The sequence below is a fragment of the Variovorax sp. dw_308 genome, assembly GCF_019207085.1.
GTDB lineage: Bacteria > Pseudomonadota > Gammaproteobacteria > Burkholderiales > Burkholderiaceae_C > Variovorax.
Window position 1 is genome coordinate 1 of the sequence record NZ_JAATOM010000030.1, and the last position, 55,047, is coordinate 55,047.

A 55,047-nucleotide genomic window follows, 5' to 3' on the forward strand; every position below is an offset into this window, starting at 1 on the left:
GCCTTCCAGCAGCAGGACCACAGAGCCCTCCTTGACCTTGCTGCCCACCTCGACCTTCAATTCCTTCACCACGCCGGCCTGGCTCGACGGAATCTCCATCGAGGCCTTGTCCGACTCCACGGTGATCAGCGACTGTTCGGCCTTGACCGTGTCGCCCACCTTGACCAGCAGCTCGATCACTGCGACTTCATCGAAATCGCCGATGTCCGGCACCTTGATTTCCACTATTGCCATCTCGTTGTCTCCCGCCCGTGAGGCGCGTCGGTTGTTCGGGTTGTTGGTTGTTTACGCGTAGAGCGGACTGATCTTCTCGGCGTTGATGCCGTACTTCTTGATCGCTTCGGCGACCTTGGTTGCCGGCACTGTGCCGTCTTCGCTGAGCGCCTTGAGCGCGGCAACCACGATGAAGTGGCGGTTGACTTCGAAATGCTCGCGCAGCTTGGCGCGGAAATCGCTGCGGCCAAAGCCGTCGGTGCCAAGCACCTTGTAGTTGCGGCCCTTGGGGATGAACGGACGGATCTGTTCGGCGTAGGCCTTCATGTAGTCGGTCGACGCGACCACCGGGCCATTGCTGGACGACAGTTGCTGCGTCACGAACGGCACGCGCTGTTCGTCGGTGGGATGCAGGAGGTTGAAGCGCTCGGCCTCCTGGCCGTCACGCGTCAGCTCGTTGAAGCTTGGGCAGCTCCACACGCTCGCGCTCACGCCCCAGTCCTTCTCGAGCAGTTCCTGCGCGAAGAAGCTCTCACGCAGGATGGTGCCGCTGCCCAGCAACTGCACCGTCGGCGCCTTGGCCTTCAGTGCAGGGCCCTGCTTGGCCAGGTACATGCCCTTGATGATCTGCTCCTCGGTGCCGGGTTGCAGGCCGGGCATCGGGTAGTTCTCGTTGAGCAGTGTGATGTAGTAATACACGTTCTCCTGGCGTTCGACCATGCGCTTCAGGCCATGGTGCAGGATCACCCCGACTTCATGCGCGAAGGTCGGGTCGTAGCTCACGCAGTTCGGGATGGTGTTGGCCAGGATGTGGCTGTGGCCGTCCTCGTGCTGCAGGCCTTCGCCATTCAGCGTGGTGCGCCCCGACGTGCCGCCGAGCAGGAAGCCGCGCGCCTGCATGTCGCCGGCCGCCCAGGCCAGGTCGCCGATGCGCTGGAAGCCGAACATCGAGTAGTACACGTAGAACGGCACCATGATTCGGTTGTTCGTCGAGTACGACGTGGCCGCAGCGATCCAGCTCGACATGCCGCCCGCCTCGTTGATGCCTTCCTGCAGGATCTGGCCAGCCTTGTCTTCCTTGTAGTACATGACCTGGTCTTTATCGACCGGGGTGTACTGCTGGCCATCGGGGTTGTAGATGCCGATCTGGCGGAACAGGCCTTCCATGCCGAAGGTACGTGCCTCGTCGACCAGGATCGGCACGACGCGCGGGCCCAGCGCCTGGTCGCGCAACAGTTGCGTGAGGAAGCGCACATAGGCTTGCGTCGTCGAGATCTCGCGCCCCTCGGCGGTTGGCTCGATCACGCTCTTGAACACCTCCAGCGCCGGTACGGTGAAACTTTCATCGGCCTTGGTGCGGCGATGCGGCAGGTAGCCGCCCAGCGCCTTGCGACGCTCGTGCAGATACTTCATTTCCGGCGTGTCGTCGGCCGGCTTGTAGAACGGGATGTCCGCGATCTGGCTGTCCGGAATCGGGATGTTGAAGCGGTCGCGGAAGGCCTTGATGTCGTCTTCGCTGAGCTTCTTGGTCTGGTGGACGGTGTTCTTGCCCTCGCCGATCTTGCCCATGCCGAAGCCCTTCACGGTCTTGATCAGCAACACCGTCGGCTGGCCCTTGTGATTCACGGCCGCATGGAAGGCCGCGTAGACCTTCTGCGAGTCATGGCCGCCGCGGCGCAGTTGCCAGATGTCGTCGTCGCTCATCTTCTCGACCATGGCCGCCGTGCGCGGATCGCGGCCGAAGAAGTGCTTGCGGACGTAGGCGCCGTCGTTGGCCTTGAAGGCCTGGTAGTCGCCGTCGACCGTGTCCATCATGATCTTGCGCAGCGCACCGTCCTTGTCGCGCGCCAGCAGCGGATCCCAGTTGCTGCCCCACAGCAGCTTGATCACGTTCCAGCCCGCCCCGCGGAACTCGCCTTCGAGCTCCTGCACGATCTTGCCGTTGCCGCGCACCGGGCCGTCGAGGCGCTGCAGATTGCAGTTGATGACGAACACCAGGTTGTCGAGCTTCTCGCGTGCGGCCAGGCCGATGGCGCCGAGCGATTCCACTTCGTCCATTTCGCCGTCGCCGCAGAACACCCAGACCTTGCGGTTCTCGGTGTTGGCGATGCCGCGGGCATGCAGGTACTTGAGGAAGCGGGCCTGGTAGATCGCCATCAGCGGGCCAAGGCCCATCGACACGGTCGGGAACTGCCAGAACTCGGGCATCAACTTGGGATGCGGATAGCTGGAGAGGCCCTTGCCGTCGACTTCCTGGCGGAAGTTGAGCAGTTGCTCTTCGGTCAGCCGGCCTTCGAGGTAGGCGCGGGCATAGACGCCGGGCGACACGTGCCCCTGGATGTAGAGACAGTCGCCGCCGTGGTTCTCGCTCTCGGCATGCCAGAAGTGATTGAAGCCAGCGCCGAACATGCTTGCCAGCGATGCGAAGGAGCCGATGTGGCCGCCAAGGTCGCCGCCTTCGGGCGGGTGATGCCGGTTGGCCTTGACCACCATCGCCATCGCATTCCAGCGCATGTAGGACCGCAGGCGTTCTTCGATTTCGAGATTGCCGGGGGAGCGTTCTTCCTGGTCCGGCTCCAGGGTGTTGACGTAGGCGGTGTTGGCCGAGAACGGCTTGTCGATGCTGTTCTGGCGCGCGTGCTCGAGGAGTTGCTCCAGGAGGAAGTGAGCGCGGTCGGGGCCCTCACTCTGGATGACGGCGGACAGTGCGTCCATCCATTCACGTGTTTCCTGCGCGTCCGCGTCATTCGCGGCCGAGCCAAAAAGATTCTCGGGACTTGCCGACATTTTTGTCTCCTGGGTGTGGATGGCAGCCAATTTACCGCCGTGTTTGCGATGGCAGGAAGTTTCGCACAACATTTATGTAATTTCAAATGGTGCTTGTTGATTTTATATTGTGCAATTTGAAGTTTCAGTCCGTGACGTTCCCGCATGAGTGTCAAGACCGTTTCCGCTGGCTCGAAGAGGGGTTCCCCTACACTCGGGGGCAATGCCGTTCACGTCCTCCGTCGAAGCAGCGCGCCAGGTCGCCAATTCGTCGCCCCTTTCCTGGTGGCGCCGGTGGTGGCGACGCCAGACGCCGGTCCTTCAGGATGCGGTCGCCATGCTGGCGCCGCTGGCCGCCGTACTGCTTTTCCTAGCCGCCATCGTTTCCGCGTTCTGGTACCTGCGTGCAGAAGAACTCGAGCGCGAACAGGAGTCCGTCAAGCGCGACGTGGAATACGCCCAGCAGCGCTTGCGACTTCGACTGCTGGAGCGCCAGGAGCAGTTGATGCGCGTGGCACGCGATGCCTCCAACCGCGAGATCGATTCCCCCGAATTCGCCAGTCGAGCCGAATCACTGGTGAGCCAGTTCCCGGAATTGCAGGGCGTCACGTGGATCGACGACCGTCGCCGCGTGAAGGCCGCGTACGCCGCGCCCAGCGTGCACCCCTCGCAGCAACACCCGATCGGCGAAGTGCTGCGCCCCGGCGACATCGAAACCAATTACGCCCTCTCGCGCGAATTGCGGCAGCCGGTGTATTCGCAGCCGATCGCGGGCAACGATCCGCCCAGCCTGCTGCAGCTCCACATCCCGCTGTTCGACCAGGGCTTGTTCGCCGGCGTGCTGATGGGCGAGTTCTCTATAGACGGCCTGCTGCGCTACGGCATCCCGCCCGAGGTGGCGGCGCGCTATGCGGTGTCGCTGCTCGACGCCAAGAATGGCCTGATCGCCGGCAACACCGTCAACCCGCGTGAAGCCGGCACGCGCGTGCTGCCATGGAACGAGCACACCAACGAATACGAAGTGCCGGTATCGCCCGTCGGCAATGGCCTGCTGTTGCGCGCGCAGGCCTATCGCACCTCGCAGGGCTTCGTCGGCAACGGCTTGTTTTGGCTGGTTGGCGCACTCAGCGTGCTCACCAGCTGGATGCTGATCGGCACCTGGCGCCACACGCGCCGCCGCCTGCAGGCACAGCAGGCATTGGTTGCCGAAACCAACTTCCGCCGTGCGATGGAGAACTCCATGCTCACCGGCATGCGCGTGCTCGACCTCGAAGGCCGCATCACCTACGTCAACGCCGCCTTCTGCGCCATGACCGGATGGAGCGAATCGGAACTGGTCGGGCAGACGCCGCCCTTCCCCTACTGGCTCGAATCCGACCGCGAGGTGATGAACGAGCGCCTGGAGGAAGAGTTGCACGGGCGCGCCCTGCCCGGCGGCTTCCAGGTGCGGGTCAAGCGCCGCAATGGCAGCGTGTTCGATGCGCGGCTTTACGTCTCGCCGCTCATCGATGCACGCGGCCACCAGACCGGCTGGATGACGTCGATGACCGACATCACGGAGCCGACGCGCATCCGCGAACAGCTGTCGGCATCGCATGAGCGTTTCACGATCGTGCTGGAGGCGCTGGACGCGTCCGTATCGGTGGCACCGCTTGGCAGCAAGGAACTGCTGTTCGCCAACAAGCTGTACCGCAGCTGGTTCGGCTCCAACACCGTCGGCCATCTCGACATGGTGGCGCAGGCAGGCGTGCCGGCCTCGCAGGCCCACGACGACGGCCTGGACGACGTCGATCCCTACGCCGGCCTGCCGATCGACACGCTCACCGCAGCGCAGCCCGGCAACAACGAGATCTTCGTGCCCGATCTCGGCAAGTGGCTCGAAGTGCGCTCGCGCTACCTGACCTGGGTCGACGGCCGCCTGGCGCAAATGGTGATCGCGACCGACATCACGCCGCGCCGCGACGCCGAGGACCTGTCCGCCGCGCAGGCCGACCGCGCGCAGGCCGCCAGCCGCCTCATCACGATGGGCGAGATGGCATCGAGCGTTGCGCACGAACTGACGCAACCGCTCACCGCCATCAACAACTATTGCAACGGCATGGCCTCGCGCATCAAGGGCCAGACCATCGATTCCGATTCGCTGCTGGCCGCGCTCGACAAGACCTCGAAGCAGGCCCAACGCGCCGGCCAGATCATCCAGCGCATCCGCTCCTTCGTGAAGCGCAGCGAACCCAACCGCACGCCGGCCGAGGCCAGCACGATGGTGAGCGAGGCCGTGGAACTCGCCGGCATCGAACTGCGTCGACGCAACGTGCGTCTCAACCACTATGTCGCGGCGCGCCTGCCCATCCTGCGCGTGGACCCGATCCTCATCGAACAGGTGCTGGTCAACCTGCTGAAGAATGCCGCCGAGTCCATCGACGTGGCGAATCGGCCGCTGGCGCGCCGCAGCGTAGAGTTGCGGGTGGTTCCGCGCGTGGTCGATGGTCAGAATGCCGTCGAGTTTTCAGTGCAGGACACCGGCATGGGCCTGGCGCCGGAAGTCATGGACCGCCTGTATGAAGCATTCTTTTCCACCAAACCGGAAGGAATGGGCATAGGGCTGAATTTGTGCCGGACCATCGTGGAATCCCACCGTGGCAGGATGCAGGCAGAGAACATTTACAATCTCTCACAAGTAGTTGGCTGCCGTTTTTCCTTCTGGATTCCGGTGTTTGACGCGATGGACCCGATAGCAAGAGACGAGACAAAGGTAACGGCATGAGTTTGATTCCCAAGAAGGGCACGGTCTACGTTGTCGATGACGACGAAGCGGTTCGCGATTCCCTGCAATGGCTGCTGGAAGGCAAGGATTACCGGGTTCGCTGTTTCGATTCGGCCGAATCCTTCCTCTCCCGTTATGACCCACGCGAAGTCGCATGTCTGATCGTCGACATCCGCATGGGCGGCATGACCGGGCTCGAGTTGCAGGATCGGCTGATCGAGCGCCGCTCGCCGCTGCCGATCGTGGTCATCACCGGCCACGGCGACGTGCCGATGGCGGTCGACTCGATGAAGAAGGGCGCGATGGATTTCATCCAGAAGCCCTTCAACGACGAGGAACTGGTGACGCTGGTCGAGCGCATGCTCGAACACGCACGCGGCGCTTTCGCCCAGCACCAGCAATCAGCCAGCCGCGACGCGCTGCTGTCCAAGCTGACCGGCCGCGAAGCCCAGGTGCTCGAACGCATCGTCGCCGGCCGCCTGAACAAGCAGATCGCCGACGACCTCGGCATCAGCATCAAGACGGTGGAGGCGCACCGGGCCAACATCATGGAAAAGCTCAACGCCAACACGGTCGCCGACCTGTTGAAGATCGCGCTGGGGCAGAACGCCCCGAAGGCTTGAGGCACGACGCGTTCCCGAATTTCGCTATTTCACTGACAGCCACAGCGCCCGTCACGCTTGCGTGAACGGGCGCTTTTACTTGGAGAATCACCGCCCATGACCGCACAACTCATCGACGGCAACGCGCTTGCCAAATCCATCCGCGCCGAAGTCGCCGGACGCACCGCTGCCCTCAAGGCGCGCGGCATCACGCCGGCCCTTTCCATCATCCTCGTGGGCGAAGACCCGGCCAGCCAGGTCTACACGAAGCACAAGGTCAACGACAGCACCGAGACCGGCCTGCAGGCCACGCTGGAGCGCTACCCGGCCACCATGACCGGGGCCGAACTACTGGCCCGCATTCGCGCGCTCAACGAGGATCCGAAAGTGCACGGCATCCTCGTGCAATTGCCGTTGCCCAAGCACATGGACAGCCAGAAGGTGATCGAGACCATCTCGCCCGCCAAGGACGTTGACGGCTTCCACATCCACAGCGCCGGTGCGCTGATGACCGGCGCCCGCGGCTTCTGGCCCTGCACGCCCTACGGCTGCATGAAGATGCTCGAATCGATCGGCTACAACCTGCGCGGCAAGCATGCGGTGGTCATCGGCCGCAGCAACATCGTCGGCAAACCGATGGCCATGATGCTGCTCGCGCAGAGCGCCACGGTCACCATCTGCCACAGCGCCACCGCCGACCTCAAGGCCATGACCTTGCAGGCCGACGTGATCGTCGCAGCGGTCGGCAAGCGCAATGTGCTCACCGCCGACATGGTGAAGCCGGGCGCGGTGGTCATCGACGTCGGCATGAACCGCAATGACGAAGGCAAGCTCTGCGGTGACGTCGACTTCGACGGCGTGCGCGGGGTCGCCGGCTGGATCACGCCGGTGCCCGGCGGCGTCGGCCCGATGACGCGCGCGATGCTGCTCGTCAACACGCTCGAGGCGGCCGAAAACGCGGGATGATGCTCCGCGCACTTCCTGCGCTCCTCACGCCCCCCCGACCAGAGCCCCCACGCCGGCAACCCGATAAAGCCGGCGTCGCAGTGGTGCCGGCTCAAACACCGGCACACTTGAACTTGTCTCATCTGCCCGCCATCTCAACCAGACCATGACCAATCCCCTCCTCGATTTCTCCGACCTCCCGCTGTTCGACAAGATCAAGCCCGAGCATGTGGCGCCTGCCGTCGACGTGCTGCTGGCCGATGCCGAGGCCGCCCTGCAAACCGTGACCGCCCCGGCATTCCCCGCGGAATGGTCGGCGATCGCCAAGGTGCTGGACGTGTCCACCGAGCGCTTCAGCCGGGCCTGGGGGGCCGTCGGCCATCTCAATGCCGTCGCCGACACGCCGCAACTGCGCGCCGCCTACAACGAGGCGATGCCGCGCGTCACCGCGTTCTGGACCCAGCTCGGCTCCGACGAACGCATGTATGCCAAGTACAAAGCCGTCGACGTGGGCGCGCTCAATGCGGAGCAGCGCCAGGCCCACAAGTACGCGGTGCGCAATTTCGTGCTCGGTGGGGCGGAATTGCAGGGCGAGGCCAAGGAGCGCTTCGCAGCCATCCAGGAGCGCCAGGCCGAACTGAGCCAGAAGTTCAGCGAAAACGCCCTCGATGCCACCGATGCCTTCGCCTACTACGCCGAGCTGCCAGAACTCGAAGGCGTTCCGGATGACGTCGTCAGCACCGCCCGCGCAGCCGCCGAAGCCGAAGGCAAGCCAGGCTACAAGCTCACGCTGAAGATGCCCTGCTACCTGCCGGTGATGCAGTTCGCGAAAAGCAGCGCGCTGCGCCAGACGCTCTACCGCGCCTACGTCACGCGGGCCAGTGAGTTCGGCCCGCCCGAGCTCGACAACAGCGCGCTGATCCGCGAGATCCTCGAACTGCGCCAGGAGGAAGCCCGCCTGCTCGGCTACAAGAACTTCGGCGAACTCTCGGTGGTGCCGAAGATGGCCGAGTCGCCCGAGCAGGTCACGAAGTTCCTGCGCGATCTCGCCTCCAAGGCCCGCCCCTACGGGGAGCGCGATCTGGCCGACCTGCGCGCCTTCGCCGCCGAATCGCTGGGCCTGGCCGATCCGCAGCCCTGGGACTGGAGCTACGTCGGCGAGAAGCTCAAGGAAGCGCGCTACTCCTTCAGCGAGCAGGAAGTCAAGCAGTACTTCACCGCGCCGAAGGTCATGGCCGGCCTGTTCAAGATCGTCGAGACGTTGTTCGAGGTCAACATCCGCCGCGACGATGCGCCGGTGTGGAATCCGGGCGTCGAGTTTTATCGCATCGAGCGCCAGACGCCGCAGGGCGCACAGAAAGTCGGCCAGTTCTATCTCGACCCGTCCGCACGCGCCGGCAAGCGTGGCGGTGCCTGGATGGACGACGTGCGCGCCCGCTGGTTGCGGCCCGACACCGGCGCCCTGCAGACCCCGGTCGCGCAACTGGTCTGCAACTTCGCCGACGGCGTGGACGGCAAGCCGCCGCTCCTCACCCACGACGACGTGACCACGCTGTTCCACGAGTTCGGCCACGGCCTGCACCACATGCTCACGCAGATCAACGAGCGCGACGTGTCGGGCATCAGCGGCGTCGAGTGGGATGCGGTCGAACTGCCGAGCCAGTTCATGGAGAACTTCTGCTGGGAGTGGGACGTGCTCAAGCACATGACCTCTCACGTCGACACCGGCGAGCCGCTGCCGCGCGCCCTGTTCGACAAGATGACCGCCGCCAAGAACTACCAGAGCGGCCTGCAGACACTGCGCCAGATCGAGTTCTCGCTGTTCGACATGCTGCTCCACACGAGCTACGACGCCGCCACAGCCAAGCCCGGCGACGTGATGGCGCTGCTGGGCCAGGTGCGTGCAGAAGTGGCCGTCATGCCCTCGCCGGATTTCAGCCGCACGCCCAACACCTTCAGCCACATCTTCTCGGGCGGCTACGCCGCCGGCTACTACAGCTACAAGTGGGCCGAGGTGCTGAGCGCCGACGCTTATGCCGCCTTCGAGGAAACGGCCGGCGCCAATGGCGAGCCCAGCATCGAGACCGGCCGCAAGTACCGCCAGGCCATCCTCGAAGCGGGTGGCAGCCGCAGCGCGATGGAGTCATTCAAGGCCTTCCGCGGCCGCGAGCCGCAACTTGATGCGCTGTTGCGACATCAGGGCATGGCCGAATCGCACGCAACCTGAGGCCTGACGGATACTCGGCCCCATTCGATGTCGATGACCCGGAGTTCCCGATGAGCTTTTCTTCCTCACATCTCGGTGGCCGCCAGCTCCCGCTCCTGTTGCTGCTGATGGCCGGCAGCGCGATGGCCCAGGTCTATCGCAATGTCGACAAGAACGGCGTCGTCAGCTACTCCGACCAGCCGCCGTCCAGGGCCGCGCAACCCGCGGCGCCACGCGGCGGCACGGTGAACGAATTGCCTGAGCCCGTCGGCAGCGGCAGCCTGCCCTACGAGCTCCGCCAGGTGGTCCAGCGCTATCCCGTCACGCTCTACACCGGCGACGACTGCCAGCCGTGCAGCGCGGCCCGCTCGATGCTGACGACCCGCGGCGTGCCTTTCAGCGAGCGCACCGTGAAGACCAACGAAGACGTGGCGGCGCTGCAGCGCCTGAGCGGCCAGAACACGCTGCCGGTGGTGAGCATCGGGACGCAGCAACTCAAGGGCTATTCGGACGTCGAGTGGTCGCAGTACCTCGATGCGGCGGGCTATCCCAAAAGCAACCAGTTGAGTGCCGGCTACGCGAGGCCGCCTGCGCAACCACTGGTCGCGGTCAAGGAAGCACCGGCGCCGGCCGCACGCCCGCCTGCCGCCGCGTCTGTCCCGGTCGCGCCGGCACCGGCGGCCGTCTCGGGACCGACGCCCGACAACCCGGCCGGGATCAAGTTCTGATATGAGCCCGCCCCCGGGAGCGCCTGTGAAATGAGCCCGTGGGCCGCGCCTTGCCCGGCCAGGCCCTGCGCGGGGATCAAGTCGAAATGGCAAGGCCACATCGACTTCTGCGCTGCATCAATCGAAGCTGAGCGTCTGCACGCCTGAGGGCGTACCCAGCAGGCACACGTTGGCCTTCTGGTGCGCGAACACGCCCACCGTGACGACGCCCGGCCACTGGCTGACTTCACTCTCGAACGCCAGCGGGTCGCGGATCTTCAGGCCGGTGACGTCGACGATGTGCTGACCGTTGTCGGTCACCAGCGGCAAGCCGTCACGCTCGCGCACCTGTGCGATGCCGCCAAGCTTCTCGAACTGGCGCATCACCCGCCGCGCAGCCATCGGGATGACTTCCACTGGCAGCGGAAAGGCGCCCAGCACCTCGACCCGCTTCGACTCGTCCGCGATGCAGATGAAGCGGCGCGACTGGGCCGCGACGATCTTCTCGCGCGTGAGCGCCGCGCCGCCGCCCTTGATCATGAAGCCGTGGCCGTCGATCTCGTCCGCGCCGTCGATGTAGACCGAAAGTTCGTCGACTTCATTGCTGTCGAACACCTCTATGCCCAGGGCGCGCAATCGCTCGGTCGACGCCACCGAGCTGGAGACCGCGCCGCGGATCTGGTCCTTGATGGTCGCAAGCGCCTCGATGAACTTGTTGACCGTGGAGCCGGTGCCCACACCAACGATTTCGCCGGGCACCACATACTGGAGCGCGGCATGGCCCACCAGGGTCTTGAGTTCGTCCTGGGTCAAAGGCGCAGGCGCGGATGCATTCATAGGGGAAAATCCTGAGTGTCTGAAGCCGAGAATTATCCGATGTCCCTGTTGCTCCCCTACGCCTTTGCGCGCCCCTTCCTGTTCGGACTCGATCCCGAGCAGGCGCATGAACTCACCATCGCCGGCCTGGAGCGCACGCAGAACACGCCGCTGGCCTGCGTCTACGGCGGCTCGCGGGTGGAAGACCCGGTCACGCTGGCGGGCCTGCGTTTTCCCAACAAGGTCGGCCTGGCCGCGGGGCTCGACAAGAACGCGCGCTGCATCGACGGCTTCGCGGCGATGGGGTTCGGCTTTGTCGAGGTCGGCACGGTCACGCCCAAGGCTCAGCCGGGCAACCCCAAGCCGCGCATGTTCCGCCTGCCGCAGCGCGATGCGCTGATCAATCGCCTGGGCTTCAACAACGACGGGCTCGATGCCTTCATCGCCAACGTGCAGCGTGCGCGCTTTCGCAAGAGCACCGGCAGCAAGCCACCAATGCTGCTGGGCCTCAACATCGGCAAGAACGCCGCCACGCCGATCGAGCGCGCGACGGACGACTACGTCCAGTGCCTCGAAGGCGTCTACCCGCACGCCGACTACGTCACCATCAACATCTCCAGTCCCAACACCGCGAACCTGCGCACGCTGCAAAGCGACGAGGCGCTCGATGCACTGCTCGGCACGCTCGCCGAGCGGCGCAAGTCGCTCGCGGCGCAACAGGGGCGGCAGGTGCCCTTGTTCGTGAAGATCGCCCCGGACCTCGACGAGTCGCAGGTCGCGGTGATCGCCACAACCCTGAAGCGCCATGGCATGGATGGCGTCATCGCCACCAACACGACGCTCTCCCGCGAGGCCGTGGCCGGACTGCCGCACGCGAACGAAGCCGGCGGCCTCTCCGGTGCGCCGGTGCGCGAGGCCAGCAATCGCGTCATCGCGCAATTGCGCGCAGCGCTGGGCAAGGCATTTCCGATCATCGGTGTCGGCGGCGTCATGAGTGCGGCAGACGCCAGGGCCAAGTTGGCCGCCGGCGCGGACGTGGTGCAGATCTACACCGGCCTGATCTATCGCGGTCCCGGAATCGTGCGTGAGGCTGCCAGCGCGCTCAAGCGCGGCTGACAAAGCGGCGCCTCAGCGCATGCGCCAGATCACAGGCGCGATCACCCCGGTCCACCGAATCAACCGGCGCGGGCCGAGCACGGCAACGACCGCCGCCGCAGCCACGCCCACTGCCACAGGATGTTCGCGCGCGATGCGCAGCGCAGCGGCACCGGCGGATTCGTCCGGCGGCGGCGTGCCCGGTGCCGGTTCCGGGTCCGGCGCTTCGAGCGTCATGATGCGCAGGCGCTGGTGCTCGATGCGCGCCATCAACTCTTCAAGCGTGGCCGGTCGCTCCGGCTGCTCCTCGTCGTCGTGGCTGTCGAGGCCGAAGCGGTGTCGCGCCCACTGCCAGTCGCGCTCGAACTCGCGGCGCGTGTCGGCGACCACGGTCTTCGCGTCGGTCATTGCCTTCACCAGTTTCACCACCGCGATCACCCAGAGCACGATCCACAACGCGGCGACCGACCAGGCTGCGGCGATGCGATTCGGCGTGTCCCAGAAGTGCACGACGACCGCGACCGACAGCAAGGCCACCGCGACCGTGGTGAGTCCGAGCACGGCGATCACGAGTACCAGCATCAGCTTGTAGCGCTGCTTCTCCGCTTCCCATGTCATGCGCACCAATTGAACGCGGTCTTCTGCCGCGAGCGCGCCTTCGCCGGCCGCAATGCGCAGCCGACGTATCCGGGCATTGAGCCCGAACAGCGACAACAGCTTCATGGGCAGACTCCAGGTCTGCGGATCAGGCGCACGGGCCGATGGTGTGGTGTGTCAAGCGCTGAGGCGTCAATCGCGGCGGCCAAGCAGCAGGCCCACCAGGATGCCTACCGCCAGGGCGGCGCCGGCAATTTGCCAGGGTTCGTCATGCGCATAGGCGTTGGCCGAGCCGGCTGCTTCGCGCGCCTTCTTGGCGGCAAGCTTGGTCTTCTCCTGGGCCAGCTCACGGGCAATCGCCAGCTTGGCATCGACGCGCTGGCGCAGTGCCTTGATGTGGGGGACCGAATCGAGCTCCTTGCTGGCCAGTACGCCGCGCACGTCGTTGGCAAGGTCTTCAGCCACCGCGTTGGCAGCTGCTTCCAGATTTTGGGTGGATGCAGTCATTGGTAAATCTTCCCTCCAGTAGGTGCGCCGACACCGCGCCGGCTACTTCACGCCTGCAAGTGGCGTGCCGGCCATGGTACATGCGCGCCTGCGCTTTGGCGCATTGAAACTCATACTTTCGCAAGCAGATTGGCCACGTGTCGCGCGATGGCCAGGCTGCTGGTCAGGCCGGGCGACTCGATGCCGAACAGGTTGACCAGGCCCGCCACGCCATGCGCCTCGGGTCCCTGGATCATGAAATCGGCAGCGGGCTGGCCCGGCCCCGAGATCTTGGGCCGCATGCCGGCGTAGCCCGGGAGCAAGGCGCCGTCGGGCAACTCCGGCCAGTAGCGCCGGACTTCCGCATAGAAGGCGTCGCCGCGCGCGGGGTCGACGACGAGGTCGTCCGGCGAATCGACCCATTGCACGTCGGGCCCGAACTTGGCCTGTCCGCCCAGGTCCAGCGTCAGGTGCACGCCGAGGCCGGCCGCCTCGGGGACGGGGTAGATGAGTCGGCTGAAGGGGGCGCGGCCGGCGAGGGTGAAGTAGTTGCCCTTGGCGAAGAACGGCGTCGGCACGAGGGCTGGATCCAGGCCGTCGAAGCGCCGTGCCAGCGCCGGGGCGCCGAGCCCTGCGGCGTTGATCACCGTGCGACACCGTAGCAGCGTGCCGTCAGCGGCCTTGAGGACGACCGCGCCATTGCGGTAGTCGGCACTGTCCACGGGCGACTTGAGCGCCACGACGCCGCCTGCGTTTTCGAGTTCGCCCTGCAAGCTCAGCATCAACGCGTGACTGTCGACGATGCCGGTGCTCGGGGAATGGAGAGCCGCCATGCAATGGAGCTTTGGCTCCATCGCAAGCACTGCATCGGGATCGAGCCAGACGAGGTCGTCGACACCATTGGCGGCGGCCTTCGCGCGTATGGCTTCCAGCTCACCCACCTGCGCCGGCGACGTCGCGACGATGAGCTTGCCGCAGCGCCTGAAAGGCAGGCCTCGCGTGCCGAGGTAGTCGTACATCAGCCACTTTCCCTCGACGCACAGCCGTGCCTTGAGGGAGCCTTTGGGGTAGTAGATGCCGGCGTGGATCACCTCGCTGTTGCGCGAACTGGTGCCGGTGCCGATGGCACCTTCGCCCTCCAGCACGATGACCTCGCGACCCGCCAGCGCCAGTTCGCGCGCCACGGCCAAGCCGACAACCCCGGCGCCGATGACAGCGCAATCAAATTCATCCATCGGCCGAGCTTAAACAAGAACTCGCGCGATGCGTTCCGGCGCCGCTACACCTTTTGCGGCGCGTCGGGTTCCGATGGATCGGGTGTCGGTGCGACGGGCCCTTCATCGGGCTCGACCGGGAGGTCGGGCGGATCCGGCGTGGTGGGTGCGGCCAGGTCAGGAAATGCGACCATGACGAGTCTCCTTCAATGGGCCTAGTTTGAACCCATTCGCGCCTGCGAGCGAGCAGGCGCGCGCAGACGTCGTGCAAGCGCACCCGACGCCCACAAACGTCTACTGCGCTGACCGCGCCTCACCCAGCCCGATGGGCGCCGGCACGGAGTTGACGATCCGCGTGAACAACGCGGCATATTCGGCGTCCGGCTTGCAGCCGGTCAGCGGATCGTGGTTGGCGCTGAAGGCGCGGTCGAGTTCGGCCCAGTCTTCCTCCGACAGCACCCGTTCAGCCAGCGGAAGGATCTCGCGCTCTTCCAGCGCCATGTGCGCCAGGTAGAAGTCGACATAGCGCTCCACGGCAGTCTCGAAAGCCGCGCGGCGCGACTCGCCCATCATCTCGAAGGCCAGCAAGGCGTGCTCGACGTTACGAATCTTCCGTTCGCCGCGGTCGTGGTCGTCGTCGAGCCGGTCCAGCAACTCGCGCGAGATCGGCGTCCTGGAACGCAGCTTCGGAAACAGGAGTTCGGACTCCTTGCGGTGATGACGCTTTTCCGGAAACTCGTCGACGTAGAACAACATGGCGCGCAGCGCCGCGAAGTCCGGCAAGGTGCCGCTTCGCCGATGCTGTGCGAGCAGCAGCAGGATCGAGCGCAGCATGGCCGACAGCGCGGCATGCTCTTCCCGGATGATGCGGGTGGTTGCGTGGGTGGTGACTTGCTGGGCCATTCGATGCCTCCTTTGTGGTGGGTCGAAGGGTCGCGCAATGGGCGCCGCGCACCCTTGCGCCAGATCAAGCTTCGCGCATGCGGGACAGCCGGCGAACGATGGCCCTTGCGCCACATCAAGCCCACGGCCTCCCAGCATTTCCATACTGGCCACATCCCATCACTCAAGGAGTTTGCGATGTACCAGATGATTCTTGTCCCCATCGACGGCAGCGAGACGTCCACGCGCGGACTCGAGGAAGCCATCCGCATGGCCCAACTGACGAAGGGCCGCCTGCGCCTGTTCCACGTCATCGACGAACTCTCGTTTGCGCTGTCGATGGACGCCTACGCCGGATACGCCGGCGATTGGTTGAACACGCTTCGCGACGGCGGCACCCAGCTCCTCAAGGATGCCAAGGCGAAGGCACTGGCCGCCGGCATCGACGCCGAGGTCGCATTGCACGACAGCTTCAACGGCAAGGTCGCGGACCTGGTGGCGGCGGAAGCAGTCAACTGGCCAGCCGACCTGATCGTGCTCGGCACGCATGGCCGGCGCGGGATCGGCCGCATGTTCCTCGGCAGCGGGGCGGAAAGCATCCTGCGCACCGCGCCGGTGCCGGTGCTGCTGGTGCGCTCGCACGAAGAAGCCGTGGCCGCCGAACCTGCGCAAGTGACCGCGCGCGTGAGCATCCCCTCGGCCGCGCTGGCGATCGAATAGGACCGTGGCAACAACGGCGTCCGCCGCCCCTCGCGCTGAGCGTCCCGCGAGACGGACAATCCTGCGCATGGGCACTTCGCCACGACGATACGGTCGACGCAGCGCGGGCTTGCTGATGTATCGCCGCCGCGCCGGTGTGCTCGAGGTGCTGCTGGTGCATCCGGGCGGACCACTATGGGCTCGCCGGAACCTTGGCGCCTGGTCCATCCCGAAGGGCGAGATGAATGATCCTTCCGAGGACCCGCTCGACGCGGCAAGGCGCGAGTTCGCCGAGGAGACCGGCTTTGCGCCGGGCACGCAATGGACCGCCCTCGGGGAAGTCCGCCAGCGCAACGGCAAGCTGGTCATGGCCTGGGCCTTCGAGGGCGACGCCGACCCCGCGGCCCTCGTCTCCAACACCTTCGAGATGGAATGGCCGCCCCGCTCAGGCCGACGGCAGGCTTTCGCGGAAGTCGATCGCGCGGGCTGGTTCACGCTCGAAGCGGCGCGCCTGCATCTCAACGATGCGCAGGTCGTCTTTCTCGAACGGCTTCAGGCGCTTGTCGGATGACCGCCGTTGCCCGCGCCAGGGCCGACACGCACGTTGGGCGCTGATGGCGCAGCGACGCGCCTCCTGACACGGTGGGTCTGACGCAGGAACGCGCTTCGCAGGAACTCCAGCAACTCAGCCGCGCGAAGCAGCGTGCGGCGGTTCGATCGCATTGCGGGCCGAACTCGCATCTCTTTCGTTCACGCCAGCGGCCACGAGCAATGCCGTGGCCAGCAACGTGAGCACGACGAAAGCAAGGACCTGGATGGCGCCAGGCAGGGTAAGCTTCATGGAAACCTCCAGGAATCCAACATGGCCGGCCGCCGCGCTCAGTGCGCCTCGTGCAACTGCGTGAGGATCGCCGGGTTCTCCAGCGTCGAGGTGTCCTGCGTGATGGCCTCGCCCTTCGCGACGGAGCGCAGCAGGCGGCGCATGATCTTGCCGCTGCGCGTCTTGGGCAGGTTGTCGGCAAAGCGGATGTCCTTGGGCTTGGCGATCGGGCCGATTTCCTTGCCGACCCAATTGCGCAAACGCACGGCCAGCTTCGCAGCCTCTTCGCCCGTGGGCCTCGCGCCCTTGAGCACGACGAAGGCGCAGATCGCCTCGCCGCTGGTGTCGTCGGGCCGGCCGACCACTGCCGCCTCGGCCACCAGTTCCGTGCAGGCCACCAGCGCCGATTCGATCTCCATCGTGCCCATCCGGTGGCCGCTGACGTTCAGCACGTCGTCGATGCGGCCGCCGATGGTGAAGTAGCCGGTGTCCTTGTCGCGTGCAGCGCCGTCGCCGGCCAGGTAGTAGCCGCGCAGATCCTGCGGGTAATAGCTCGACACATAGCGCGCGTCGTCGCCCCAGATGGTGCGGATCATGGACGGCCATGGCTTCTTGATGACCAGCAGCCCGCTCTGGCCGTTCGGCACGTCCTCGCCGAGTTCATCGACGATGGCCGCGGTGATGCCGGGAAAGGGCAAGGTGCAGGAGCCCGGCACCAGCGTGGTCACGCCGGGCAGCGGCGTGATCATCTGCGCGCCGGTCTCGGTCTGCCACCAGGTGTCGACGATGGGGCAACGGCCGCCGCCCACGTACTGGTGGTACCACTCCCACGCGGCCGGATTGATGGGTTCGCCCACCGAGCCGAGGATGCGCAGGCTGCGCAGGTCGTAGCGGTCCGGGTGCACCTCGGCATGCGCCTCGGCCGCCTTGATCAGCGAGCGGATGGCCGTGGGCGCGGTGTAGAAGACGGTCACCCCGTGGCGCTCGATCATCTTCCAGAAGCGGCCGGCGTCAGGATACGTGGGTACGCCTTCGAACACGACCTGGGTCGCGCCGATGGCCAGCGGGCCGTAGGCGATGTAGGTGTGGCCGGTGATCCAGCCGATGTCGGCCGTGCACCAGAACACGTCTTCGTCCCGGATGTCGAAGGTCCACTTCATCGTCACCGCCGCCTGCACCAGGTAGCCGCCGCTGCTGTGCTGCACGCCCTTGGGCTTGCCGGTGGAGCCGGAGGTGTAGAGCAGGAACAGCGGATGCTCGGCGCCCACCCATTCGGGCTTGCAGGTGTCACGCTGTTCGCTCGTGATCTCGTGCATCCAGCGGTCGCGCCCGGTCCATGCGATGTTGCCGCCGGTACGGCGGTACACGACCACGTTGCGCACCGCTTCGCATCCGCCCAGCGCCAGGGCTTCGTCGACCAGCGCCTTGAGCGGCAGGGTCTTGCCGCCGCGCACCTGCTCGTCGGCGGTGACGACCAGCACGGCGCCGGTATCGGCGATGCGGTCGCGCAGCGAGTGGGCCGAGAAGCCGCCGAACACCACCGAATGGATGGCGCCGATGCGCGCACAGGCCTGCATCGCGACCACGCCCTCGACCGACATCGACATGTAGATCACGACGCGGTCGCCCTTCTTCACGCCCAGCGCCTTCATGGCATTGGCCATCCGGCAGGTCATGGCCAGCAGTTGCGAATAGCTGGTGTGCGTGACCTTGCCGTCGTCGGCCTCGAAGATGATCGCCGTCTTGTCGCCCTTGCCTTCGTTGACCTGGCGGTCGAGGCAATTCCACGAGACGTTCAGCGTTCCGTCCTCGAACCATTTGTAGAAGGGCGCGTTGTCGCTGTTCAGCGTGCGGGTGAAGGGCGTCTTCCACTGGACGAAGGCGTGCGCCAGCCGGGCCCAGTAGCCCGCGTAGTCCTCCTCGGACTCGGCGACGAGCGCGTTGTACGCCGCGTGCCCGGGCACGTGGGCCGTGTGCAGCAAGCGGTGCGGCGGTGCGTAGCGGGCAAGGTGTTCGGGTCTGTCGGAAGCATTCATGCGTGTCTCCTGGTGAGAGGGATAGAGGTGATTGCGGATGCCCGCATGGTCAGCGAAAGCGCGCACGCAAACCTTGCGCTGGCGCAAGGGCGCGCTGCTTGCCCGCGCTTCCAATCGCATCGATCCCATTCACTTCGAAGGAGACACTCATGGAAGAAGAACTGGCCCTGCGCATCGCCAGCCAATCCCAATACCAGCAGTTGAAGGGCCGCCGAAACCGGTTCGGATGGACGCTGACGCTGCTGATGCTGGTCGTCTACTACGGCTTCGTGCTGCTGGTGGCCTTCGACAAGCCCTTCCTTGCGCGGCCCATCGGCGACGGCGTCACCACGCTGGGCATTCCGATCGGCTTCGGCGTCATCGTCTTCACGATCGCGATCACGGCCGTCTACGTGCGGCGCGCCAATGCCGAATTCGACACCCTCAGCGATGCGGTCGCGAAGGCGGCGCTGGAATGAACACGAACATCCAATTCGCACGCCGGGTCGTGGCGCTCGCCACGCTGCTCGGCGCATCGGCTGCGGCACTCGCGGCCGGGGCCGACATGGGGCAGCTGCAGAAGCAGCCCACCAACTGGACCGCGATCAGCATGTTCGCGGTGTTCGTGGTCGGCACCTTGTTCATCACGAAGTGGGCCGCCGCCCGGACCAAGAGCGCAGCCGACTTCTACACGGCAGGCGGCGGCATCACCGGCTTCCAGAACGGGCTGGCCATCGCGGGCGACTACATGTCGGCGGCTTCCTTCCTCGGCATTTCCGCGGCGGTGATGGCAGCCGGCTACGACGGGCTGATCTACTCCATCGGATTCCTGGTGGGCTGGCCCGTCATCACCTTCCTGATGGCCGAGCGACTGCGAAATCTCGGCAAGTTCACCTTTGCCGACGTGGCGGCATTCCGCTTCCAGCAGACGCCGGTGCGCGTGTTCGCGGCCTCCGGCACGCTGGTGGTGGTCGCGTTCTACCTGATCGCGCAGATGGTCGGTGCGGGCCAGCTCATCAAGCTGCTGTTCGGCCTGGAATACTGGATCGCGGTGGTCGTCGTCGGCTCGCTGATGATGGTCTACGTGCTGTTCGGCGGCATGACGGCCACGACCTGGGTGCAGATCATCAAGGCCTGCCTGCTGCTGGGCGGCGCGAGCTTCATGGCGCTTTCGGTGCTCTGGCACTTCGGCTTCAGCCCGGAAGCGATGTTCGCCGGCGCGGTGAAGATCAAGACCGACCTGGCGATGCAGGACGGCAAGACGGCAGAGGTCGCGGCCAGCATCGGCCGCTCCATCATGGGCCCCGGCAACTTCGTGAAGGACCCGATCTCGGCGATCTCCTTCGGCATGGCGCTGATGTTCGGCACGGCCGGCCTGCCGCACATCCTGATGCGCTTCTTCACGGTCCCGAGTGCCAAGGAGGCGCGCAAGTCCGTGATGTGGGCCACCAGCTGGATCGGCTATTTCTACCTGCTGACCTTCATCATCGGCTTTGGCGCCATCACCTTCGTGCTGACCAACCCGCAGTTCATCGATGCCAAGGGTGCGCTGATCGGCGGCGGCAACATGGCGGCCATCCACCTCGCGAACGCGGTGGGCGGCAACGTGTTCCTCGGCTTCATCTCGGCGGTGGCCTTCGCGACCATCCTGGCGGTGGTGGCAGGGCTCACGCTGTCGGGCGCATCCGCGGTGTCGCACGACATCTACGCGACGGTCATCAAGAAGGGCGACGCCGACAGCGCCTCCGAACTGCGCGTGTCGAAGATCACCACCATCGCGCTCGGGATCGTGGCGGTCGTGCTCGGGATCGTGTTCGAGAAGCAGAACATCGCCTTCATGGTGTCGCTGGCCTTCGCGATTGCCGCATCGGCCAACTTCCCGGTGCTGTTCATGTCGGTGCTGTGGAAGGGCTGCACCACGCACGGCGCGGTGATCGGCGGCTTCCTGGGGCTGATCTCCTCGGTCGGGCTGACCATCGTGTCGCCTTCCGTCTGGGAGGCGACGCTGGGCTACCCGGCCGGATCGGCGCCCTTCCCCTACACCTCGCCCTGCCTGTTCTCGATGACCATCGGCTTCGTCGGCATCTGGCTGTTCTCGGTGCTGGACAACAGTGCCCGCTCCCAGATCGACAAGCGCGGCTTCCTCCAGCAGCAGGTGCGTTCGGAAACAGGCATTGGTGCCTCCGGCGCCAGCGGGCACTGAGACTCGACGGCAGGACCCAAGCCAAACGCCGATGCGCCGTCTCCTGCTGCTCACCAACCGCCACCGCGCGCCCTCGACCAACGTCGGCCTTGGGTTGCTGCTTGCCTTCAACGCCGGTGCCGTCAACGCGGGCGGCTTCCTGGTGCTGGGCATGTACACCTCGCACATGACCGGTTTCGCTTCGCAGATAGCGGACGGCCTCGTGCTGGGCAACATGAAGCTGGTGCTCAACGCATCCGGCGCCATCCTTGCCTTCATCGTCGGCGCCGGCACCTGCGCGGCGCTGGTGAACTGGAGCCGCCGGTATCGCCTGCACAGCGTCTACGCCCTGCCCTTGCTGCTGGAGGCGGGGCTCATGTTTCCATTCGGGCTGGCCGGCGCGATCACGCTCACCTGGTCGACGCCCTTCGCCGTCCCGATGACGGTGTTGCTGCTGTCCTTCATCATGGGCTTGCAGAACGCCGTCGGCTCCAAGACGTCCGGCGGCAGCGTGCGCACCACGCACATGACGGGCAACATCACGGACCTCGGGATGGAACTGGGCAAGTGGTTCTACTGGCGTCGCAGCGGCAAGCGGCCATCGCCGGTGCAGGTACGGCGCAACCGCGAACGCATCCGAATCGCCGGCGGCCTGGCGGCGATGTTCGTGCTGGGCGGCATCACCGGTGCGCTCGGTTTCAAGCATGTGGGCTTCGTGTTCGTGGTGCCGCTCGCGGCCCTGCTGCTCGGCTTGTCGGTGCCGCCGCTGCTGCGCGACCTGCCCCGCTCACGGCGCTTGATCGCACGCCTGTCCGCGAACGCCAGCCGCGAAGCGGAACGGTAGTTCACCCCCGTGCCGCGCCCCTGGATGACCAGGATGCGCATGGCATCAATGCGTCATCAGCACCGGCACCGTCATCTGCGCCAGGATGTGCCGGGTGGCACCGCCCAGCATCAGCTCGCGAAAGCGCGAATGCCCGTAGCCGCCCATCACCAGCAGGTCGGCGCCGAGGTCGGAGATGCGCGACAGCAACGCGTCCCCGACGTCGATCCCGGTGACCTCGCTCTCGGCCGTTGCCTGGATGCCGTGCCGCAGCAGGTACTGGAGGATGTCGGGCACCCGCAGGCGCTCGTCGGCGTCGTTGTCGTGGACGGCGCGAACCGACAGCAGCGTGACTTTCGAGGCATGCCGCAAGGCAGGCACGGCGGCTCCCAACGCCACGGCGGACTCCCTCGAGCCGTCCCACGCCACGACGACGTTCTTCGCGACCCCTTCGAAATGGCCTGCGTACGGCACCAGCAGCACCGGTCGGCCCACTTCCATCACGACGCGTTGCGGCAGGTCGCGCGTGGTGATGTCCTTGACCTCGTCGTCGTCGCGCTGCCCGAGCACGACCAGGTCGCTCATGCGCCCGTGCTGCACGACCGCGTCGACGGTGGTGGCATCGATCAGCCGGACCTCGTACGACATCGGCCCGCCCGCCGACACACGTTCCCGGAATTCGTAGCTGATGGCTTCCGCGCGACGCCGCAGGTATTGCGCGCTCTCCGCGATGTAGTCCGTCGCACCGGACAGGATTTCTTCCGCCGGGATGACGCCGTCGATGAGCCCGGTCGAGATGAGGCCGACGAGGTGGCTGCCATGTGTCCGCGCCCACTCTCTCGCAAGGTCCGTGCGCGCGCGGCACGCGCCGGTGCGGTCGAGGTGCACGATGATCGTCTTGTAGGTCATGGCTTCGCGGGTTGCATGGTGGGTGGGGATGCACCGATGTTGTTGCGAGCCACATCGCGCGGGCTTGACGCGGATCAAGCCCACGCGATGGCGCACCGCCAGACTCCCGTGTGTCGCAAAGAACAAACCGAGACTGCCCATTGCTCACCGCCTACATCACGCACCCGGACTGCGCCCTGCACGACATGGGTCCGGACCACCCCGAATGTCCGGAACGGCTCTCGGCCATCCGCGACCGCTTGCTGGGCCTGGGGCTGCTCGACTGCATGCAGCCATTCGATGCGCCGCGCGCCACAGTGGAACAACTCGCCCGCGCGCATTCGATGGCGCATGTCCAGGCGCTGATCGCGTCGGCGCCCAAGGAAGGCCTGTGCAGCATCGATCCGGACACCCGCATGAACCCCTACACCGTCGATGCCGCATTGCGCGCCGCGGGGGCCGCGGTGCTGGCCACGGACCTGGTGCTGTCGGGCGAGACCGCTTCGGCCTTCTGCTGCGTGCGCCCGCCCGGGCACCATGCGAAGCGCAATGCGGCCATGGGCTTCTGCTTCTTCGACAACGTGGCGGTGGGCATCCGGCATGCGCTGGAGGTCCACGGCCTGGAACGCGTCGCGCTCGTCGACTTCGACGTGCACCACGGCAACGGCAGCGTGGACATCTTCCGCAACGACGCGCGCGTGCTGATGTGTTCCATCTTCGAGAAAGGCGTCTACCCGTTCACCTGCGAAGACGACTCCGGCCCGGGTATGGTGAACGTGGGCCTGCCGTCCCGTTCGGGCGGCGCCGCCTTCCGGGACGCCGTGACGCAGCAATGGCTGCCGGCGCTCGACGCCTTCGCGCCGCAACTCATCTATGTCTCCGCGGGCTTCGACGGTCACCGCGACGACGACATGGGCAACCTGGGATTGGTCGAAGCCGACTACGCCTGGGTGACGCGGCAGATCGTCAACGTCGCGAACCGGCACTGCCACGGCCGGGTCATCTCATGCCTCGAGGGCGGCTATGCGCTGGACCCACTCGCCCGCAGCGTCGCTGCCCATGTCCGGGTGCTCATGTGCGCCGACTGAATCCGCCCATCCAACGCCTGGAAGTGCCTGATGAACGAAACACCGAACAACGACTTCAAGCTGCTCGACGCCTGGTGGCGCGCCGCCAACTACCTGTCCGTGGGGCAGATCTACCTGCTGGACAACCCCCTGTTGCGCGAACCCCTGCGCCTGGAGCACATCAAGCCCCGCCTGCTCGGCCACTGGGGCACTACGCCCGGCCTGAACTTCATCTATGCGCACATGAACCGCGCCATCAAGGCGCGCGACCTGGACGCAATCTACATCGCGGGCCCGGGACACGGCGGCCCGGGCGTGGTGGCCAACGTGTACCTCGAAGGCACCTACAGCGAGGTGTACCCGGCCGTCTCGCGCGATGCGCAGGGCATGCAGCGTCTGTTCAAGCAGTTTTCCTTTCCGGGCGGCATCCCGAGCCACGTGGCGCCGGAGACGCCCGGCTCGATCCATGAAGGCGGCGAACTCGGATACGCACTGCTGCATGCGTACGGCGCCGTCTTCGACAACCCCGATCTCATCGCCTGCTGCGTGATCGGCGACGGCGAGGCCGAGACCGGCGCACTGGCGGCCAGCTGGCACTCCAACAAGTTCCTCAATCCCGGCCGCGATGGCGCGGTGCTGCCGATCCTGCACCTCAACGGCTACAAGATCGCGGGCCCCACGGTGCTCGCGCGCATCGGCGACGAGGAGCTGACGCAGCTCATGCGCGGCCATGGCTACGAGCCGCACTTCGTGTCGGGCCATGACCCCTTCGCCATGCACGCCGCGATGGCCGAGGCGCTGGACGCATCGTTGCATGCGATCGGCGCCATCCAGGCCGAGGCGCGCGAGGACGGCTTCACCGCGCGCAGGCCCTGGCCGATGATCGTGCTGCGTTCGCCGAAGGGCTGGACCGGGCCGAAGGTCGTGGATGGCCTGCAGGTCGAGGGCACGTTCCGGGCGCACCAGGTGCCGCTCACGGGGTTCGCCGACAACCCGAGCCACGTCCAGCTGCTCGAGGACTGGATGCGCAGCTACCGGCCCGAGGAGCTGTTCGACGAGGCCGGCACGCTGCGCCCGGAGATCGCCGCGCTCGCGCCCGCTGGCACGCGGCGCATGAGCGCCAATCCGCATGCCAACGGCGGGCTGCTGCTGAAGGACCTCGCCCTGCCCGACTTCCGCGCCTACGCGGTCGCGTTGGAGGCGCCAGGCGCCGTGCGCGCCGAGGCGACCCGCGTGACCGGCCAGTTCCTTCGCGACGTGATGCGCCTGAACGACGCGCAATGCAACTTCCGCATCGTGGGCCCGGACGAGACCGCGTCCAACCGGCTCGGCGCGGTGTTCGATGTCACCGACCGCACCTCGACCGCGCTCGTCGAGCCCGGCGACGACCACGTCTCGCCCGCCGGCCGCGTCATGGAAGTGCTCAGCGAGCACCTCTGCCAGGGTTGGCTCGAAGGCTACCTGCTGACCGGTCGGCACGGTTTCTTCTCCTGCTACGAGGCCTTCATCCACATCGTCGACTCGATGTTCAACCAGCACGCGAAGTGGCTGAAGACCACGCGCTGCATTCCCTGGCGGCGCCCCATCGCATCGATGAACTACCTGCTCACCAGCCACGTCTGGCAGCAGGACCACAACGGCTTCAGCCACCAGGACCCGGGCTTCATGGACCATGTGGTGAACAAGAGCGCCGACGTGGTACGCGTCTACCTGCCGCCCGATGCGAACTCGCTGCTGTCGGTGGTCGACCACTGCCTGCGCAGCCGCGACTACGTGAACGTGATCGTGGCCGGCAAGGCGCCCGCGGCCCAATGGCTCGACATCGCGGCGGCCGAACGCCATTGCAGCGCCGGCCTGGGCGTGTGGACCTGGGCCAGCAACGACGAGGGCGTCGCGCCGGACGTGGTGATGGCCTGCGCGGGCGACGTGCCCACGCTCGAGACGCTCGCCGCGGTCGACTTGTTGCGCCACGAGGTGCCCGGCCTCAAGGTGCGCGTGGTCAACGTGGTCGACCTGATGGCCTTGCAGTCGCCCGGCGCCCATCCGCATGGCGTGAGCGACGCGACCTTCGACTCGATGTTCACCACGAGCGCGCCGGTGATCTTCGCCTTCCACGGCTATCCCACGCTGATCCACCGCCTGATCTACCAGCGTGCCAACCACGCCAACTTCCACGTGCACGGCTACCGCGAGGAAGGCACCACGACCACGCCCTTCGACATGACGGTGCTGAACCACCTCGACCGCTTCCATCTCGCCGCCGACGCGATCGACCGCGTGCCACGCATCCGCGATGGCGCGGGCCATGTGCAGCAGCGGCTGCGCGACCGGCTGCTGGAGCACAGTGCGTACATCCGGCGCCATGGGCAGGACATGCCGGAGATCAGCGGGTGGAAGTGGCCGTTACGTTGAGCCCACCACGAGATGCAACTGCGGCGCCACGAGTGGCAATGCCAGACCGTTTTGCGGACCGGGGGCGGGATCACGCCGACGGCGTACTCCACTCCGCGAATGTCCCCCGCCGTCAGCCTGCGGCCGCCGGCTCCTCCTTTATTTCGCTGCGTGGAGCACACCATCGACGTGATCCAGACGCGCCAGGGTTGATCGGCCGGCACGACGCGGCTTCACTTGGGCCGAGGGCGGTGGGCGTCCTCCGCAGCGAAATAAAGGAGGAGGCCGAAGGCCGGGGGACATTCGCGGAGGAGGATGCCCGCCGTCCTCGGACCTCGCCTGCACCCGCCCGGGTTTCATCGGCGCTGCCTCGTCAGTGCGACATCAACACCGGCACCGTCATCGATTGCAGGATCGATCGTGTCGCCCCGCCCAGCACCCATTCGCGCGCGCGGCTGTGGCCGAAGCAGCCCATCACGAGCAGGTCCGCGCCTGTGTCGGCGGCCATCGACAGCAGGTGCTCGCCGGCATCGCCATCCGCGTGGCCACCTGCATGCGCCGTGGCATTCACACCATGCGCCTTGAGGTATGCCTGGAGGCTGCGCAAGGCTGCTTCCGCGCCCTCGCCATAGCAGACCGCGTGCACGGACTCCGCACGCGTCAGCCATGGCATCGCGGCCGACACGGCGCGGGCGGCCTCGCGTGATTCCTTCCAGCCGATGAGCACGGTCCGGCCGATGGGCTCGACCAGCCCCGCATAGGGCAGGACCAGCGCGGGCCTGCCGCATTCGACGAGCACGCTGGACAGGAAATCCGGTGGCAACTCTCCCGCGGCTGGGTCGTCGGCATTGCGCTGGCCCAGCACGAGCAAGTCGGCGTAGAGCGCGTGCCGGGCGAAGCCCCAGGGCGCGTCGTCCATCGGTTCGACCCAGCGCAGGCGCGGCGAGCCGGCACCGGCCGTCGTGAAGGTGGCATGCGCCTTGTTGCGGCATTCCTCGTCCAGCGACTGCATGATGGCCATGGCATCGGCCGAACCCTCCAGCGCATAGGGATAGCGCATCAACGCGGTCGTCGTGCACGGCAAGGCCGTGACTTCGGCGTCGAAGGCCTCGGCCAGCTGGCGTGCGACCTTGACGCGCTCCGCCGCGCGATCGGAACTGTCGAGGTGGACGAGGATGGTCCTGGGGGTCGGCATGGTGAGTCCTTGGATGTCGTGAGTGCGATGACCACCATAGTGCCCGCTGCCCTGCCCGGCCTTGCGCCGCGTCAAAGTGCATGATGCGGCCGCAATAGCTGCCGACGGCGCATCAGGGCTTTGACAGGCATCAAGGTCCGGCGTGCACGAGCCTGTACCTTCAGGCTCGTGCACCACGCCAACCCGCTCGTTCCCACCCGCCTGTCACTGCTGCGGCCGCTGGCGGCGACGAACATCCTCGAATTCTTTGCAACTGCCCGACGCCTGCGGCCCGACGGGCGCAGCGGGGGCCATCGCAAGCCCCTGCGTGACAGGAACCTGGCCCTGCTGACCTGCGGACCCATCCGAGAGGAGCCGTCGGCACTGCATCGCGCCGCGCTGGATCTCGGCCTGCGCGTGGCGGTCATCGGCTACGGCCAGTCGCCGGAATCGCGGCCGCAGGATGTCGACGCCCTGGCACGCGCGCTCGGCCAGTTGTACGACGCCATCGATTGCGGCTCATTGCCCGCCGCCGCGATGCGCGAGATCGAAAAGGGCGCCGGCGTGCCGGTCTACGACGGGCTGGACCTCGACCACCATCCCTTGCGCGCGCTGGCCGACCTGATGACGCTCCACGAGCATTCGTTGTCATCGTCGGCGCTCCTGTCGATCCGCATCCTGGGCGACGCCGACACCGCGCGCGGCCGTACCTTCGTGTCCGCCGCGCGCAGCATCGGTTTCGACGTGCTGCCGGGCGGCGCCGTTTCATCGGCCTCGAACGATGCCACCTTCGTGGTCGATGCGACGCGGTCCAAGGGGTGGACCTTGCGAATGCACGCGAGCCCGCTCGACGACACCCGGCGGGAGGAGAACCACCGCTGCATGCTGCAGGCCATCCTGCTGGACACCATCGCGCGAGGCTGAACAGCGGCGTTCAGCGCGGCGCCCGCGCGTGCTTCAGACGGCGTGCATCCAGAGCGCGCACAGCGAGGCCACGTCCGGGCGCATTTCGGTTTCCACGCAGATGGCCATCGCGCGCTCCTGCGCGTCCAGCGGCTCCTGGAACGCAAACTGCCGCTCCAATACCTGCGGGCCGGCCTCGGACGCGTCGGTGCCTTCGGCCCGGCGCAATGCGACACGGTGGCGCAACTGGGCCGGGCTGGCGCGCAGGTCGAGGATAGCGAACGGCAACCGAAGGGATGCAGCCAGTGCGTGAAACGCGGCCCGCTCGGCACGGCGCAGGAAGGCCGCGTCCACGATCACCGGATAGCCCGCCTGCAATGCCAGGCGCGCCGCGTCGGCCAGGCGGGCAAAGGTGCGGCGCGTGGCTTCGGGCGTGTAGATGTCGATGGCGTGGTCGGCCGAGCGCGCGAGCGCGTCCAGTCCGAACAGGCGCTTGCGCTCGACGTCGGAACGCACGCGCACCGCTCCCGCCAGTTCCAGCAACTGGCCGGCGACGGTCGACTTGCCGGAGCCCGACAAGCCGTGCGTGATCAGCAGCCGCGGCGTGCGTTCGGCGCGGCGCACGATGTCCTCGGCGCAGCACAGGTAGTCCTCGACGCCGGGTCGGCCCTCGCCCGGCGCGGCGCGCAAGCTGGCGACGTGCGCCCGGACCAGCGCCCTGTAGACCTCGTAGAAGCGCAGCACGGGCACGCCTTCGTGGTCGCCCGCGTGTTGCAGGTAGCTGTCGAGGAAGCGGAATGCCAGGTCGGTGTGGCCGTGCGCCTTCAGGTCCATCGAGAGGAAGGCGACGTCGCTCATCACGTCGATCCAGCGCAGCGCCGGATCGAACTCGATGCAGTCGAAGGGTTGCAGGCCGCCGTCAAGCCGCACCACGTTGGCAAGGTGGAGGTCGCCATGGCATTCGCGCACGGCACCCGTCCGCTGGCGCAGCAGCCAGGCCATGCGCAGGCCCACCGCCCGGTCCTCGACCCAGCGCCGCAACGCTGCGAGACGCGCCGTGCCGCATGCGGCTTCCAGGCCGGCCAGTGCCGCCATGACCGACCGCTCGATGCGCTCCGGCGCACCGAAGCCCGAGTCCGCCGCCGCAACCGGCGCGGCACGGTGAAAGGACGCGAGCCGCTGTGCAAGGCCATCGAGCTCGACAGGTTCCAGTTGCCCCGCCGACAGCAGTTCGCCCAGCAGCATCCCGTCCGGGAAGCGCCGCATGCGGACCACATAGTCGATCGGTTCGCCATCGTCGTCAGTTGAGCCGATGCGCGGTGCCTGCGACGTGCCAGTCACAGGCCTGACGTCGCGATACAGGCCGGGTGCCAGTCGCCGATTGAGCCGAAGCTCTTCCTCGCAGAAGTGCTTTCGCGCCGCCAGTGTGCTGAAGTCGACGAATGCCAGCCGAACCGGCTTCTTGAGCTTGTACGCCATCGACGATGCCAGCAGCACCCAGGAGATGTGTGTCTCGACGAGGGCCACGGCTTGCCCGGTCTCGGCCTGCAATCGCTCGCGCAATGCCAGGACCAGCGAGGCGTCCGCAAGTGCAGGGGTGGACTCTGGCCGGTTCATACCTGCGACTGTGCCACCGGCCCGCGTCCATTCCTTGATCCAGGGCAAGGCGTGGTCCGGCGTCGCGCCCTACATTGAATTCCTTCCTTCATCTGCGGAGTCAGTGATGAGCCATTGGCCTTATCGCCACGACAAGGGACCCTCATGAAAAGCCTGATCACCCGGTGGCATGCCGATCACGTCCATTTCTCGCGACTCCTGGACCTGCTGAAGCGGCAGGTCGCCGAGTTCCACGACGACGGCGAGCCCGACTACAACCTGATGCTCGACATCGTCTCGTACCTTCGCGAATACGGCGACCGCGTCCACCATCCCCTGGAGGACGAGGCGTTCGAGCTGTTGGTGCTGCGCGCGCCCGAACTGCGCCTGCCCGTCAACCGCCTGAAGCAGGAGCACCGGGCCATTGCCATTGCCGGCGAGGAGCTGGTCGGGCTGCTGAACGGCATCATCGGCGACGCGGTGATCGCGCGCGACAAGGTCGAGGCGGCAGCGGCGCTCTACCTCGCCTACTACCGCCACCACCTGGCGACCGAGGAGCGCGACATCCTGCCGCGTGCGGCGCGCCTGCTGGACGAGCACGACTGGAAGTCCGTGGCCAGGAGCGTTCCGCCCCTGCTCGACCCGTTGTTCGGCACCGTGCAGGGCACCGGATACCGCAACCTGCGGGACGCGCTGAACCAGCACGCCTGATGAGCGCAGCGCCGCAGGGCCGAAGGCGCCGCCATCGAGCGGGACGCCGGCCGTCGCGTATGTCGATATGGCGCAAGCAGCGCGCCCGCACTACCATCCGCGCGTGAATATTCCCACCCACCTGGCCGTCCTCGACGACGAAGTCGACATCACCCAACTGTTGGCAACCTACCTCGGCCACCATGGCTTTCGCGTCAGCCAGGTGCATTCCGGCAAGGCACTCATGGAACTGATGGCGCGCGACGCGCCGGCGCTGGTGCTGCTCGACCTGGGCCTGCCCGGCGAAGACGGCTTCTCCATTGCGCGCGCGTTGCGCGAACACTGGCGCTGCGGGCTGGTGATCGTGACCGGCCGTGGCGATGCCGTGGACAAGGTGGTCGGGCTGGAAGTCGGCGCGGACGACTACGTCACCAAGCCTTTCGACCTGCGCGAGTTGCTGGCACGCATCAAGGCGGTGTTGCGGCGGCTCACGCCCGCCAGTGCGCCGCCTGCGCCCGCGCCCGCGGAACCGGCAGCATCCACATCGCTGCGCTTTGCGCAGTGGCAGCTCGACACCGCTGCCCGCCGCTTGCTCGACCCGAGCGGCGCCGAGGTGGCGCTCACCACCGGCGAGTTCGACCTGCTGACCGCGCTGGTCACGCATGCCGGCCGCGTGCTGTCGCGCGACTTCCTGCTCGTCCACACGCGTGGACGCGACGGCGGCCCTTTCGACCGGACCATCGACGTGCAGATCGGACGCCTGCGCCGCAAGGTCGAGGCCGACCCCGACAACCCGCAGATCATCAAGTCGGTGCGCGGCGCCGGCTACATCCTGGTGCCCAGGGTCGAGGCCGGATGATGACGCCGTTGCCGTCGTTGCCGGGAGTCGACGACGGCGCCTTGTACCGGACGCTCTTCGGCGCCTATCCTGACGCGCTGCTGCTGGTCGATCTGCAGGGCACGATCCGGCTGGCCAACCCCGCGGCGCTCGACCTGCTCGGCTATTCGATGGACCAGCTCACCGGTCTGTCGGTCGAGCAACTGGTGCCCGATGCGATACGTCCCCGCCATGCCGCATGGCGCGGCGCCTATGCCGGGCAGCCGCGCGCCCGTGCGATGGGCACCCAGATGGACCTGGTCGCGCGGCGCCGCGATGGCAGCGAGGTGATGGTCGAGATCGGCCTGAGCCCGCTCCAGGACCATGGCCTGCCCTACGTGGTGGCGGCCATCCGCAGCGTGGGCGACTACCCGCGCGTCAGGCAGGCCTTGCAACGGGCGCGCTACGCGGAGCACCTGGCCCGCTTCGGCCGTCTGGCGGTGGAGGCGCGCGGCTCGCAGCAGCTGCTGGAACTGGTGCCAGTCATTGCATCCGAAGCGCTGCAGGTCGAGATGGCCAAGGTGCTGTTGCTCGAGGCCAGCGGGCTGGAGTTCCGCATCGCGTCGGGCGTCGGCCTGCTGCCGGAAGAGTCCGCCGGGCGACGCATTCCGAACACCCCCGGATCGCCTTCGGGCCATGTGGTGGCGACCGGCGAATCCGTGCTGATGCGGGACTATGCGAGCGAGCATCGCTTCACCATCCCGGCGCACTACATCAAGGCCGGCATGGTGTGCGAGCTCTCGGTGGCGCTGGGCGACCGGGGCCGCACCATCGGCACGCTGGCGGTGCGCTCGCGCACGCCACAGCGCTTCGGCGATGACGAGGTGCGCTTCCTGGAGTCGCTGTCGAGCATGCTGGCCACCGTGATGCAGCGCACCGCCAGCGAGGAGGCGCTCAATCACGCGCAGCGGCTGGAGACGGTGGGCCAACTCACCGGCGGCGTGGCGCACGACTTCAACAACCTGCTGACCGTGATCTCCGGCAACCTGCAGGTGCTGGAAGAGCTGCCCGCCTGCGCCGACGACGACATGGTCCGGCAACTGGTCGCGGCGGCGCACCGGGCCACGCGCCGTGGCGCCGAGCTGACGAGCAAGCTGCTGGCCTTCTCCAGACGGCAGGTGTTGCAGCCGACCGTCGTCGACACGCTGGCCCTGTTGACGTCGCTGACCGGCATGCTCACGCGCACGCTCGACCAGCGCATTGCCATCACGCTCGACGCGCAGCAGGTCCTGTGCATGGCCGACCCGGTGCAACTCGAGTCCGCATTGCTGAACGTGGCCATCAACGCCCGGGACGCCATGCCGCACGGCGGGACGATCGCCTTCGCATGCGCGCCCGCGGCAACGCTGCCCGTCGAACTCCGCGCGGACCCCAGCCCTGCGGCCGAAGGCTACGTTGCCATTGCCATCACCGACACGGGCACGGGCATGCCGGAGTCCATCATGGAACGCGCCTTCGAGCCCTTCTTCACCACCAAGGAAGCCGGCCGCGGCACTGGCCTGGGCCTGTCGACGGTCTACGGTTTCGCACGGCAGTCGCACGGTGGAATCACGCTGCGCAGCGCCCCCGGCGCCGGCACCACGGTGACGCTGTACCTGCCCCGCGTCGAGAAGCGCACGAGCGTGGATCCGAACAGCGACGCCGCCCCGCCCCGCCGCGTCCCGTCGGGCCTGCACGTCCTGCTGGCCGAGGACGATGCGGAGGTGCGCAAGGTGGTCGAGGCGTTCCTGGCCGCCATGGCCTGCGAGGTGGTCGTCTGCGCGGATGCCGAGGAAGCATTGCGGGCGCTCGACGAGAACACACCGTTCGACCTGCTGCTGACCGACATCGTGCTCGGCCACGGCATGCGCGGCACCGAACTGGCCGAGGTGGCACGCGCGCAGCGGCCAGGGCTGCCGGTGCTGCTGATGTCGGGCTATTCCAGCGACCTGCTGGGCGAGCCCTACAAGTGGGACCTGCTGCGCAAGCCCTACACCCGCGCTGAACTGGAACGCGCGATGGCCAGGCTGCTGAACAGCGCTCAGTGAACGGCTTCGGCGCCTACGGCGGGCGTGCTGACGTTCCGGATGAAACTCGTCAGCGCCTCGACGCGCGGAATGTGGATGTCGCGTCGACCCTTCTCGACGAAGCGGATCACGTCGCCGCGCGCCAGCCGCGACAGCGCCCGACTCACGGTCTCCAGCGTCATGCCGAGGTAGTTGCCGATCTCGGCACGCGTCATGCGCAGGGTGAACTGGTCGGTGCGCAGGCCGCGCTGGTCGAGCGCATCGGCCCAGTAGCGCAGGAAGCCCGCGACCCGCGCATCGGCCGGCTGCGAGCACAGGGACAGCATCGAGTCGTGGTCGCGCACCAGCTCGCGGCTCATGGCGCCATGCATCGCGGTCAACAGTGCCGGCGTGCGCACGGCGGCCTGGATCAGTGCGTCATAGCGGATGGCCCACACCTCGCCCGTGTCCATGGCGATGGCGTCGCAGCCGTACTGGCCTTCGGCGATGCCGTCCAGGCCCATCCAGTCGCCCTTGAAATGCAGGCTGACCACCTGCTCGCGGCCTTCGCCCGACAAGTTGACCATCTTGAAGAAACCGGAGCTGACGACATAGAGGCAATTGAATTGCTGGCCCACCTGGTAGACCACGTCGCCACTGCGAACGACCCGCCGCTGGATCGGCACGCTGTCCTGGAGCAACTGGAGCATCGCTGCAATGCGGCTGACGCCGGAGGTGTGGTTCGACGTGATGGTGGGCGCTTCGTTCATCGCTGGCTCCTTGCGGTTGGATGAACAAAGCTTAGAAAGCGGGTGTAACTGGCAGGCGACGGCGGGAGCGGCCTGGGTAACAGTGGGTGAATGCCTTGTGTCCGCTGTGTAACCACGAAGATCCGCGATGCAGTTGCCGGATGCAGGCACGCCTTTCATTTCGCTGGCATTTGAGTGCTTCGGAAGGTGTGAGATTTCGTAGCGAGGGCGCCAAGGTCGGGTTGAGGACCGGAACCGTACACCCGTACGGTGAGGACCGCAGACCCGGGATTGGCGTCCGCAGTAGAAAGATTCACACCTTCTCAGCGGCACCAGTCGCCGATGGCCTGCCCCATGTCCATCCACAGCGCCTGCAAGGCCAGGGCGGCCAGCAGCAGGCCTGCAACGCGGGCGCCCCAGCCTTCGCGCGATGGCCCGAGCCTGTGGCCCACCGCCGCGTACAGCCATGGCGCCGCTGCCAACGACAACCCGCTTCCCAGCGCGAACAGGACCATGGCCATGGCCCCGTCCAGCGCGCCGTTGCCCAGGCTCGCCAGCGCGAGCGCCGAATAGAGCAAGCCGCAAGGCATCAGGATCCACAGCGCCCCCGTCGCGAACACGCCGAAGCCCGACCGCGTGTGCGGCCGCACGCGCAAGGCCAGCGCCTTGCCGAAGCGATGCGCCCAGGCCGGCTGGCGACCTTGCACGATCAGCGCGAGCCCCCAGGCCAGCGTGGCCGCGTGCAGCAGCACCCACAGCGGTTTCAGGGCCGTCACGTGCGCGCCCGCGAACGCGAGCGATTGCGCCGCCAGCGCCACCGCGGCCCCGCCCAGCGCATAGCTCGCGATGCGACCCGCATGGAACGCCAGGGTGGTGGACGGCGCCCCCACGGATGCCGCCCCGGCGGCGCCGGTTGTCGGCGCCCGCACCAGCCGGATCACCCCGGCCGTCGGCGCGCCGCACATGGCCGCGCAATGCGGTCCGCCGGCAAGGCCCATCAGCAACGCGGCGGCGGCGAGGCCGGCCTGCATCACACGATCCGCGAATAGCGCGTCCTGTTGCGATCGGCTTGCAGGTAGCGGTCGAACACCATGGCGATGGCGCGCACGAAGAACCAACCCGTCGGCGTGACTTCGAGCGCGTGGTCGCTCAGGTGCACGAGGCCGTGCGCGATCAGCGGGCCGAGCACGGCGAACTCGGGCGCGAAGTGGTCGCGGAAGTCGATGAAGTGGGCCTGCCCCAGCGCCTCGAAGTCGAGGTGCCCCTGGCACATCAGGGCCATGATGACCGAGCGTCTCAGCAGGTCGTCGCGCGACAGCGCCAGGCCACGCACGACCGGCAGGCGACGCTGGTCGAGATGGTCGAAGTACTCCTCCAGCGACTTCGCGTTCTGGCTGTAGGTCGCGCCGATGCGTCCGATGGCCGACACGCCGAGCGCCAGCAGGTCGCAATCCGGCTGCGTGCTGTAGCCCTGGAAATTGCGATGCAGCCGGCCCTGGCGCCTGGCGACGGCCAGCGCATCCTGCGGCAATGCGAAATGGTCCATGCCGATGTGGACGTACCCGGCCGCACTCAGCACCGCGATCGATCGCGCCAGCATCTGCACCTTCTCCTCGGCAGGCGGGAGCTGCTCGACATGGATGCGGCGCTGGGCCTTGAACCGGTCGGGCAGGTGCGCATAGGCATACAGGGCGACGCGGTCGGGCCGCAGCTCGCACACCTGCTCCAGCGTGCGCTCGAAGGATTCCACGGTCTGCAGCGGCAATCCGTAGATCAGGTCGACGTTGACCGACTTGAAGCCCAGCGCCCGCGCGGCCGCCACGAGCTCGAACACCTGCATGGCGGGTTGGACACGGTGGATGGCCTTCTGCACGTCGTGGTCGAAATCCTGCACGCCGAAGCTCAGGCGGTTGAAGCCGAGCACCGCCAGGTTCGCAAGGCGTTCGGCGTCGACGGTGCGCGGATCGACTTCGATCGAGCGCTCGCAATCCGGTATGAAGGTGAAGGCGCCGTAGAGGATGCCCATCAGTTCGGCCAGTTGCGCGTCGTCCAGGAAGGTCGGCGAGCCGCCCCCGAGGTGCAGCTGGCTCACCGACGCGCCTTGGCCCACCTGCGCCATCTGCAGCTCGACCTCTCGCGCGAGGTAGTCGAGGTATTGCCCTGCCCGCTCGTGGTGGCGCGTGACGATCTTGTTGCAGGCACAGAAGTAGCACAGCGACTCGCAGAACGGCACATGGACGTAGAGCGACAGCGGCTGCGCGCGGGCGCCCATGCTGCGGCGCTGGCGCAGTGCCTGCGCATAGTCCGCAGCGTCGAAGGCTTCGACGAACCGGTCGGCGGTCGGATAGGAGGTGTAGCGCGGGCCGGCCACCCCGAAGCGCCGCAGCAGGGCGACCGACGGCAGCGTCGGACGGACCGGCAGCGGTGCGGGTGGGGAGTTCGAAGACATCGGCGTGGCTCGGGCAATGGAACCCACGCAATGTGCCTCCCCAGGCCGTTCTGCGTCTTGATGTGCATCAAGCCCACGGCAGGTGGCGCCGGCCAGAATCCCGCCAACCAAACGACGCGCCCATGACCATTCCACAGCCCATCCAGGTCGCCTGCTCCAACTGCAACCTCCGGGAGCTCTGCATGCCCCCCGGCCTGCAACCCCACGAACTCCAGCGCATCGACGGCCTGGTCAAGACACGGCGCAAGCTGCGCCGCCGCGAGACGCTGTTCCACAACGGCGAGCGCTTCACCTCGCTCTACGCCATTCGCACCGGCGTGTTCAAGACCCGCGTGGCAAGCGACGACGGGCGCGACCAGGTCACCGGCTTCCAGATGGCCGGCGAGATCATGGGGCTGGATGGCATCGTCAACGAGCACCACAACTGCGACGCCGTCGCACTCGAGGACGCGGAGGTCTGCGTGATTCCGTTCGAGCGGGTCGAGGCACTGTCGCGCGAAGTCCCGGCGCTGCAACGCCACGTGCACCAGATCATGAGCCGCGAGATCGTGCGCGAGAACGGCGTCATGCTGCTGCTGGGCAGCATGCGGGCGGAAGAACGGCTCGCCGCGTTCCTGCTCAACCTGGTCCAGCGGCTGCACGCGCGTGGCTTCTCGCGCTCGGAGGTGGTCCTGCGCATGACGCGCGGGGAAATCGGCAGCTACCTCGGCCTCAAGCTGGAAACCATCAGCCGGACGCTGTCGAGATTCGTGGTGGACGGCATCGTCGAGGTGCGGCATCGCAACCTGCGCATCCTCGACCCGCAGGCGCTGCAATGCATCGTCAATCCGCCCGGGCGTTGAAGCGCCGCGCCAGGGGATCGTCCTCGGGCGGCTCCAAGGTCAGTGCCACCGAGAGCGCGCACGCGGCAGCCGACATCGCCCAGAAAGCGAAGAAGCTGGCGGTGTAGACGGCCTGCCGCGTCAGCCCGAGTCCTTCCCTGCCCCAGCGCATGTCGGACGGATCGATGATGGCGAACACCACCAGTTCCATCAGGCTCGCCAGGATGAATGCGGGCCACAGGATCGCGATCCATCTGCGCGCACTCATGGCTTGGCCTTGGGGCGCACCGGGACGTCCTCGGCGGGCGTCATCGCGTGGTTGCGGCCCATCTGGGCGGGAACCGGGCTCTTGTCGGCCAGGGTGCGGTTGATCTCGATGCCCTTGCGGTAGTAGTCCTCCTCGACCACCGTGTCGGTGGTGTGCATGGCGAGCCACGCGGAGGCCAGGCTGGCCACGATGACGGCCGCCGGCAGGCCGATCACCAGCCACACCAGCGGGTAGCGCCACCAGGGCGGCGGCGCCGATGCTTGTTCGTACGCTGTCATGCTTTCTCCTTGCTTGTTCATCGGGGCACCAGGAACACGGCCTTCTCGGAGACGTGTGCGCCGCCATCGGCAGTGCCCACTTCGAAGTGCACCGTGTGCGAGCCGGGCGGAGCCTTGTCGGCCGGCAATTGCAGGCGCACCGCGACCCAGCGCGACTGGGCCGCGCCGACTTCGACAAGCTCGTCCGAGGCCACGTGCAAGCCGTCCAGGCCGGTGGCCGCGATGCGGTAGGCCTGCTGTTTCTCGGTGGCGTTCATGATCTGCAGGCGGTAGACGTTCTCGAGCTGTCCGCCCTCCGCGATGCGGGCGAGCGATCCCCTGTCGCGCACCACGTCGACCTTCAGCGGCACCCGCAGGACCAGGCTCGCGAGCAGGCCGATCGTCAAGGCGAGGAGCACGCATCCATAGACCAGCACCCGCGGCCGGAAGACGCGTCGCCACACCTGCGACGAGGACCAGCCCTTCGCGAGCCCGTTCTCGGTCGCGTAGCGGATCAGGCCGGGCGGCAGCGCCATGCGGTCCATCACGGTGTTGCACGCGTCCACGCAGAGGCCGCAGCCGATGCACTCGTATTGCAGCCCCTGCCGGATGTCGATTCCGGTCGGGCACACCTGCACGCACAGCCCGCAATCGATGCAGTCGCCCAGTCCGAGCGCCTTGCCGTCCCGGCCCTTGGCGCGCACGCCGCGCGGCTCGCCACGCCCGGTGTCGTAGCTCGCGATCAGCGTGTCGCGGTCGAACATCGCGCTCTGGAAGCGGGCGTAGGGACACATGTACTTGCAGACCTGCTCGCGCATGAAGCCGGCGTTGCCATAGGTCGCGAAGCCATAGAAGACGACCCAGAACACTTCCCACGAGCCCATGCGCGTCTGCAGGAATTCCATGCCTAGCTCGCGGATCGGCGTGAAGTAGCCGACGAAGGTGAAGCCGGTCCACATCGCGATGCCGATCCAGACGACGTGCTTGAACCACTTCTTCACCAGTTTCTCGAGCGAGAAGGGTTCGCCGTCCAGGCGCATGCGCGCGATGCGGTTGCCCTCGATCTTGTGCTCGACCCACATGAAGATTTCCGTGTAGACCGTCTGCGGACAGGCGAAGCCGCACCACAGTCGACCGGCCACCGCCGTGAAGAGGAACAGCGACAACGCCGACAGCACCAGCAGGCCCGAGAGGTAGATCAGGTCCTGCGGATACAGCACCAGCCTGAAGATGTAGAAGCGCCGCGTCGCCAGGTCGAACAGCAGCGACTGGCGCCCGCCCCATTGGACCCACGGCATCGCGTAGAAGAAGAGCTGGGTGGCGAAGACCAGGGCCCAGCGCCAGCGGGCGAACTTGCCACGCACCGTGCGCGGGTAGATCTTCTTCGACGCCTCGTACAGGCCGACCGACTCCCCGGCCCCGCCCGCCGCGGCAGGCACGATGGGGATGGTCTTGCGGGGCCGCACGGCGTCGGTCATGGCCAATTGCCCGGTTCAGGGCGCGGCCTTGGCGGCCGACTGCGGCTTGTTCGACAAGCCCCACACATACGACGCCACCACCTTGATCTGCGCCTCGGTCAGGCGCCCTTCCTGCGGCGGCATCACGTTGTGCTTGCCGTTGTTGATCATCGCGATGATGGCTTCCTGGCCAAAGCCGTGCAGCCACACCTTGTCGTTCAGCGCGGGCGCGCCGAGGGCCTGGTTGCCGACGCCGCCGATGCCGTGGCAGGCGGCGCAGGCCGTGAACTTCGACTTGCCCAGCTCGGCGCGCAACGAATCCGTCGAACTGCCCGACAGGCTCAGCACGTACTGCGCGACGTTCTTGACGTCCTCCGGCGTACCGACCGCCGCGGCCATCGGCGGCATCACGCCGATGCGGCCCTTGGTGATCGTCTCGATGATCTTGTCGGGCGCGCCGCCGTGCAGCCAATCGGTGTCGGTGAGGTTCGGAAACCCCTTGCTGCCGCGCGCGTCGGAGCCGTGGCATTGCGCGCAGTTGTTCATGAAGATGCGCTCGCCGATGGCCATGGCCTTCGCATCCCCGGCGATTTGCTCGACCGGCATGGCCGTGTAGGCAGCGTAGACCGGCACCAGTTCCTTGTCAGCCTGCGCCACCTCCGCCTCGTACTGCCCGCCGGCGCTCCATCCGAGCTTGCCGTTGAAACTGCCGAGGCCGGGAAAGAAGGCCAGGTAGGCGAAGCCGAACAGGATGGTGATCACGAACAGCCCGACCCACCACAGCGGCAGCGGATTGTTGGCCTCGCGCAGGTCTTCGTCCCAGACGTGGCCGGTGGTGTTGTCGTCGCTGGCCACCACGCGCTTGCGCGCCGTCAGCCACAGCAGCAAGGCGCAGGCGAGGATGCTGACCACGGCAGCCCCGGCGACGTAGTTGGCCCAGAAGTCGTTGATGAAGTCGTTCATGGCGTGCTCGCTTCAGTCCTGTTCGAAAGGAAGCTGCGAGGCCTCTTCGAAACGGCGCGTGTTGCGGGGCGAGAAGGTCCAGGCCAGGATGCCCATGAAGACGAGGAAGCAGGCGACGGTGGCGCCGATGCGAAGCGTTGTGAGGTCCACGGCTCAGGCTCCTTTACTTGAGCGCGAGGCCCAGTGATTGCAGGTAGGCGACGGTGGCATCCATCTCGGTCTTGCCCTCGACATCCTTGGCGGCCGAGGCGATTTCCTCGTCCGTGTAGGGAACGCCGACACGACGCAGCGCACGCATGTGCGCCGGCAGCGAGGCCGCGTCGACCGGGTTCTTCTCGAGCCACGAATAGGCCGGCATGTTCGACTCGGGCACCAAGTCGCGCGGCTCGTTCAGGTGGATGCGGTGCCACTCGTCGCTGTACTTGCCGCCGACGCGCTGGAGGTCCGGCCCGGTGCGCTTGCTGCCCCACTGGAACGGATGGTCGTAGACGAACTCGCCGGCCACCGAGTAGTGGCCGTAGCGCAGCGTCTCGGAGCGGAAGGGCCGGATCATCTGCGAGTGGCAGCCGTAGCAGCCCTCGCGCTGGTAGATGTCACGCCCCGCCAGTTGCAACGCGGTGTAGGGCTTGAGGCCCTTGATCGGCTCGGTCGTCGACTTCTGGAAGAAGAGCGGCACGATCTCGACCGCACCGCCGATCGCGACGACCAGCAGGATCAGCACGATCATCAGCAGGTTGTTGGTCTCGATCTTCTCGTGCGTGAAGCCGCTGGAGGATTTCGGGTTCGAAGACATGGTGTTGTTTCCTCAGGCGTGGGCCATCGCGAGCGGCGGAATCTGCGCGCGGGCCGAGATGCCGGTGACCACGGTCATCCAGACGTTCCAGGCCATGACCAGCATGCCACCGAGATACATCAGGCCGCCGATGAGGCGCACGACGTAGAACGGAAAGGTCGCCTTCACGCTCTCGACGAAGGTGTAGGTGAGCGTGCCGTCCGGGTTGATGGAGCGCCACATGAGCCCCTGCATCACGCCTGCGATCCACATCGCGGCGATGTAGAGCACCACGCCGATGGTGGCCGTCCAGAAGTGGACCTCGATGGCCTGCACGCTGTACATCTCGGTGCGGCCGTACATCCGCGGGATCAGGTAGTAGAGCGAGCCCATCGTGATGAAGCCGACCCAGCCGAGCGCGCCCGAATGCACGTGGGCGATGCCCCAGTCGGTGTAGTGGCTCAGCGCATTGACCGTCTTGATCGACATCATCGGCCCCTCGAAGGTCGCCATGCCGTAGAAGGACAGCGCCACGATCAGGAAGCGAAGGATCGGGTCGGTGCGCAGCTTGTGCCAGGCACCGGACAGCGTCATCACGCCGTTGATCATCCCGCCCCAGCTCGGGGCCAGCAGGATCAGCGAGAACACCATGCCGAGCGACTGTGTCCAGTCGGGCAAGGCGGTGTAGTGCAGGTGATGCGGCCCGGCCCACATGTAGGTGAAGATCAGCGCCCAGAAGTGCACGATCGACAGGCGGTACGAGTACACCGGCCGCTCGGCCTGCTTGGGGATGTAGTAGTACATCATCCCGAGGAAGCCGGCCGTGAGGAAGAAGCCGACCGCGTTATGGCCGTACCACCACTGCACCATCGCGTCCTGCACGCCCGCATACATCGAGTAGCTCTTCATCCAGCCCGCCGGCATCGACATGCCGTTGACGATGTGCAGCAGCGCCACCGCGATGATGAAGGCGCCGAAGAACCAGTTGGCCACGTAGATGTGCCGCACCTTGCGCTTGCCGATGGTGCCGAAGAACACGATGGCATAAGCCACCCACACCACGGCGATGAGGATGGTGATGGGCCATTCGAGCTCGGCGTATTCCTTGCCGCGCGTGAAGCCCATCGGCAGGCTGATGGCCGCCGCGACGATCACCGCCTGCCAGCCCCAGAACACGAAGGACGCCAGCTTCGGCGCGAAGAGGCGGACCTGGCAAGTGCGCTGCACAACGTGAAAGCTCGTCGCCATCAAGGCGCAGCCACCGAAGGCGAAGATCACCGCGTTGGTGTGCAGCGGCCGCAGCCGCCCGTAGCTCAGCCACGGGACGCCGAGGTTGAGTTCCGGCCAGGCCAGCTGCGACGCGATGATGACGCCGACCAGCATGCCGACGACGCCCCACACGACCGACATGAGCGCGAACTGCCGCACCACGGTGTCGCTGTAGACCGCTGCGGGAGGGGTTGGAGATTGCATCGCGGATCCTTCTTTTCCTTGGATGCGCGCAGTGTCCGAGGCCGGCCTGCGAGGATGCTTGATACAGATCAATCGTTGCGCAGAATGCGCTGCCCCTCTGCATCGACGTCCTCGAACTGCCCACGGTCCACGGCCCACCAGAGGGCGACGAGGATCAGCAGCACCAGCGCGACGGAGAGCGGAATGAGCAGGAAGAGGATGTCCATCAATGCCCCGCTGCGCTGCGGCCTGCAAGTCGCGCCGCATTGAGCACCACCACCAGCGAGCTCGCGGCCATGCCCAGGCCGGCCAGCCACGCAGGCAGCATTCCCATCGCCGCGAGCGGCACGCACAGCGCGTTGTAGCCCGCGGCCCACCACAGGTTCTGGCGGACCACGCGCATCGTGCGCTTCGCTTGCGCATGGGCAGCGGGAATCGCACCGAGGTCGTCGCCCATCACGATGAAGTCCGCACGCGCCTTGGCGAGCGGCACGGCGTTGCCGAGGGCGAAGGACGCATCGGCGCGGGCCAGCACAGGGCCGTCGTTGAGCCCATCGCCCACCATCGCCACGCCATGGCCCTCGTCCTGCAAGGCCTTCATGAAGGCCAGCTTGGCCTCGGGCGTGCAATCGCCGTGCACGCTGCGGATACCGGTCTGCTGCGCGACTGCGTGCGCAGCGGCGGCGCGATCGCCGGAAAGCAGGTGCACCGACAGGCCTTGCGACCGGAGCGCATCGATCGCGGCTGTCGCCTCGGCACGCACGTTCTCGTCGAGGACAAAGCTCGCGACCCATCCTTGCGCATCGCTCAGATGGACCTGCGGCGCGTCGGCACCCAACGGGACCACGCCGCAAAAGGCAGCCGAGCCCAGCAGCATGCGGCGCGTCCCGGCCTCTTCCTTCCCCTGTTCGACCATGCGAGCTTCCACGCCCATGCCGACATGCTCGATGGCCTGCACGAGCTTCCATGAAGAGGCAGGACGCGACGCGGCATTCCATGCGTCGACGAGGGCCTGTGACGCCGGATGGAGCGACTGCGCGGCGATGGCCGCTGCACGATCGAGCGCTTCACCGGCCTGCATCCCCGGCCGGCATCGGATGTCCAAGTGGCATGGCGTGTCCAGGGTCAACGTGCCCGTCTTGTCGAAGATCACCGTATCGACGGCCGCCAATTCCTCCAGCCCCTGGAGGTTGCGCACCAGCACGCCGTGCCGGGCCAGCATGCCCGCGCTGGCCAGCGTGGCCGCCGGCGTGGCCAGCGAGAGCGCACAGGGGCAGGTGACGATCAACACGGCGACCGCGACCATCAGCGCCTTGCCATGGTCCACCGGCCACCAGAAAGCCGCAGCCATCATGGCCGCGCACAGCACGAAAAACAGGAACGGTCGTGCCGCGCGGTCGGCCATCGAGGCGAGCCGGGGCTTGTGCAGCGAAGCGCTTTCCATCAGCGACACGATCTGCGCGAAGCGCGTGCCCTGCCCCACCGACTCGACCCGCACCTCCACCGTCGACGACAGGTTGTGGCTGCCGGCCAGCACGCGCGCGCCCCGGTCGCGCACCACCGGACGCGATTCGCCCGTGAGCAGGGCCTCATCCGCGGTGGTGCTGCCGAGGCTGATCACGCCGTCGGCCGGGAAACTCTCGCCGGGCCGCACGCGGACCACGTCGCCGCGCAGCAGGCGCCGGACCGCCACGCGCTCGAAGGCGCCGCTCATCGTCAGCCTGTCCGCGCTGTCGGGCTGGCGGTTCATCAGCGCCTCCAACGCGCCCGCGGTGCGGCCGCGCAGGCGCGACTCGAGCCAGCGGCCAGTGAGCAGGAAGAACACGAACATCGTGAGCGAATCGAAGTACACCTCGCCACCCAAGGTGCCCGAAGGATCGAAGGTGGCCGCGCTGCTCACGGCAAAGGTGATGACGATGCCAAGCGCGACAGGCAGCTCCATGCCGATGCGCAAGCCAGCGACATCGCGCAGCGCGGCAGCGAAGAAGGGCTTGCACGAGAAGAGCAGCACCGGCAGCGTCAGCACCCACGACGCCCACCGCAGCAACTGCGCCGAGTCGGCCGACATGTCGCCCGGCAGCGCGACGTACGCGGGATACGCGTACATCATCACCTGCATCATGCAGAGACCGGCCACCAGCCATCGCCACAATGCCAGGCGCTCTTCGTGCAGGCGGCGTTCGCGCACGAAGGTGTCGCCAGCGGGCACGAGCCGGTAACCCGCTGCCTCGGAGGCCCGGAACCAGGCGGACGGTGCAACCTGCGCTGCCGACCAGGTGAGGCGGGCGCGCCGGCTTGCGGCGTTCACCTCGACCTGCTCGACGCCGGGCACCCGGAGGAGCGCCGCCTCGACGGCGAACGCGCACGCGGCGCAATGCATGCCTTCGACCATGGCGTGCGATTCCCACCGGCCCGCATGCGGATCGCCGTCGAGCAGGCGGCTGAACGCCGACCATTCGGCAGGGTCGTCCAACACGGCTTCCAGCCCTCCCCCCGCTTGGGCGGCAGGGAATTCATCGGGTCCTGCCTGTTCGAGCGGGAGCGCAGCAGCTTGCATCCTGCAAGGCTAGGATCATCCACGTGACTCAAGCTTGACCTGCATCAAGCCTGCGCGATGCGGACGGCCTACGCTGGCAGCCATCAACACTTGGAGCATCCGAACATGTTCAAGCGCATCCTCGTCGCCACCGACGGTTCGACACTTTCGAAGAAGGCGGTGAGCAGCGCCATCTCGCTAGCGGCGCAGAACGATGCCGACCTGGTCGCCATCACCGTCGTGCCCCGCTATCCGAAGAATTATTTCGAAGGCGCGATGGCCTTCACGCCGGACGACATCGCACGCGTCGAGGGCGCATGGGCAGCGAAAGCCCAGGGCCAGCTCGACCAGGTCAGCAGCCTGGCCAAGGCGGCGGGCGTCCGCATCAAGACTGCGGCGATGAGCTCGGACCTCGTGGCCGAATCGGTCATTGCCGCGGCGAAGAAGCACAAGTGCGACCTGATCGTCATGGCCTCGCACGGGCGAAAGGGGATCAAGCGGCTGCTTCTGGGGAGCGAGACGCAGCACGTGCTGACGCATTCGACGTTGCCGGTGCTGGTGCTTCGGTAGATGAAGCCGGGCTTGGGGCAAGGCCTTCCGGACACCCAAAGCAAAAGCGGTGGGGAAAGATCTCCTGCAACTCGCATGGATGCTTGATTCTCAAGCAGAGTCTTTGAATTTGTACCCCCGTCTGTACCCCCAACTTGGTCGCGGTACCCCCTTCTCGCGCAATCACGGTCCGGCCAACCGGGCCCGCCTCATCTCGAGTCCAGTACACAGCGCCATCATGGCCCGCGCGCGCCGCCGTGGGCCGCCTTGGCGCACTCGGGGGCGCCAGACGGCACTGCAAGGAGCCAAAGAGTGCCGTTTGACCCGGTATTTTTGATGGTTTGGGTGTGTACTCATACCGAAATCTCAAAAAATAGACAAGAATCTGGCCACTATGTTGCTCAAGATGTCCTTCTCCAACTTCGGCAGCTTCGTCGAGCAGACGGACCTGTCCCTGCGCCTGACGCGTCGCGACGCGGTCCTCGGCTGGGACCGTACGACGAAGTCTGGACAACGCGTCAGCACAGCGATGGCCGCGCTAGGTGCTAACGGTTCCGGCAAGACCACCATGCTGAACGTCGGCGCCTTCCTGGCGCGGTTCATCCGCGACTCCTTCGAAGCCAAGCCAGACACGCGCCTGCCGTTCGTCAACCACCTGTCGCATGCCAAAGAGCCCTCGCGCTTCGAACTCGTGACGGAGGACTCAGAAGGCACGCAGTGGGACTACAACCTGGTCTGCACCACCACGCGGGTGATCAGCGAATCGCTCAAGCGCCGCCCGCTCGAAGGCAACAGGCGCGCGGTGTTCACGCGCGAGTGGAATGAGAAGACCAGCGCCTACGTGATCACGCAGCCCGGCGTCGAAGGCCTTCCCCTCAGCGAGGCGAAGAAGGTACGCGGCAACTCGTCATTCATCAGTTGGGCGCGCCAGTACGGCGTCGAGGTCGCACCAGGCCTTCTTGAGGGCCGCGCAGTCACCAACCTGTTGCGCAACAGGACTCGCGCAACTGGCGAATTTGCCTCACTCGTCGAGGCCTCGAACCAGTTCCAAGCGGCACCCTCGACCTTGCAGAGCGCGAGAGACCTGCTGTTGCGTCTGGACCTTGGCTTGAGCGATCTGCAGCTCCAGGCGCTGAGCCCATTGCCGACGGCAGCGAAGGTCGCGGGCGGCAGCCCGGCCGAGGAGCCGCAGTCTTACTTCCCGTATGGTGAGCACGCCTCGGCGGGCAACGTCTTCCTGCTGCCGTTCTCGATGGAGTCGGCGGGCACACGGTCGGCCTTTGTGCTACTGCGCTTCCTGCTGGAGGCGCTGGAGACGGGCGCGCCGGCCTTCATCGACGAGTTCGATGCGACACTTCACCCTCACATGCTGGAGCCGCTGCTGCGCCTGTTCAGCGACGAGGCGACGAACCCGCTCGGCGCGCAACTCATCTTCACCGTGCAGAGCCCCGAGGTCCTGGCGCTCCTCAAGCCACCGCAGGTGACCTTCGTCGAGAAGATCGATTGCGTGAGCAGTGCTTATCGCGGCGACGAGATCGGCGGCCTGCGCGCCACAGACAACATGCACGGCAAGTACATGGCCGGCGCTCTCGGCGCGGTGCCCCAGCTGTAGTGGCAGCGTCGAAGCAAGCCAAGCCCAGGCGCTGGGCCTCGAACGCCGTGCTCGCGGTCGGCGAAGGGCAGGCCGAGTACATCTTCATGCGACACGTCAAGGCGCTGTATCTCCCGCGCGCCTGCGGCACAACTGCCACCATCAAAGCGGCCACCGGCAAAGGAGCCGCCCGGGTCGTTGCCTACACAGCGTCGATCAGCAAGCTCGCCACCCACAACCGCGTCATCGCGCTTCTGGACACCGACACCGCCTGGACCGCCGCGGTCCGGGCACAGGCAAAGGCGGCCGGCATCATCGTGATCGAGGCGACGCCTTGCCTGGAAGCCGTGCTGCTGCACATCTCAGGCAACTCGGGAGAGCGAACGACGGCGCAGCACAAGGGCGAATTCAAGAAGGCCTTCGGCATGGAAGCACACGATGAGCGCATGCTGCGCGACGTCTATCCGAAGGGCTTCGACAAGGCCGCGCTCGAAGCGGCAAAGAGCAAAGTGCCCGCGCTTCTTGCACTCCTCGCGGCATTGACCGGAGCCTGACTACCGCGCCGATGCCACGCCCTGCGCCCAGCGGCTCTTCCAATGCGGCGAGGTAGCTCGCCGCGACCGCGGGGTCGTTCCGGACCAGCAGCACGCCCTCCGAGTTCGAGCGCGCCGCTGCCTGGCTGTAGTTGAACGAGGGCCCCATCCCCTCCGGCGGTCGAGGCACCGAGTGCGACGGGCACGCGCCCGGCGGTGATGGCGCGTGCGGACCGCTTCGGACCTATGCCTATATTCGCCGATGGACTTCACCGGCTTCCTTCTCTGGAAAGCGATCGCGCTGGTAGTGATCGCGTTCGTCGGCAACTTCCTTCACACGCTGATCACTGGCCGGTCGATAGAAGAGGCGCGGCGCGAACGCCGAGACTGAATGAAGCACGTGAATTTGCACGACCTGCGCCATTCCTGCGTCTCGATCCCGATCGCCAGCAGGGGCGGCCTCTACACCCGTCAGCACGATCCTCGGGCACGCGGCAGTGACCACGACGCAGCGCTACGCTCACATGCAGGTTGAACAGCAGCGCGTTGCGTTGGACAAGGCTTTCGCATGATTTTGCACAGCGGATTACACAGGGCAGACGCCGAATCGATCTGCTAAACGCTGTTTCTCGAATGGTGGGCGGTGGAGGTTTCGAACCTCCGACCCCAGCAGTGTGAATGCTGTGCTCTACCCCTGAGCTAACCGCCCTGATCGGAACCTGTGCAACCGCTTGGGTTGTTGGCACCGTCAGTATTGCTTCGCACGTTCATGCGAAGCCTCAGATTATGCCACAGAATTTTCAGCGTTCTGGCGAAACAGCGTGCGGCCGTTGCTGGCCTTGTCTAGTTGAAGCAACGCGGCCTCGTGTGCAGCGAGTTCCTGTTCGCCCGCCATCAACACCGGCAGAGTGAACTGGCGCAGGTCGATGGCGACGACCGTGCCGATCTCGGGTTCGTCCTGACCCACGTCGATCAGCAGCGCGTCCTGGCCGCGCGTGAGGTTGATGTAGACGTCGGCGAGCAACTGCGCGTCGAGCTTCGCACCGTGGAAGGTGCGGTTGGAGCGGTCGACACCGTAGCGGTCGCACAGCGCGTCGAGCGAGTTGCGCTTGCCGGGATACAGCTGCTTGGCCATGGCCAGCGTGTCGGTGACTTCGCCGACGAAGGTGTGCAACGGCGGCAGGCCGGCGAGTTCGAGTTCCTTGTTGAGGAAGCCGACGTCGAAAGCCGCGTTGTGAATGATCAACTCCGCGCCGCGCAGGTATTCGACGACATCGTTCGCAAGAATGCCGAACTTGGGCTTGTCGCGCAGGAAGTCCGTCGTCAGGCCGTGCACCTTGAGGGCGTCCTCATGGCTGTCGCGCTCGGGATTGAAGTAGAGATGGAGGTCATTGCCGGTGAGCTTGCGCGCGTACAACTCCACGCAGCCCAGTTCGATCACGCGGTCGCCGTTCTCCGCGGACAGGCCCGTCGTTTCGGTGTCTAGGACGATCTGGCGACTCACAGGCCTCTCCCGACTTGGCGCCGTGTGTCCTGGCCGCGCTCCCAGGGGCTGCGCGCTTGCTCGGCTGCGCTCATCAGTGATTTTCCTTGGCGTGGTTGATCGAATACTTCGGGATCTCGACGGTCACGTCCTGCTGCGCGAGGATGGCCTGGCAACTCAGGCGCGATTGGGGTTCAAGCCCCCAGGCGCGGTCGAGCAGGTCTTCCTCGGCTTCATCGGCTTCGTTCAGGGAGTTGAGGCCCTGGCGCACGATCACGTGGCAGGTGGTGCAGGCGCAGCTCATGTCGCAGGCATGCTCGATGTTGATCTTGTGGTCGAGCAAAGCCTCGCAGATCGAGGTGCCGGCGGGTGCGCTGATTTCGGCGCCTTGCGGACAGTACTCGGCGTGGGGAAGGATCTTGATCGTGGGCATTCGTTTTTTCTAGAGAGACTCGAGCTTGCGGCCCGACAGGGCGCGTGCGATGCCCTGGTTCATGCGCTGTGCGGCGAAGGCTTCGGTGCCGTCCGCGAGCGCCTTGGTGGCGGCTTCGACGACTGCGGCCTCATCGGCACCGCGTGCGTCGCGCAGCGCGTTCATCAGCGCTTCGATGGCGGCGCGTTCATCGGCATCGAGCAGGTCGCCGTCGGCATCGAGCGCGCTTTGCGTGGCCAGCAGCATGCGATCCGCATCGACGCGGGCCTCGACGAGGGCACGCGCCTGCATGTCGGCGGCGGCGGTCGAGAAACTCTCCTGCAGCATCGTGGCGATCTGGTCGTCCGACAGGCCGTACGAGGGCTTGACCGTGACATGCGCTTCCACGCCGCTGCCCTGCTCCTTCGCGCCAACGCTGAGCAGGCCATCGGCATCGACGGTGAAGGTCACGCGGATGCGCGCGGCGCCAGCGGCCATCGGCGGGATGCCGCGCAGTTCGAAGCGTGCGAGGCTGCGGCAGTCGGCGACCAGGTCGCGTTCGCCTTGCACGACGTGCAGGGCCAGCGCGGTCTGGCCGTCCTGGTAGGTGGTGAAGTCCTGCGCCATCGCGGTCGGGATGGTCTGGTTGCGCGGCACGATGCGCTCGACCAGGCCGCCCATGGTCTCGATGCCGAGGGACAGCGGGATGACGTCGAGCAGCAGCAGGTCGCCGGAGCCGCCGTTGCCCGCCAGCTGGTTCGCCTGGATCGCCGCGCCGAGCGCCACGACTTCATCCGGATTGAGGTTCGTGAGCGGCTCGCGACCGAAGAACGTGGCCATGGCGCGGCGGACCTGCGGCATGCGGGTGGCGCCGCCGACCAGCACGACGCCCTGGAGGTCGTCCGGCTTGAGCTTCGCGTCGCGCAAGGTCTTGCGCACGGCCGCAACGGTGCGGTCCGTGAGCGGCCGGGTTGCCGCGTCGAACTGATCGCGCGTCAGGCGCTGGTTGATGGTCCCGACCGACAAGCCCGCATGAAAGTTGACCGACTCGCCGGCAGTCAACGCCTCCTTGGCCGCACGTGCCGCGATCAGCAAGGCTGCCTTGTCGGCGCCGCTTTCGACCGTCAGGCCGGCCTGGGCCAGCACGTGATCGGCCAGCGCGTGGTCGTAGTCGTCGCCACCGAGTGCGGAGTCGCCGCCGGTGGCAATCACTTCGAACACGCCTTGGGTGAGCCGCAGGATCGATATGTCGAAGGTGCCGCCGCCGAGGTCGTACACCGCGTAGGCGCCTTCGCTGGCGTTGTCCAGGCCATAGGCGATCGCGGCGGCGGTCGGCTCGCTGATGAGGCGCAGCACGTTGAGGCCGGCCAGTTCGGCCGCATCCTTGGTGGCCTGCCGCTGGCCCTCGTCGAAATAGGCCGGCACGGTGATGACGGCGCCGTAGAGCTCGTCGTCGAAGCTGTCCTCGGCGCGATAGCGCAAGGTGGCGAGGATCTCGGCGCTGATTTCGACCGGCGACTTCACGCCGGCGATGGTGTCGAGCTTGACCATGCCGCCTTCGTCCACCAGGGTGTACGACATGGCATGGCGGTTGGCGATGTCCGCCATGCCGCGGCCCATCAGGCGCTTGGCGGAGGTGATCGTGTTGCCGGGGTCGTCGGTGCGAGCGGCCAGTGCGTCGTAGCCAATCTGGCGACGCTCGCGATCGAGGTAGCGCACCGCCGAAGGCAGCAGCACGCGCCCCTCGGTATCAGGAAGGCACTCGGCCACGCCGTTGCGGATCGCGGCAACGAGCGAGTGCGTCGTGCCCAGGTCGATCCCGACCGCGATGCGTCGTTGATGCGGGTCAGGCGCCTGGCCCGGTTCTGAAATCTGGAGTAGTGCCATCAAGCCTCCCGCCTGCGAGGCAGCAAATGCATGAAGTAGTGAGCGTGGGGGCGGTACATGCGTCTATTGTCCCCACTGTGCCGACTTGGCATCGATGTCTTCGGCGAAGCGCTCAATGAACATGAGGGCTCTGACCTGCCCGGCCGCGCCCGGGTAGTCGACGTTTTCATCGATGAGCCAATCGAGCGAGGACAGCGCGCGCACGCGGCTCGCGTCCACCTCGCCGCGTAGCCTGTCGGCGCCGGCTTCGTCATGGACCTCGTCGAGTTCCTCGCGCCATTCCATCTGCTGCATCAGGAAGTCAGCGGGCATGGCGGTGTTGTTCTCGGCATCGATCGGCGACCCGTTCAGCGCGCACAGGTAGCTCGCACGCTTGATCGGGTCCTTGAGCCGCTGGTAGGCCTCGTTGATGCGCACCGACCACTGCATCGCCACGCGTTGCGCGGCGGCGCCCTGGGCCGCGAATCGATCGGGGTGCGCCTCGCGCTGGAGTTCCTTCCAGCGCGCGTCCAGCCTGGCACGGTCCTGCGCGAACGTGGCGGGCACGTCGAACAGCTGGAAATCGGTGTCGTTGAGTTGCATGGCAATAAAAAGCCGCCAGCACATGACATGTTGGCGGCTCGAGGCTCCGGGAGCCGTGATTCAGATCCGGAAACTCTCTCCGCAGCCGCAACGGTCGCGCTCGTTCGGGTTCAGGAACTTGAAGCCTTCGTTCAATCCTTCGCGCACGAAATCGAGTTGCGTCCCGTCGATGTAGGCCAGGCTCTTGGGGTCGACCAGGACCTTCACGCCGCGGTCCTCGAAAACGACATCCTCGGGCGCCAACTCGTCCACGTACTCGAGCTTGTAGGCCAGGCCCGAGCAGCCGGTGGTCTTGACGCCCAGCCGCACACCCACGCCCTTGCCCCGTTTACCGAGATAGCGGGTGACATGACGCGCGGCTGCTTCAGTGAGCGTAACGGCCATTTCAGTGCGTCGCTTCCGTCGCGGCGACGGCCGCGCCGTGTTTCGCCTTGTAGTCGTTCACGGCTGCCTTGATCGCGTCTTCCGCGAGGATCGAGCAGTGGATCTTGACCGGCGGCAGCGCCAGTTCCTCGGCGATCTGCGCGTTCTTGAGCGCAGCAGCCTGGTCGAGCGTCTTGCCCTTGACCCATTCGGTCACGAGCGAGGACGAGGCGATGGCCGAGCCGCAGCCGTAGGTCTTGAAGCGGGCGTCTTCGATCACGCCGGTTTCCGGGTTGACCTTGATCTGCAGCTTCATGACGTCGCCGCAAGCCGGCGCGCCGACCATGCCGGTGCCTACCGTGTCGTCGCCCTTTTCGAAGGAGCCGACGTTGCGGGGATTCTCATAGTGGTCGATGACCTTGGATGAATATGCCATGGGGTTACCTCTTTTGATTCTGCGGGTTCAGTGCATCGCGATCAATGCGCTGCCCATTGAATGGTGCTGATGTCGATGCCGTCCTTGAACATCTCCCACAAGGGGCTGAGTTCGCGCAGCTTCGCCACGTTGTGCTTGATGGTGGAGATCGCGTAGTCGATCTCTTCCTCGGTCGTGAAGCGGCCGATGGTCATGCGCAGGCTGCTATGGGCCAGTTCGTCGCTGCGGCCGAGTGCGCGCAGCACATAGCTGGGCTCCAGGCTGGCCGAGGTGCAAGCCGAGCCCGACGACACCGCCAGGCCCTTGATGCCCATGATCAGCGACTCGCCTTCGACATAGTTGAAGCTGATGTTCAGGTTGTGCGGCACGCGGCGCTCGAGATCGCCATTGATGAACACCTGCTCGATGTCCTTCAGGCCGTCGAGCAGGCGCTTCTGCAGCGCGGCCGCCTTGGCGATGTCCTCGTCCATCTCGAGCTTGGCGATGCGGAAGGCTTCGCCCATGCCGACGATCTGGTGCGTGGGCAAGGTGCCCGAACGCATGCCGCGCTCGTGGCCGCCGCCGTGCATCTGCGCTTCGAGCCGCACGCGCGGCTTGCGGCGTACGTACAGGGCGCCGATGCCCTTGGGGCCGTAGGTCTTGTGCGAGGCCAGGCTCATCAGGTCGATTGGCAGCTTGGCCATGTCGATGTGGACCTTGCCGGTGGCTTGCGCCGCGTCGACGTGGAAGATCACGCCCTTTTCGCGGCAAGCATTGCCCAGCGCGACCACATCCTGGATCACGCCGATCTCGTTGTTCACGAACATGACGCTGGCGAGGATGGTGTCGGGGCGGATCGCCGCCTTGAACTTGTCCAGGTCGAGCAGGCCGTTGTCCTCGACGTCGAGATAGGTCACCTCGAAGCCCTGGCGCTCCAGCTCGCGCATGGTGTCGAGCACGGCCTTGTGCTCGGTCTTCACCGTGATCAGGTGCTTGCCCTTGCCCTTGTAGAAGTGCGCGGCGCCCTTGAGCGCCAGGTTGTTCGACTCGGTGGCGCCGGATGTCCAGACGATCTCGCGCGGGTCGGCGCCGATCAGGTCGGCGACATCGCCGCGGGCCTTCTCGACGGCCTCTTCCGCCTCCCAGCCCCACGCATGGCTGCGGGATGCCGGATTGCCGAAGTGCTCGCGCAGCCAGGGGATCATCGCGTCGACGACGCGCGGGTCCACCGGCGTGGTGGCGCCGTAATCAAGGTAGATCGGGAAATGAGGAGTGACGTCCATGGCTGGCTCGGGCTGGCGAAGGATGGGGTTGATGATGTCGTCAGGGACAGCGCCCGCAGGCGCCGGCCCGGTCAGGATTTGGCGAAGACGTTGCCGAGCGCGAACACCGAGTTGGGTGCGTTGACACGGATCGGCTTGACCACCGGCTGCGGCGAAATCGCGCGCTTCACGACCGGCTTGTTCTCGACCTGCACGCCCTTGGCCAGCTGGTCGTCGACGAGCTTCTGCAGCGTGACCGAGTCCAGGAATTCGACCATGCGCTGGTTCAGCGAGGCCCAGAGTTCGTGCGTCATGCAGCGACCGGCTTCGCCGAGGCAGTTTTCCTTGCCCCCGCACTGGGTGGCGTCGATCGGTTCGTCGACCGACACGATGATGTCGGCCACGGTGATTTCAGAGGCCTTGCGGCCGAGCGAGTAGCCGCCGCCGGGGCCGCGGGTCGATTCGACCAGTTCGTGGCGACGCAGCTTGCCGAACAGCTGTTCCAGGTAGGACAGCGAAATCTGCTGCCGTTGGCTGATCGCGGCCAGCGTGACCGGACCCGTGTTCTGGCGGAGTGCCAGGTCGATCATCGCAGTGACCGCAAAACGGCCTTTGGTGGTGAGGCGCATCGCAAGCTCCTTGTGTGCTTACCGTTGAAATGACACCGTGCCGGGTAGGCTCGGTAGCGTCGTCTCCGCCCTTCCCGGCTCTTAACCATTGGTGTTGCTATCCGGTTGGAGCCGGCCCTTCATCGGGAGTTCGGTTGTTGTTGACTATTTCGGTCAAGTATACCAGAAAGCCCTCCGGCTTGCTCGGGTAAACCCCGATCGGCCGCGGGGAAGA

The 55,047-nt window shown here is 66.5% G+C and carries 55 protein-coding genes, 1 tRNA gene and 1 pseudogene; 22 read left to right on the forward strand and 35 right to left on the reverse strand.

Annotated features, from left to right (window positions below):
- Window positions 1–234, reverse strand: a 234-nt coding sequence (locus HCU76_RS32310; RefSeq protein ID WP_305729963.1) for a biotin/lipoyl-containing protein, incomplete at its 3' end; no start/stop codon positions are given.
- Window positions 235–285: 51 nt separating this feature from the next.
- A complete protein-coding gene (gene aceE / locus HCU76_RS32315; protein ID WP_213953959.1) occupies window positions 286–3,000 on the reverse strand; it encodes a pyruvate dehydrogenase (acetyl-transferring), homodimeric type in 2,715 nt (904 codons plus the stop codon).
- Between the two features lie 202 nt (window positions 3,001–3,202).
- Between aceE and HCU76_RS32320 the strand changes: the two genes are divergently transcribed.
- The 5 genes from HCU76_RS32320 to HCU76_RS32340 all read left to right on the forward strand — a co-directional run bounded on the left by HCU76_RS32320 (window position 3,203) and on the right by HCU76_RS32340 (window position 10,224).
- Window positions 3,203–5,743, forward strand: a complete 2,541-nt coding sequence (locus HCU76_RS32320; RefSeq protein ID WP_213953958.1) for a PAS domain S-box protein — start codon at window positions 3,203–3,205, stop codon at window positions 5,741–5,743.
- The gene (locus HCU76_RS32325) at window positions 5,740–6,366 is read left to right on the forward strand and encodes a response regulator transcription factor (RefSeq protein ID WP_213953957.1); all 627 of its coding nucleotides are present in this window, start codon (window positions 5,740–5,742) and stop codon (window positions 6,364–6,366) included. Before HCU76_RS32320 ends, HCU76_RS32325 begins: the two co-directional genes overlap by 4 nt.
- Before the next feature lie 96 nt (window positions 6,367–6,462).
- Window positions 6,463–7,311, forward strand: a complete 849-nt coding sequence (locus HCU76_RS32330) for a bifunctional methylenetetrahydrofolate dehydrogenase/methenyltetrahydrofolate cyclohydrolase (protein WP_213953956.1) — start codon at window positions 6,463–6,465, stop codon at window positions 7,309–7,311.
- Window positions 7,312–7,456: 145 nt separating this feature from the next.
- Entirely contained in the window at window positions 7,457–9,517 is a 2,061-nt protein-coding gene (locus HCU76_RS32335; protein ID WP_218511543.1) for a M3 family metallopeptidase, read from the forward strand.
- A gap of 50 nt (window positions 9,518–9,567) precedes the next feature.
- Entirely contained in the window at window positions 9,568–10,224 is a 657-nt protein-coding gene (locus tag HCU76_RS32340) for a glutaredoxin family protein (protein WP_213953954.1), read from the forward strand.
- A gap of 117 nt (window positions 10,225–10,341) precedes the next feature.
- Here the strand turns inward: HCU76_RS32340 and rpiA are convergent, their stop codons facing one another.
- Complete coding sequence (gene rpiA / locus HCU76_RS32345; RefSeq protein ID WP_213953953.1) at window positions 10,342–11,040, reverse strand: ribose-5-phosphate isomerase RpiA; 699 nt, start codon at window positions 11,038–11,040, stop codon at window positions 10,342–10,344.
- Window positions 11,041–11,079: 39 nt separating this feature from the next.
- Here rpiA and HCU76_RS32350 point away from each other — a divergent pair, with 39 nt between their 5' ends.
- Window positions 11,080–12,135, forward strand: coding sequence for a quinone-dependent dihydroorotate dehydrogenase (locus HCU76_RS32350; RefSeq protein ID WP_218511544.1), 1,056 nt, complete (start codon window positions 11,080–11,082; stop codon window positions 12,133–12,135).
- A 12-nt stretch (window positions 12,136–12,147) separates the two neighbouring features.
- Here HCU76_RS32350 and HCU76_RS32355 read toward each other — a convergent pair whose 3' ends face one another.
- From HCU76_RS32355 to HCU76_RS32375, 5 genes are all read right to left on the reverse strand, one after another.
- A complete protein-coding gene (locus HCU76_RS32355; protein WP_218511545.1) occupies window positions 12,148–12,837 on the reverse strand; it encodes a phage holin family protein in 690 nt (229 codons plus the stop codon).
- A 66-nt stretch (window positions 12,838–12,903) separates the two neighbouring features.
- Window positions 12,904–13,218, reverse strand: coding sequence for a YqjD family protein (locus tag HCU76_RS32360; protein WP_213953950.1), 315 nt, complete (start codon window positions 13,216–13,218; stop codon window positions 12,904–12,906).
- Between the two features lie 110 nt (window positions 13,219–13,328).
- Window positions 13,329–14,432, reverse strand: coding sequence for an NAD(P)/FAD-dependent oxidoreductase (locus tag HCU76_RS32365; protein WP_218511546.1), 1,104 nt, complete (start codon window positions 14,430–14,432; stop codon window positions 13,329–13,331).
- A 44-nt stretch (window positions 14,433–14,476) separates the two neighbouring features.
- Window positions 14,477–14,605, reverse strand: a complete 129-nt coding sequence (locus tag HCU76_RS32370) for a stereocilin (RefSeq protein ID WP_213953948.1) — start codon at window positions 14,603–14,605, stop codon at window positions 14,477–14,479.
- 100 nt (window positions 14,606–14,705) lie between these two features.
- On the reverse strand, window positions 14,706–15,314 hold the full coding sequence (locus tag HCU76_RS32375) for a hemerythrin domain-containing protein (RefSeq protein WP_218511547.1): 609 nt from the start codon (window positions 15,312–15,314) through the stop codon (window positions 14,706–14,708).
- A gap of 177 nt (window positions 15,315–15,491) precedes the next feature.
- On the opposite strand from HCU76_RS32375, the gene HCU76_RS32380 reads away from it, so the two are divergent.
- Window positions 15,492–16,013 (forward strand): universal stress protein, encoded by a 522-nt coding sequence (locus tag HCU76_RS32380; protein ID WP_213953946.1) that lies wholly within the window; start codon window positions 15,492–15,494, stop codon window positions 16,011–16,013.
- 67 nt (window positions 16,014–16,080) lie between these two features.
- A complete protein-coding gene (locus HCU76_RS32385; protein WP_218511548.1) occupies window positions 16,081–16,563 on the forward strand; it encodes an NUDIX domain-containing protein in 483 nt (160 codons plus the stop codon).
- A 114-nt stretch (window positions 16,564–16,677) separates the two neighbouring features.
- On the opposite strand, the gene HCU76_RS32390 is transcribed toward HCU76_RS32385, so the two are convergent.
- Both HCU76_RS32390 and acs read right to left on the reverse strand, forming a co-directional pair.
- Window positions 16,678–16,833 (reverse strand): hypothetical protein, encoded by a 156-nt coding sequence (locus HCU76_RS32390; RefSeq protein ID WP_213953944.1) that lies wholly within the window; start codon window positions 16,831–16,833, stop codon window positions 16,678–16,680.
- A gap of 38 nt (window positions 16,834–16,871) precedes the next feature.
- Entirely contained in the window at window positions 16,872–18,848 is a 1,977-nt protein-coding gene (gene acs, locus HCU76_RS32395) for an acetate--CoA ligase (RefSeq protein ID WP_218511549.1), read from the reverse strand.
- A gap of 149 nt (window positions 18,849–18,997) precedes the next feature.
- On the opposite strand from acs, the gene HCU76_RS32400 reads away from it, so the two are divergent.
- From HCU76_RS32400 to HCU76_RS32410, 3 genes are read left to right on the forward strand one after another with little or no spacing between them, the layout of a single operon-like run.
- A complete protein-coding gene (locus HCU76_RS32400; protein ID WP_213953942.1) occupies window positions 18,998–19,306 on the forward strand; it encodes a DUF485 domain-containing protein in 309 nt (102 codons plus the stop codon).
- The gene (locus tag HCU76_RS32405) at window positions 19,303–21,030 is read left to right on the forward strand and encodes a cation acetate symporter (RefSeq protein WP_218511550.1); all 1,728 of its coding nucleotides are present in this window, start codon (window positions 19,303–19,305) and stop codon (window positions 21,028–21,030) included. Before HCU76_RS32400 ends, HCU76_RS32405 begins: the two co-directional genes overlap by 4 nt.
- Window positions 21,031–21,061: 31 nt before the next feature.
- On the forward strand, window positions 21,062–21,853 hold the full coding sequence (locus HCU76_RS32410; RefSeq protein ID WP_218511551.1) for a YoaK family protein: 792 nt from the start codon (window positions 21,062–21,064) through the stop codon (window positions 21,851–21,853).
- A gap of 45 nt (window positions 21,854–21,898) precedes the next feature.
- Here the strand turns inward: HCU76_RS32410 and HCU76_RS32415 are convergent, their stop codons facing one another.
- Entirely contained in the window at window positions 21,899–22,741 is an 843-nt protein-coding gene (locus HCU76_RS32415) for a universal stress protein (RefSeq protein ID WP_218511552.1), read from the reverse strand.
- Between the two features lie 140 nt (window positions 22,742–22,881).
- On the opposite strand from HCU76_RS32415, the gene HCU76_RS32420 reads away from it, so the two are divergent.
- Together HCU76_RS32420 and HCU76_RS32425 are read left to right on the forward strand one after the other, a co-directional pair.
- Window positions 22,882–23,808, forward strand: a complete 927-nt coding sequence (locus HCU76_RS32420) for a histone deacetylase family protein (RefSeq protein ID WP_218511553.1) — start codon at window positions 22,882–22,884, stop codon at window positions 23,806–23,808.
- Between the two features lie 30 nt (window positions 23,809–23,838).
- A complete protein-coding gene (locus tag HCU76_RS32425; RefSeq protein ID WP_218511554.1) occupies window positions 23,839–26,199 on the forward strand; it encodes a phosphoketolase in 2,361 nt (786 codons plus the stop codon).
- Between the two features lie 352 nt (window positions 26,200–26,551).
- Here HCU76_RS32425 and HCU76_RS32430 read toward each other — a convergent pair whose 3' ends face one another.
- Window positions 26,552–27,373 carry a universal stress protein gene (locus HCU76_RS32430; protein ID WP_213953936.1) on the reverse strand — a complete coding sequence of 274 codons (822 nt, stop codon included), beginning with the start codon at window positions 27,371–27,373 and terminating at the stop codon, window positions 26,552–26,554.
- A 168-nt stretch (window positions 27,374–27,541) separates the two neighbouring features.
- Here HCU76_RS32430 and HCU76_RS32435 point away from each other — a divergent pair, with 168 nt between their 5' ends.
- Window positions 27,542–28,276 (forward strand): hypothetical protein, encoded by a 735-nt coding sequence (locus HCU76_RS32435; protein WP_218511555.1) that lies wholly within the window; start codon window positions 27,542–27,544, stop codon window positions 28,274–28,276.
- Between the two features lie 33 nt (window positions 28,277–28,309).
- On the opposite strand, the gene HCU76_RS32440 is transcribed toward HCU76_RS32435, so the two are convergent.
- The gene (locus HCU76_RS32440) at window positions 28,310–29,872 is read right to left on the reverse strand and encodes a bifunctional aminoglycoside phosphotransferase/ATP-binding protein (RefSeq protein ID WP_218511556.1); all 1,563 of its coding nucleotides are present in this window, start codon (window positions 29,870–29,872) and stop codon (window positions 28,310–28,312) included.
- A gap of 144 nt (window positions 29,873–30,016) precedes the next feature.
- Between HCU76_RS32440 and HCU76_RS32445 the strand changes: the two genes are divergently transcribed.
- The 3 genes from HCU76_RS32445 to HCU76_RS32455 all read left to right on the forward strand — a co-directional run bounded on the left by HCU76_RS32445 (window position 30,017) and on the right by HCU76_RS32455 (window position 33,445).
- On the forward strand, window positions 30,017–30,562 hold the full coding sequence (locus tag HCU76_RS32445) for a hemerythrin domain-containing protein (RefSeq protein ID WP_218511557.1): 546 nt from the start codon (window positions 30,017–30,019) through the stop codon (window positions 30,560–30,562).
- Between the two features lie 103 nt (window positions 30,563–30,665).
- A complete protein-coding gene (locus HCU76_RS32450; protein ID WP_218511558.1) occupies window positions 30,666–31,400 on the forward strand; it encodes a response regulator transcription factor in 735 nt (244 codons plus the stop codon).
- Window positions 31,397–33,445 carry an ATP-binding protein gene (locus HCU76_RS32455; RefSeq protein ID WP_218511559.1) on the forward strand — a complete coding sequence of 683 codons (2,049 nt, stop codon included), beginning with the start codon at window positions 31,397–31,399 and terminating at the stop codon, window positions 33,443–33,445. The genes HCU76_RS32450 and HCU76_RS32455 overlap by 4 nt, the downstream gene beginning before the upstream one ends.
- Here the strand turns inward: HCU76_RS32455 and HCU76_RS32460 are convergent.
- The 3 genes from HCU76_RS32460 to hemN all read right to left on the reverse strand — a co-directional run bounded on the left by HCU76_RS32460 (window position 33,439) and on the right by hemN (window position 36,601).
- Window positions 33,439–34,173: a Crp/Fnr family transcriptional regulator gene (locus HCU76_RS32460; RefSeq protein WP_218511560.1), complete on the reverse strand. Its 735-nt coding sequence runs from the start codon at window positions 34,171–34,173 to the stop codon at window positions 33,439–33,441. The genes HCU76_RS32455 and HCU76_RS32460 overlap by 7 nt on opposite strands.
- Before the next feature lie 302 nt (window positions 34,174–34,475).
- Complete coding sequence (locus HCU76_RS32465; RefSeq protein ID WP_213953929.1) at window positions 34,476–35,183, reverse strand: sulfite exporter TauE/SafE family protein; 708 nt, start codon at window positions 35,181–35,183, stop codon at window positions 34,476–34,478.
- Window positions 35,183–36,601, reverse strand: a complete 1,419-nt coding sequence (hemN, locus tag HCU76_RS32470; RefSeq protein WP_213953928.1) for an oxygen-independent coproporphyrinogen III oxidase — start codon at window positions 36,599–36,601, stop codon at window positions 35,183–35,185. The genes HCU76_RS32465 and hemN overlap by 1 nt, the downstream gene beginning before the upstream one ends.
- Window positions 36,602–36,723: 122 nt before the next feature.
- Between hemN and fnr the strand changes: the two genes are divergently transcribed.
- Complete coding sequence (fnr, locus tag HCU76_RS32475; protein WP_213953927.1) at window positions 36,724–37,443, forward strand: fumarate/nitrate reduction transcriptional regulator Fnr; 720 nt, start codon at window positions 36,724–36,726, stop codon at window positions 37,441–37,443.
- On the opposite strand, the gene HCU76_RS32480 is transcribed toward fnr, so the two are convergent.
- The 9 genes from HCU76_RS32480 to HCU76_RS32520 all read right to left on the reverse strand — a co-directional run bounded on the left by HCU76_RS32480 (window position 37,424) and on the right by HCU76_RS32520 (window position 45,148).
- Window positions 37,424–37,690: a hypothetical protein gene (locus HCU76_RS32480; protein ID WP_213953926.1), complete on the reverse strand. Its 267-nt coding sequence runs from the start codon at window positions 37,688–37,690 to the stop codon at window positions 37,424–37,426. The genes fnr and HCU76_RS32480 overlap by 20 nt on opposite strands.
- On the reverse strand, window positions 37,687–37,968 hold the full coding sequence (locus tag HCU76_RS32485; RefSeq protein WP_256354639.1) for a FixH family protein: 282 nt from the start codon (window positions 37,966–37,968) through the stop codon (window positions 37,687–37,689). The genes HCU76_RS32480 and HCU76_RS32485 overlap by 4 nt, the downstream gene beginning before the upstream one ends.
- Before the next feature lie 17 nt (window positions 37,969–37,985).
- Window positions 37,986–39,425 carry a cytochrome c oxidase accessory protein CcoG gene (ccoG, locus tag HCU76_RS32490; RefSeq protein ID WP_218511561.1) on the reverse strand — a complete coding sequence of 480 codons (1,440 nt, stop codon included), beginning with the start codon at window positions 39,423–39,425 and terminating at the stop codon, window positions 37,986–37,988.
- A gap of 15 nt (window positions 39,426–39,440) precedes the next feature.
- Window positions 39,441–40,367 (reverse strand): cytochrome-c oxidase, cbb3-type subunit III, encoded by a 927-nt coding sequence (gene ccoP, locus HCU76_RS32495; protein WP_213953923.1) that lies wholly within the window; start codon window positions 40,365–40,367, stop codon window positions 39,441–39,443.
- A gap of 12 nt (window positions 40,368–40,379) precedes the next feature.
- Window positions 40,380–40,517: a cbb3-type cytochrome c oxidase subunit 3 gene (locus HCU76_RS32500; RefSeq protein ID WP_213953922.1), complete on the reverse strand. Its 138-nt coding sequence runs from the start codon at window positions 40,515–40,517 to the stop codon at window positions 40,380–40,382.
- A gap of 13 nt (window positions 40,518–40,530) precedes the next feature.
- A complete protein-coding gene (ccoO, locus tag HCU76_RS32505) occupies window positions 40,531–41,160 on the reverse strand; it encodes a cytochrome-c oxidase, cbb3-type subunit II (RefSeq protein ID WP_213953921.1) in 630 nt (209 codons plus the stop codon).
- A gap of 12 nt (window positions 41,161–41,172) precedes the next feature.
- Window positions 41,173–42,612 carry a cytochrome-c oxidase, cbb3-type subunit I gene (gene ccoN, locus HCU76_RS32510; RefSeq protein ID WP_218511562.1) on the reverse strand — a complete coding sequence of 480 codons (1,440 nt, stop codon included), beginning with the start codon at window positions 42,610–42,612 and terminating at the stop codon, window positions 41,173–41,175.
- Window positions 42,613–42,680: 68 nt separating this feature from the next.
- Window positions 42,681–42,818, reverse strand: a complete 138-nt coding sequence (gene ccoS, locus HCU76_RS32515) for a cbb3-type cytochrome oxidase assembly protein CcoS (protein WP_213953919.1) — start codon at window positions 42,816–42,818, stop codon at window positions 42,681–42,683.
- Complete coding sequence (locus HCU76_RS32520) at window positions 42,818–45,148, reverse strand: cation-translocating P-type ATPase (RefSeq protein ID WP_218511563.1); 2,331 nt, start codon at window positions 45,146–45,148, stop codon at window positions 42,818–42,820. The genes ccoS and HCU76_RS32520 overlap by 1 nt, the downstream gene beginning before the upstream one ends.
- Window positions 45,149–45,253: 105 nt before the next feature.
- Between HCU76_RS32520 and HCU76_RS32525 the strand changes: the two genes are divergently transcribed.
- The 3 genes from HCU76_RS32525 to HCU76_RS32535 all read left to right on the forward strand — a co-directional run bounded on the left by HCU76_RS32525 (window position 45,254) and on the right by HCU76_RS32535 (window position 47,821).
- On the forward strand, window positions 45,254–45,697 hold the full coding sequence (locus HCU76_RS32525; RefSeq protein WP_218511564.1) for a universal stress protein: 444 nt from the start codon (window positions 45,254–45,256) through the stop codon (window positions 45,695–45,697).
- A 385-nt stretch (window positions 45,698–46,082) separates the two neighbouring features.
- A complete protein-coding gene (locus HCU76_RS32530; RefSeq protein WP_218511565.1) occupies window positions 46,083–47,288 on the forward strand; it encodes an ATP/GTP-binding protein in 1,206 nt (401 codons plus the stop codon).
- A gap of 47 nt (window positions 47,289–47,335) precedes the next feature.
- Window positions 47,336–47,821: a hypothetical protein gene (locus tag HCU76_RS32535; RefSeq protein WP_213953915.1), complete on the forward strand. Its 486-nt coding sequence runs from the start codon at window positions 47,336–47,338 to the stop codon at window positions 47,819–47,821.
- Here HCU76_RS32535 and HCU76_RS36980 read toward each other — a convergent pair.
- Window positions 47,822–47,960, reverse strand: a pseudogene (locus HCU76_RS36980) (phospholipase D family protein); the annotation flags it as partial.
- A 102-nt stretch (window positions 47,961–48,062) separates the two neighbouring features.
- On the opposite strand from HCU76_RS36980, the gene HCU76_RS36985 reads away from it, so the two are divergent.
- The gene (locus HCU76_RS36985) at window positions 48,063–48,191 is read left to right on the forward strand and encodes a hypothetical protein (RefSeq protein WP_256354640.1); all 129 of its coding nucleotides are present in this window, start codon (window positions 48,063–48,065) and stop codon (window positions 48,189–48,191) included.
- A gap of 243 nt (window positions 48,192–48,434) precedes the next feature.
- Here HCU76_RS36985 and HCU76_RS32540 read toward each other — a convergent pair.
- The 9 genes from HCU76_RS32540 to iscR form a co-directional block, all read right to left on the reverse strand.
- Window positions 48,435–48,509, reverse strand: a tRNA-Val gene (locus HCU76_RS32540).
- 75 nt (window positions 48,510–48,584) lie between these two features.
- Complete coding sequence (dnaQ, locus tag HCU76_RS32545; protein WP_213953914.1) at window positions 48,585–49,304, reverse strand: DNA polymerase III subunit epsilon; 720 nt, start codon at window positions 49,302–49,304, stop codon at window positions 48,585–48,587.
- Window positions 49,305–49,377: 73 nt separating this feature from the next.
- Entirely contained in the window at window positions 49,378–49,716 is a 339-nt protein-coding gene (fdx, locus tag HCU76_RS32550) for an ISC system 2Fe-2S type ferredoxin (protein ID WP_213953913.1), read from the reverse strand.
- 9 nt (window positions 49,717–49,725) lie between these two features.
- A complete protein-coding gene (gene hscA / locus HCU76_RS32555; protein WP_213953912.1) occupies window positions 49,726–51,582 on the reverse strand; it encodes a Fe-S protein assembly chaperone HscA in 1,857 nt (618 codons plus the stop codon).
- A 63-nt stretch (window positions 51,583–51,645) separates the two neighbouring features.
- Window positions 51,646–52,164, reverse strand: coding sequence for a Fe-S protein assembly co-chaperone HscB (gene hscB, locus HCU76_RS32560; protein ID WP_218511566.1), 519 nt, complete (start codon window positions 52,162–52,164; stop codon window positions 51,646–51,648).
- Window positions 52,165–52,224: 60 nt separating this feature from the next.
- Entirely contained in the window at window positions 52,225–52,548 is a 324-nt protein-coding gene (iscA, locus tag HCU76_RS32565; RefSeq protein WP_218511567.1) for an iron-sulfur cluster assembly protein IscA, read from the reverse strand.
- A gap of 1 nt (window position 52,549) precedes the next feature.
- Window positions 52,550–52,963, reverse strand: a complete 414-nt coding sequence (gene iscU, locus HCU76_RS32570; RefSeq protein WP_218511568.1) for a Fe-S cluster assembly scaffold IscU — start codon at window positions 52,961–52,963, stop codon at window positions 52,550–52,552.
- Window positions 52,964–53,004: 41 nt separating this feature from the next.
- The gene (locus HCU76_RS32575) at window positions 53,005–54,225 is read right to left on the reverse strand and encodes an IscS subfamily cysteine desulfurase (protein WP_218511569.1); all 1,221 of its coding nucleotides are present in this window, start codon (window positions 54,223–54,225) and stop codon (window positions 53,005–53,007) included.
- Window positions 54,226–54,296: 71 nt separating this feature from the next.
- Window positions 54,297–54,833 carry a Fe-S cluster assembly transcriptional regulator IscR gene (gene iscR / locus HCU76_RS32580; protein ID WP_213953907.1) on the reverse strand — a complete coding sequence of 179 codons (537 nt, stop codon included), beginning with the start codon at window positions 54,831–54,833 and terminating at the stop codon, window positions 54,297–54,299.
- Window positions 54,834–55,047 lie beyond the last annotated feature (214 nt).

Excerpts from the sequence above, each read along its gene's own strand:
- aceE (WP_213953959.1), bottom strand. The coding sequence starts at position 3,000 with ATGTCGGCAAGTCCCGAGAATCTTTTTGGCTCGGCCGCGAATGACGCG.
- HCU76_RS32320 (WP_213953958.1), top strand. The coding sequence starts at position 3,203 with ATGCCGTTCACGTCCTCCGTCGAAGCAGCGCGCCAGGTCGCCAATTCG.
- HCU76_RS32325 (WP_213953957.1), top strand. The coding sequence starts at position 5,740 with ATGAGTTTGATTCCCAAGAAGGGCACGGTCTACGTTGTCGATGACGAC.
- HCU76_RS32330 (WP_213953956.1), top strand. The coding sequence starts at position 6,463 with ATGACCGCACAACTCATCGACGGCAACGCGCTTGCCAAATCCATCCGC.
- HCU76_RS32335 (WP_218511543.1), top strand. The coding sequence starts at position 7,457 with ATGACCAATCCCCTCCTCGATTTCTCCGACCTCCCGCTGTTCGACAAG.
- HCU76_RS32340 (WP_213953954.1), top strand. The coding sequence starts at position 9,568 with ATGAGCTTTTCTTCCTCACATCTCGGTGGCCGCCAGCTCCCGCTCCTG.
- rpiA (WP_213953953.1), bottom strand. The coding sequence starts at position 11,040 with ATGAATGCATCCGCGCCTGCGCCTTTGACCCAGGACGAACTCAAGACC.
- HCU76_RS32350 (WP_218511544.1), top strand. The coding sequence starts at position 11,080 with ATGTCCCTGTTGCTCCCCTACGCCTTTGCGCGCCCCTTCCTGTTCGGA.
- HCU76_RS32355 (WP_218511545.1), bottom strand. The coding sequence starts at position 12,837 with ATGAAGCTGTTGTCGCTGTTCGGGCTCAATGCCCGGATACGTCGGCTG.
- HCU76_RS32360 (WP_213953950.1), bottom strand. The coding sequence starts at position 13,218 with ATGACTGCATCCACCCAAAATCTGGAAGCAGCTGCCAACGCGGTGGCT.
- HCU76_RS32365 (WP_218511546.1), bottom strand. The coding sequence starts at position 14,432 with ATGGATGAATTTGATTGCGCTGTCATCGGCGCCGGGGTTGTCGGCTTG.
- HCU76_RS32370 (WP_213953948.1), bottom strand. The coding sequence starts at position 14,605 with ATGGTCGCATTTCCTGACCTGGCCGCACCCACCACGCCGGATCCGCCC.
- HCU76_RS32375 (WP_218511547.1), bottom strand. The coding sequence starts at position 15,314 with ATGGCCCAGCAAGTCACCACCCACGCAACCACCCGCATCATCCGGGAA.
- HCU76_RS32380 (WP_213953946.1), top strand. The coding sequence starts at position 15,492 with ATGTACCAGATGATTCTTGTCCCCATCGACGGCAGCGAGACGTCCACG.
- HCU76_RS32385 (WP_218511548.1), top strand. The coding sequence starts at position 16,081 with ATGGGCACTTCGCCACGACGATACGGTCGACGCAGCGCGGGCTTGCTG.
- HCU76_RS32390 (WP_213953944.1), bottom strand. The coding sequence starts at position 16,833 with ATGAAGCTTACCCTGCCTGGCGCCATCCAGGTCCTTGCTTTCGTCGTG.
- acs (WP_218511549.1), bottom strand. The coding sequence starts at position 18,848 with ATGAATGCTTCCGACAGACCCGAACACCTTGCCCGCTACGCACCGCCG.
- HCU76_RS32400 (WP_213953942.1), top strand. The coding sequence starts at position 18,998 with ATGGAAGAAGAACTGGCCCTGCGCATCGCCAGCCAATCCCAATACCAG.
- HCU76_RS32405 (WP_218511550.1), top strand. The coding sequence starts at position 19,303 with ATGAACACGAACATCCAATTCGCACGCCGGGTCGTGGCGCTCGCCACG.
- HCU76_RS32410 (WP_218511551.1), top strand. The coding sequence starts at position 21,062 with ATGCGCCGTCTCCTGCTGCTCACCAACCGCCACCGCGCGCCCTCGACC.
- HCU76_RS32415 (WP_218511552.1), bottom strand. The coding sequence starts at position 22,741 with ATGACCTACAAGACGATCATCGTGCACCTCGACCGCACCGGCGCGTGC.
- HCU76_RS32425 (WP_218511554.1), top strand. The coding sequence starts at position 23,839 with ATGAACGAAACACCGAACAACGACTTCAAGCTGCTCGACGCCTGGTGG.
- HCU76_RS32430 (WP_213953936.1), bottom strand. The coding sequence starts at position 27,373 with ATGCCGACCCCCAGGACCATCCTCGTCCACCTCGACAGTTCCGATCGC.
- HCU76_RS32440 (WP_218511556.1), bottom strand. The coding sequence starts at position 29,872 with ATGAACCGGCCAGAGTCCACCCCTGCACTTGCGGACGCCTCGCTGGTC.
- HCU76_RS32445 (WP_218511557.1), top strand. The coding sequence starts at position 30,017 with ATGAAAAGCCTGATCACCCGGTGGCATGCCGATCACGTCCATTTCTCG.
- HCU76_RS32455 (WP_218511559.1), top strand. The coding sequence starts at position 31,397 with ATGATGACGCCGTTGCCGTCGTTGCCGGGAGTCGACGACGGCGCCTTG.
- HCU76_RS32460 (WP_218511560.1), bottom strand. The coding sequence starts at position 34,173 with ATGAACGAAGCGCCCACCATCACGTCGAACCACACCTCCGGCGTCAGC.
- HCU76_RS32465 (WP_213953929.1), bottom strand. The coding sequence starts at position 35,183 with ATGCAGGCCGGCCTCGCCGCCGCCGCGTTGCTGATGGGCCTTGCCGGC.
- hemN (WP_213953928.1), bottom strand. The coding sequence starts at position 36,601 with ATGTCTTCGAACTCCCCACCCGCACCGCTGCCGGTCCGTCCGACGCTG.
- fnr (WP_213953927.1), top strand. The coding sequence starts at position 36,724 with ATGACCATTCCACAGCCCATCCAGGTCGCCTGCTCCAACTGCAACCTC.
- HCU76_RS32480 (WP_213953926.1), bottom strand. The coding sequence starts at position 37,690 with ATGAGTGCGCGCAGATGGATCGCGATCCTGTGGCCCGCATTCATCCTG.
- HCU76_RS32485 (WP_256354639.1), bottom strand. The coding sequence starts at position 37,968 with ATGACAGCGTACGAACAAGCATCGGCGCCGCCGCCCTGGTGGCGCTAC.
- ccoG (WP_218511561.1), bottom strand. The coding sequence starts at position 39,425 with ATGACCGACGCCGTGCGGCCCCGCAAGACCATCCCCATCGTGCCTGCC.
- ccoP (WP_213953923.1), bottom strand. The coding sequence starts at position 40,367 with ATGAACGACTTCATCAACGACTTCTGGGCCAACTACGTCGCCGGGGCT.
- ccoO (WP_213953921.1), bottom strand. The coding sequence starts at position 41,160 with ATGTCTTCGAACCCGAAATCCTCCAGCGGCTTCACGCACGAGAAGATC.
- ccoN (WP_218511562.1), bottom strand. The coding sequence starts at position 42,612 with ATGCAATCTCCAACCCCTCCCGCAGCGGTCTACAGCGACACCGTGGTG.
- ccoS (WP_213953919.1), bottom strand. The coding sequence starts at position 42,818 with ATGGACATCCTCTTCCTGCTCATTCCGCTCTCCGTCGCGCTGGTGCTG.
- HCU76_RS32520 (WP_218511563.1), bottom strand. The coding sequence starts at position 45,148 with ATGCAAGCTGCTGCGCTCCCGCTCGAACAGGCAGGACCCGATGAATTC.
- HCU76_RS32525 (WP_218511564.1), top strand. The coding sequence starts at position 45,254 with ATGTTCAAGCGCATCCTCGTCGCCACCGACGGTTCGACACTTTCGAAG.
- HCU76_RS32530 (WP_218511565.1), top strand. The coding sequence starts at position 46,083 with ATGTCCTTCTCCAACTTCGGCAGCTTCGTCGAGCAGACGGACCTGTCC.
- HCU76_RS36985 (WP_256354640.1), top strand. The coding sequence starts at position 48,063 with ATGGACTTCACCGGCTTCCTTCTCTGGAAAGCGATCGCGCTGGTAGTG.
- fdx (WP_213953913.1), bottom strand. The coding sequence starts at position 49,716 with ATGCCCACGATCAAGATCCTTCCCCACGCCGAGTACTGTCCGCAAGGC.
- hscA (WP_213953912.1), bottom strand. The coding sequence starts at position 51,582 with ATGGCACTACTCCAGATTTCAGAACCGGGCCAGGCGCCTGACCCGCAT.
- hscB (WP_218511566.1), bottom strand. The coding sequence starts at position 52,164 with ATGCAACTCAACGACACCGATTTCCAGCTGTTCGACGTGCCCGCCACG.
- iscA (WP_218511567.1), bottom strand. The coding sequence starts at position 52,548 with ATGGCCGTTACGCTCACTGAAGCAGCCGCGCGTCATGTCACCCGCTAT.
- iscU (WP_218511568.1), bottom strand. The coding sequence starts at position 52,963 with ATGGCATATTCATCCAAGGTCATCGACCACTATGAGAATCCCCGCAAC.
- HCU76_RS32575 (WP_218511569.1), bottom strand. The coding sequence starts at position 54,225 with ATGGACGTCACTCCTCATTTCCCGATCTACCTTGATTACGGCGCCACC.
- iscR (WP_213953907.1), bottom strand. The coding sequence starts at position 54,833 with ATGCGCCTCACCACCAAAGGCCGTTTTGCGGTCACTGCGATGATCGAC.